Origin of the sequence: Paenibacillus sp. FSL P4-0184 (genome assembly GCF_038004625.1) — a bacterium.
GTDB lineage: Bacteria > Bacillota > Bacilli > Paenibacillales > Paenibacillaceae > Paenibacillus_AQ.
Window position 1 is genome coordinate 288,358 of the sequence record NZ_JBBORN010000001.1, and the last position, 57,671, is coordinate 346,028.

47 protein-coding genes (2 of these 47 only partly in view) are annotated in these 57,671 nt (G+C 44.3%); 8 read left to right on the forward strand and 39 right to left on the reverse strand.

Features of this window, described 5'->3' with window-relative positions:
- The 12 genes from ptsP to MKY52_RS01240 all read right to left on the reverse strand — a co-directional run.
- Positions 1–1,371: the 5' portion of a phosphoenolpyruvate--protein phosphotransferase gene (gene ptsP / locus MKY52_RS01185; RefSeq protein ID WP_149645821.1), read on the reverse strand. The gene continues 342 nt to the left of window position 1, outside the view; the window shows 1,371 of its 1,713 coding nt (coding positions 1–1,371); its start codon is at positions 1,369–1,371; its stop codon lies beyond the left edge, outside the window.
- Positions 1,364–1,639 carry an HPr family phosphocarrier protein gene (locus MKY52_RS01190; protein WP_042131974.1) on the reverse strand — a complete coding sequence of 92 codons (276 nt, stop codon included), beginning with the start codon at positions 1,637–1,639 and terminating at the stop codon, positions 1,364–1,366. Before MKY52_RS01190 ends, ptsP begins: the two co-directional genes overlap by 8 nt.
- Before the next feature lie 100 nt (positions 1,640–1,739).
- Positions 1,740–3,803, reverse strand: coding sequence for a glucose-specific PTS transporter subunit IIBC (ptsG, locus tag MKY52_RS01195; RefSeq protein ID WP_341053317.1), 2,064 nt, complete (start codon positions 3,801–3,803; stop codon positions 1,740–1,742).
- A gap of 279 nt (positions 3,804–4,082) precedes the next feature.
- Entirely contained in the window at positions 4,083–4,958 is an 876-nt protein-coding gene (gene glcT / locus MKY52_RS01200; RefSeq protein ID WP_341049354.1) for a glucose PTS transporter transcription antiterminator GlcT, read from the reverse strand.
- 128 nt (positions 4,959–5,086) lie between these two features.
- Entirely contained in the window at positions 5,087–6,700 is a 1,614-nt protein-coding gene (locus tag MKY52_RS01205) for a hypothetical protein (RefSeq protein ID WP_341049356.1), read from the reverse strand.
- Complete coding sequence (locus MKY52_RS01210) at positions 6,693–7,400, reverse strand: ABC transporter ATP-binding protein (protein WP_341049357.1); 708 nt, start codon at positions 7,398–7,400, stop codon at positions 6,693–6,695. Before MKY52_RS01210 ends, MKY52_RS01205 begins: the two co-directional genes overlap by 8 nt.
- Positions 7,401–7,511: 111 nt before the next feature.
- Positions 7,512–9,086 (reverse strand): flotillin family protein, encoded by a 1,575-nt coding sequence (locus MKY52_RS01215; protein ID WP_052404202.1) that lies wholly within the window; start codon positions 9,084–9,086, stop codon positions 7,512–7,514.
- The gene (locus MKY52_RS01220) at positions 9,086–9,622 is read right to left on the reverse strand and encodes a hypothetical protein (RefSeq protein ID WP_042186148.1); all 537 of its coding nucleotides are present in this window, start codon (positions 9,620–9,622) and stop codon (positions 9,086–9,088) included. Before MKY52_RS01220 ends, MKY52_RS01215 begins: the two co-directional genes overlap by 1 nt.
- A gap of 290 nt (positions 9,623–9,912) precedes the next feature.
- Entirely contained in the window at positions 9,913–11,076 is a 1,164-nt protein-coding gene (locus MKY52_RS01225) for an iron-containing alcohol dehydrogenase (protein WP_341049358.1), read from the reverse strand.
- 223 nt (positions 11,077–11,299) lie between these two features.
- Positions 11,300–12,880, reverse strand: coding sequence for a UDP-glucose--hexose-1-phosphate uridylyltransferase (locus MKY52_RS01230; RefSeq protein WP_341049359.1), 1,581 nt, complete (start codon positions 12,878–12,880; stop codon positions 11,300–11,302).
- Between the two features lie 55 nt (positions 12,881–12,935).
- Positions 12,936–13,922, reverse strand: a complete 987-nt coding sequence (galE, locus tag MKY52_RS01235; RefSeq protein WP_042186143.1) for a UDP-glucose 4-epimerase GalE — start codon at positions 13,920–13,922, stop codon at positions 12,936–12,938.
- A 4-nt stretch (positions 13,923–13,926) separates the two neighbouring features.
- Positions 13,927–15,102, reverse strand: a complete 1,176-nt coding sequence (locus MKY52_RS01240; protein WP_341049361.1) for a galactokinase — start codon at positions 15,100–15,102, stop codon at positions 13,927–13,929.
- A 218-nt stretch (positions 15,103–15,320) separates the two neighbouring features.
- On the opposite strand from MKY52_RS01240, the gene MKY52_RS01245 reads away from it, so the two are divergent.
- A complete protein-coding gene (locus MKY52_RS01245; protein ID WP_042186139.1) occupies positions 15,321–16,187 on the forward strand; it encodes an AraC family transcriptional regulator in 867 nt (288 codons plus the stop codon).
- Between the two features lie 86 nt (positions 16,188–16,273).
- Here the strand turns inward: MKY52_RS01245 and MKY52_RS01250 are convergent, their stop codons facing one another.
- The 5 genes from MKY52_RS01250 to MKY52_RS01270 all read right to left on the reverse strand — a co-directional run bounded on the left by MKY52_RS01250 (position 16,274) and on the right by MKY52_RS01270 (position 20,730).
- A complete protein-coding gene (locus tag MKY52_RS01250) occupies positions 16,274–17,272 on the reverse strand; it encodes an aminoglycoside phosphotransferase family protein (RefSeq protein ID WP_341049364.1) in 999 nt (332 codons plus the stop codon).
- Positions 17,273–17,304: 32 nt separating this feature from the next.
- Complete coding sequence (gene mgrA, locus MKY52_RS01255) at positions 17,305–18,309, reverse strand: L-glyceraldehyde 3-phosphate reductase (RefSeq protein ID WP_341049367.1); 1,005 nt, start codon at positions 18,307–18,309, stop codon at positions 17,305–17,307.
- A gap of 105 nt (positions 18,310–18,414) precedes the next feature.
- Positions 18,415–19,155, reverse strand: coding sequence for an NAD-dependent protein deacylase (locus MKY52_RS01260; RefSeq protein WP_076284245.1), 741 nt, complete (start codon positions 19,153–19,155; stop codon positions 18,415–18,417).
- Positions 19,156–19,189: 34 nt separating this feature from the next.
- Positions 19,190–19,954 carry an HAD family hydrolase gene (locus MKY52_RS01265; RefSeq protein WP_341049369.1) on the reverse strand — a complete coding sequence of 255 codons (765 nt, stop codon included), beginning with the start codon at positions 19,952–19,954 and terminating at the stop codon, positions 19,190–19,192.
- Between the two features lie 32 nt (positions 19,955–19,986).
- The gene (locus MKY52_RS01270; protein WP_341049370.1) at positions 19,987–20,730 is read right to left on the reverse strand and encodes an alpha/beta hydrolase; all 744 of its coding nucleotides are present in this window, start codon (positions 20,728–20,730) and stop codon (positions 19,987–19,989) included.
- A 186-nt stretch (positions 20,731–20,916) separates the two neighbouring features.
- Between MKY52_RS01270 and MKY52_RS01275 the strand changes: the two genes are divergently transcribed.
- Together MKY52_RS01275 and ilvD are read left to right on the forward strand one after the other, a co-directional pair.
- A complete protein-coding gene (locus MKY52_RS01275; RefSeq protein ID WP_341049371.1) occupies positions 20,917–21,957 on the forward strand; it encodes an acyltransferase family protein in 1,041 nt (346 codons plus the stop codon).
- A gap of 316 nt (positions 21,958–22,273) precedes the next feature.
- Positions 22,274–23,959 (forward strand): dihydroxy-acid dehydratase, encoded by a 1,686-nt coding sequence (ilvD, locus tag MKY52_RS01280; RefSeq protein ID WP_076284249.1) that lies wholly within the window; start codon positions 22,274–22,276, stop codon positions 23,957–23,959.
- 174 nt (positions 23,960–24,133) lie between these two features.
- On the opposite strand, the gene MKY52_RS01285 is transcribed toward ilvD, so the two are convergent.
- Positions 24,134–25,534: a polysaccharide deacetylase family protein gene (locus MKY52_RS01285; protein ID WP_341049372.1), complete on the reverse strand. Its 1,401-nt coding sequence runs from the start codon at positions 25,532–25,534 to the stop codon at positions 24,134–24,136.
- A gap of 209 nt (positions 25,535–25,743) precedes the next feature.
- Between MKY52_RS01285 and MKY52_RS01290 the strand changes: the two genes are divergently transcribed.
- Positions 25,744–26,934 carry an AI-2E family transporter gene (locus tag MKY52_RS01290; protein WP_341049374.1) on the forward strand — a complete coding sequence of 397 codons (1,191 nt, stop codon included), beginning with the start codon at positions 25,744–25,746 and terminating at the stop codon, positions 26,932–26,934.
- Here the strand turns inward: MKY52_RS01290 and MKY52_RS01295 are convergent.
- The 8 genes from MKY52_RS01295 to MKY52_RS01330 form a co-directional block, all read right to left on the reverse strand.
- Positions 26,895–28,703: a peptidoglycan D,D-transpeptidase FtsI family protein gene (locus MKY52_RS01295; RefSeq protein ID WP_341049376.1), complete on the reverse strand. Its 1,809-nt coding sequence runs from the start codon at positions 28,701–28,703 to the stop codon at positions 26,895–26,897. The genes MKY52_RS01290 and MKY52_RS01295 overlap by 40 nt on opposite strands.
- A 187-nt stretch (positions 28,704–28,890) precedes the next feature.
- Complete coding sequence (locus tag MKY52_RS01300) at positions 28,891–30,963, reverse strand: methyl-accepting chemotaxis protein (RefSeq protein WP_076300035.1); 2,073 nt, start codon at positions 30,961–30,963, stop codon at positions 28,891–28,893.
- Between the two features lie 48 nt (positions 30,964–31,011).
- Positions 31,012–31,974 carry an acetylxylan esterase gene (locus tag MKY52_RS01305; RefSeq protein WP_341049378.1) on the reverse strand — a complete coding sequence of 321 codons (963 nt, stop codon included), beginning with the start codon at positions 31,972–31,974 and terminating at the stop codon, positions 31,012–31,014.
- Positions 31,975–32,593: 619 nt separating this feature from the next.
- Entirely contained in the window at positions 32,594–33,625 is a 1,032-nt protein-coding gene (locus MKY52_RS01310; RefSeq protein WP_341049379.1) for a glycoside hydrolase family 130 protein, read from the reverse strand.
- 76 nt (positions 33,626–33,701) lie between these two features.
- Entirely contained in the window at positions 33,702–34,535 is an 834-nt protein-coding gene (locus MKY52_RS01315) for a carbohydrate ABC transporter permease (protein WP_341049381.1), read from the reverse strand.
- Between the two features lie 3 nt (positions 34,536–34,538).
- Positions 34,539–35,420: a carbohydrate ABC transporter permease gene (locus MKY52_RS01320; RefSeq protein ID WP_042186108.1), complete on the reverse strand. Its 882-nt coding sequence runs from the start codon at positions 35,418–35,420 to the stop codon at positions 34,539–34,541.
- Positions 35,421–35,548: 128 nt separating this feature from the next.
- The gene (locus MKY52_RS01325) at positions 35,549–36,919 is read right to left on the reverse strand and encodes an ABC transporter substrate-binding protein (RefSeq protein ID WP_341049382.1); all 1,371 of its coding nucleotides are present in this window, start codon (positions 36,917–36,919) and stop codon (positions 35,549–35,551) included.
- 319 nt (positions 36,920–37,238) lie between these two features.
- Entirely contained in the window at positions 37,239–38,018 is a 780-nt protein-coding gene (locus MKY52_RS01330; RefSeq protein WP_341049383.1) for a response regulator transcription factor, read from the reverse strand.
- Positions 38,019–38,320: 302 nt separating this feature from the next.
- Between MKY52_RS01330 and MKY52_RS01335 the strand changes: the two genes are divergently transcribed.
- From MKY52_RS01335 to MKY52_RS01350, 4 genes are all read left to right on the forward strand, one after another.
- Complete coding sequence (locus MKY52_RS01335) at positions 38,321–39,271, forward strand: glycoside hydrolase family 113 (protein WP_341049384.1); 951 nt, start codon at positions 38,321–38,323, stop codon at positions 39,269–39,271.
- A 22-nt stretch (positions 39,272–39,293) separates the two neighbouring features.
- Positions 39,294–40,508, forward strand: a complete 1,215-nt coding sequence (locus MKY52_RS01340) for an AGE family epimerase/isomerase (RefSeq protein ID WP_341049386.1) — start codon at positions 39,294–39,296, stop codon at positions 40,506–40,508.
- Positions 40,508–41,680: a glycoside hydrolase family 130 protein gene (locus tag MKY52_RS01345; RefSeq protein WP_341049388.1), complete on the forward strand. Its 1,173-nt coding sequence runs from the start codon at positions 40,508–40,510 to the stop codon at positions 41,678–41,680. Before MKY52_RS01340 ends, MKY52_RS01345 begins: the two co-directional genes overlap by 1 nt.
- A 274-nt stretch (positions 41,681–41,954) precedes the next feature.
- Positions 41,955–42,857 carry a manganese catalase family protein gene (locus MKY52_RS01350; RefSeq protein WP_341049389.1) on the forward strand — a complete coding sequence of 301 codons (903 nt, stop codon included), beginning with the start codon at positions 41,955–41,957 and terminating at the stop codon, positions 42,855–42,857.
- A 63-nt stretch (positions 42,858–42,920) separates the two neighbouring features.
- On the opposite strand, the gene MKY52_RS01355 is transcribed toward MKY52_RS01350, so the two are convergent.
- The 13 genes from MKY52_RS01355 to alaS all read right to left on the reverse strand — a co-directional run.
- The gene (locus MKY52_RS01355; RefSeq protein ID WP_341049391.1) at positions 42,921–43,481 is read right to left on the reverse strand and encodes a GNAT family N-acetyltransferase; all 561 of its coding nucleotides are present in this window, start codon (positions 43,479–43,481) and stop codon (positions 42,921–42,923) included.
- Between the two features lie 59 nt (positions 43,482–43,540).
- Entirely contained in the window at positions 43,541–44,605 is a 1,065-nt protein-coding gene (locus MKY52_RS01360; protein WP_042186092.1) for a LacI family DNA-binding transcriptional regulator, read from the reverse strand.
- 45 nt (positions 44,606–44,650) lie between these two features.
- On the reverse strand, positions 44,651–45,958 hold the full coding sequence (locus MKY52_RS01365) for an ABC transporter substrate-binding protein (protein WP_341049393.1): 1,308 nt from the start codon (positions 45,956–45,958) through the stop codon (positions 44,651–44,653).
- Between the two features lie 22 nt (positions 45,959–45,980).
- A complete protein-coding gene (locus MKY52_RS01370) occupies positions 45,981–47,861 on the reverse strand; it encodes a cache domain-containing sensor histidine kinase (protein ID WP_341049395.1) in 1,881 nt (626 codons plus the stop codon).
- 164 nt (positions 47,862–48,025) lie between these two features.
- A complete protein-coding gene (locus MKY52_RS01375) occupies positions 48,026–50,203 on the reverse strand; it encodes a methyl-accepting chemotaxis protein (protein WP_341049397.1) in 2,178 nt (725 codons plus the stop codon).
- Between the two features lie 316 nt (positions 50,204–50,519).
- Positions 50,520–51,863, reverse strand: coding sequence for a peptidase U32 family protein (locus MKY52_RS01380; RefSeq protein ID WP_341049399.1), 1,344 nt, complete (start codon positions 51,861–51,863; stop codon positions 50,520–50,522).
- A gap of 97 nt (positions 51,864–51,960) precedes the next feature.
- Positions 51,961–52,893, reverse strand: a complete 933-nt coding sequence (locus MKY52_RS01385) for a peptidase U32 family protein (RefSeq protein ID WP_341049401.1) — start codon at positions 52,891–52,893, stop codon at positions 51,961–51,963.
- A 56-nt stretch (positions 52,894–52,949) separates the two neighbouring features.
- A complete protein-coding gene (gene mltG / locus MKY52_RS01390; RefSeq protein ID WP_341049403.1) occupies positions 52,950–53,999 on the reverse strand; it encodes an endolytic transglycosylase MltG in 1,050 nt (349 codons plus the stop codon).
- A 176-nt stretch (positions 54,000–54,175) separates the two neighbouring features.
- Entirely contained in the window at positions 54,176–54,484 is a 309-nt protein-coding gene (locus MKY52_RS01395; RefSeq protein ID WP_076300046.1) for a DUF1292 domain-containing protein, read from the reverse strand.
- Positions 54,477–54,785, reverse strand: coding sequence for a DUF1292 domain-containing protein (locus MKY52_RS01400; protein WP_038569507.1), 309 nt, complete (start codon positions 54,783–54,785; stop codon positions 54,477–54,479). The genes MKY52_RS01395 and MKY52_RS01400 overlap by 8 nt, the downstream gene beginning before the upstream one ends.
- Before the next feature lie 13 nt (positions 54,786–54,798).
- On the reverse strand, positions 54,799–55,215 hold the full coding sequence (gene ruvX, locus MKY52_RS01405; protein WP_042193474.1) for a Holliday junction resolvase RuvX: 417 nt from the start codon (positions 55,213–55,215) through the stop codon (positions 54,799–54,801).
- Positions 55,215–55,490, reverse strand: a complete 276-nt coding sequence (locus MKY52_RS01410) for an IreB family regulatory phosphoprotein (protein WP_042125473.1) — start codon at positions 55,488–55,490, stop codon at positions 55,215–55,217. Before MKY52_RS01410 ends, ruvX begins: the two co-directional genes overlap by 1 nt.
- A 316-nt stretch (positions 55,491–55,806) precedes the next feature.
- Positions 55,807–57,671: the 3' portion of an alanine--tRNA ligase gene (gene alaS / locus MKY52_RS01415; protein WP_341049405.1), read on the reverse strand. Its footprint extends 769 nt past the window's final position; the window shows 1,865 of its 2,634 coding nt (coding positions 770–2,634); its start codon lies beyond the right edge, outside the window; the stop codon is at positions 55,807–55,809.

The following is a 57,671-nucleotide window of genomic DNA, read 5'->3' on the forward strand; positions in this document are numbered from 1 at the left end:
AATAAGGTCATTCGTACCAATACTGAAGAAATCAACTTCCTTTGCAAACTGGTCAGCCAGTACAGCAGTGGAAGGAATCTCAACCATAATGCCGAGCTGAATGTTGTCAGATACTTCCTTGCCTTCTTCACGAAGCTTCGCTTTCTCTTCAAGCAGAAGATCACGAGCTGCACGGAATTCACCAAGTGTTGCGATCATAGGGAACATAATGCGAAGATCCCCATGAACACTTGCTCTCAGTAAAGCACGCAGTTGCGTACGGAAAATATCCTGACGATCCAGACAAAGACGAATCGCACGGAATCCTAAGAAAGGATTCATTTCCTTTGGAAGATCCAGATACGGAAGTTCTTTGTCGCCACCGATATCAAGTGTACGTACGACTACCGGTTTGCCTTTCATATTCTCAAGCACAGTACGATAGGCGTTATATTGAATTTCCTCAGAAGGCAGCTTATCGCGGCCCATGTATAGAAACTCAGTACGATACAAGCCTACACCTTCGCCACCATTCTCAATTACACCATTGACATCGTTTGGTGTACCAATGTTAGCCGCCAGCTCCACGTGCTTACCGTCTGCAGAAATCGTTGGTTTATCACGAAGTTTCTTCCACTCTGCAATTTGCAAGTCGTAAGCTTCCTGCTTGCGAACGTACTCTGCCACTTCTGCTTCACTAGGATTAATAAGAACGTCACCGTTCAGACCATCGACAATCACTAGATCCCCAGAATTCACTTCTGTCATGACATTTTTAGTTCCAACTACCGCTGGAATTTCCAAAGAACGTGCCATAATCGCGGAGTGGGACGTACGTCCACCAATGTTTGTTGTGAAGCCTTTAACATACTTGCGATTTAGCTGTGCTGTGTCAGAAGGTGTTAAATCCTCAGCGATAACAATAACCTCTTCATTGATTTCTGCAGGACTAACATAATGAATACCCAGCAAGTGGTTCAGCAGGCGTTTGGTCACATCACGCATGTCAGCTGCACGTTCTTGTAAGTAAGCACTCTTCATGTTTTCGAACATTTCAATGAATTGTGTAGCTACTTCGTTTAGTGCATAGTCCGCGTTAACCGATTCCTGACGAATTTTATCAATTACGGGATTAATCAGCTCAGGGTCCTCAAGAATCAGCAGATGGGATGCAAAAATCTCTGCTTTCTTCTCTCCTAGTTCTGCTAAAGTACGCTCTTTAATAGTCTGCAGTTCAGCACTTGATTTAGCAAGTGCGTCATTCAACTTGGCTACTTCTGCTTCAGGATCACTGATACTAGTTTTTGTAATTGTATAATCCGGATGTTTCAGGATAAAAGCACGGGCTACTGCAATCCCTGCTGAAGCCGCGATTCCTGAAATTTTATTCATGGATTTCCCCTAGCCCTTCTTTAATCATTACATCAGAAAGTGCGCTCAGAGCTTCAGCTTCTTCGCTACCTTCAGTAATCAGTGACAAAGTGTCTCCAGCTTCTAGACCCAATGACAATACGCCAAGGATAGATTTCAATGTAACTTTTTTGCCTTTTGCTTCTGCATAAGCTTCTGTACCTTTGAATTTCGTAGCTGTATTTACCAAGGCAGTTGCCGGACGTGCGTGAATTCCATCTTCATCGATAATTCTGAATGTTGTTTGCATAATATTATCCAACTCGCTTTCTTTTAATAGAATATTTTTAAATTTATAGTGAAGGCTTCGCTCCCTTTAATGTTTAAAGGAAGCGTCCACCCTTGCACTTTTACTGAATGGTAATAATATCCTTATCACCAATAGATACCTTACCTGGCTTCTTCAAGGTTACGGAAGAGCCTTCTGGTAAATTGGAGAAAATAACAGGAGACATTACTGATGGTGCATGTGCTTTTACATATTCTAAATCCACTTCCATGATCGGCTGTCCAGCAGCTACAAGGTCGCCCTCTTCGACTAGAACTGTAAAGCCTTGACCTTTAAGCTTAACTGTATTAACCCCTATATGAACGAGCACTTCCTTACCTCCATCGGACATAATGCCGATCGCATGCTTGCTCGGGAACACATTAAACACTTTACCGTAGACCGGTGAAGCAATCTTTCCATCATCGGATAGGAAAGCAAAACCATCACCCGTCATTTTTTGGGAGAATACTGCATCGGGAACCTCAGTGATATCCACTAGTTCACCATTTACCGGAGAGACGATATCTTCTTTGATAATCGCTTCACCAGCTTCACCTGCCTGCTGTTCTTCTTCAGGCTGTGGCGTAGCCGCTACCGGCGTTGGTGCAGGTGTCTTCCCGCTAATTACATCTTGAATCTGAGATTTAATGGTATCGGAACGTGTGCCGAAGATCGCTTGAATGTTATTACCCACCTCAAGCACACCTGATGCACCTAACTTCTTCAGACGAGTCTTATCCACACCTGATTTATCTTTAACCTCCACACGAAGGCGGGTAATACAAGCATCCAGATGAGCGATGTTCTCTTTACCACCCAACGCAGACAAGATGTTTCGTGGTAAATCATCACCCGTTTTAGAAATGGCTTCTGTGTTAGTATCTTCAACCTCACCCGTATCCTCTTCACGACCCGGTGTCATCAGATTGAACTTCCGAATAACAAAGCGGAATCCGAAGTAGTAAATTACGGCAAGAGCAAGACCTACTGGAATTACGAGCCACCAAGCCGTACGGTTCGGGATAATACCAAAGAGCACGTAATCAATAAAACCTCCAGAGAAGGTCATACCAATCTTGACATTAAGAATATGCATGGTCATAAAGGACAAACCTGCAAAAACAGCATGTACTGCGAACAGCAATGGAGCTACGAACAAGAATGAGAATTCAAGCGGCTCTGTAATTCCTGTCAGGAATGAAGTCAAAGCTGCGGAAAGCATCAAACCTCCGACAAGTTTTTTATTATGAGGTTTAGCTTCATGATAAATGGCCAAAGCAGCTGCTGGAAGACCGAACATCATGAAAGGATACTTACCTGTTGTAAATGTTCCTGCTGTGAATTCTACGCCATCACGAAGCTGCTGCATGAAGATCCGTTGGTCACCACGAACCAATTCCCCAGCTTTATCTACGTAGGTACCAAATTCATACCAGAACGGAGAATAGAAGATGTGATGCAGACCAAAAGGAATGAGCGAGCGTTCGATTGTTCCGAAGATAAACGCTGCGAGCGTTTTATTCGTATCAATCATACTTTGTGATACATAGTTCAGACCGTGTTGAATTGGCGGCCAAACTAAGGTCAATGCCAGACCAAGAATCAAAGACGTTACCGCAGTCATGATCGGAACGAAACGTTTACCTGCGAAGAAACCCAGGTAGGATGGAAGTTCGATTTTGAAGAATCGTTTGTACATGGACGATGCCAATATACCGACGAGTATACCTCCAAATACCCCCGTTTGCAGTGTTGGAATTCCTAAGACGCTAGCATAGGAAAAGTCGCCTTGGCTCAGGACATAATCATTGACGCCAATTACAGTACCCATCGTAACATTCATTACGAGGAAACCAATAATAGCGGCTAGACCAGCAACACCCTCACCACCGGATAAACCGATGGCAACACCCACGGCAAATAGTAAGGATAGATTATCAAATACAATTTGCCCTGAGTTCATCAATACGTTCGCAATTGCCTGAACTACATCGTTCTCAAGTGCCGGAACGTATTGTAGAAAATCGGGGTTTACCAGCATGTTTCCTATTCCAAGGAGCAGACCGGCTGCTGGCAGTATGGCTACTGGGAGCATCAGCGCTTTACCGACTCTTTGTAAAACGCCGAAAAGCTTTTTGAACATCATGGTCACTTCCTTTCATTATTCACATTTTCAGTAAAACAGATGCCAAAAAAGGCATGAGCAACACAGTATAAAGGTTGTTATCTAACGCTAAGGTTAGATTACCCCAAGATGGGGACTAGCAACCAAAATACTGTAAATCACTCATGCCTGATCGAATCAGTTACACGCTTGGTATTCTGTTTTAATTAGGACACCGATATTGTAGCACCGTTTTTTTGTAGTGACAAGCTTTTTTTAAAATATAAGAAAGTACAAGTTTCACTTTATACATTATCCTTATATTTCTCGCTTCGTCTCCATACCCACTTCATCCTCTTTCTTCTGGGCAAGACGTTGCAAATGAACTGTCAAATAACTGACCTCTGCTGGATACACAGGAATTCGTACTCGGTTCTCAATCACCTTAGTTAACTGCCAAGCCAAGGTATACATTTCGGGATACTCTCGTTTCATAAGACCATCCAGCGTAGAAGTCTCCCGCACTGATTCTCCACGGCGCAGTCTTTCTAGAACAAATCGTAGATGAGTCACCAACCGCGAATAATCAAGTGAATCACGTGGAATTCGATATTCGAGATTATTCTCTACGATTCCGATCAAATCACCAATCAAAAGAGAATGCTGTCTGACCTCGGAAATTTGTCTATTACTCAGCGCGCTAACGATATGAAGTGCAACAAAACCCACCTCATCCACAGGCAATTCCACGCCCATGCCTTCATTAATCCGCTCAATCGCATACTCTGCCATCTTATACTCTTCAGGATAAATTTCCTTAGTCTCATACAGAAACGGATTGTGAATTGGGATATCTTGTTCATAACGCCGTATAGCAAATGAGATATGATCAGTGAGTGCAATATGAACATGCTCATTAAGTGGTTGACTACTGCTATGCATAATATATAACAAAATTTCATGTACAATCTCAATCAACTTCTCATCCACTTGGGGAAGAAGCTGTTTATATTGTTCCTGTTCTTCCTGGCTGCGGAGAATAAACATCTTCTCCACAGAGGACAGGTTAATCCGATCATGCAATTTTCGATTAAACCCTATCCCTTTGCCAATTACTACAACCTCGGAATATTGGGGATGGTCCGCAATGATAACGTTGTTATTTAACACCTTTGCTACAGTTATGCTACTCATTTTTGCCACCTCTTTTATCTCTAAACACCTGACTTCCAAGCAGCAAACGCAACATGAAACGGTACGATTAAAAAACTCTCGTTACCATCATATCATCAACATTCCGATATTAGAAGAACACTCGCATTCTATTTTACCCGGAAGGTTCGGCTGGAGAACTTGTATACCAACGTCACGGCAATAACCATATAAGCAATCGTTCCCGCAAGAACAACTAGCGTAAATAGTGACGATGCTTTTGGAAATCCGATACAAGCGACGCTTAGTCCCAATACAATGCTGTTGACGATAAAAAAGAACGGATTTTTCATATTTAGCTCCGTGCTGTACGGTTGAAAGATATAATACATGAACAAATGGTGCACTGAGAAGAACAAGGAAAGACAAAGAATCGTTACCCAAAAGATCACTGCATCCATCAAACCCCAATCTGCACCAGAAAGCAGAAACAGCAGAGTACATGCTAAACATATGGCGACAGCAGGAATAAGATTAAGGCCACTCAATTTAATAAGACGAATCTTAAAATTGTCCAGAATCGCAGCTTGCTCACGATAGAATCCATAGCGTAACAAGCTTAAATCACAATTGTAAAACATCGCTTTGCATACGCGCTCACCTATAGAGGTATAGTTCATTATAAATACAAAAAAGGGAAGTCCACCGAGCAGATATGCTGTAAACTTGGACGAAGTCTCCGGCGAAATAAGCATCATTAGGACAGCCACTATAAAGAGCACACCAATGATCGTTAAACGCCTCTGGATGGGTTGAATCAACAAGCGTTTATGCCTGGAGAAAAAAATAGCATTCAGGTAGGCGTAACCTGTCTTTCCTTGAAAAGCTTTCCCCATAAGTTCTTCCGAAGAAAAGTCCTTCTCCTTGGTCTGAACATCTGCCACCCTCGCTTCTTTCATCATCCGGTTCATATCCAGCAATGGATCATCTATCTTGGTAACGACATCTACAGCACTGCGATAGTTAGGATATTTCCCAATATACACAGCTGCAATTCCTCCAAGTACAACAATCACAAGACTCACTGGGACACTAAATCCTGTCGCATCATTTACAAAAGCATACCCTAGATAAAGGGGCACATAGGCAAGTAGGCCACCTAGTCCAATCACCGACCATACCCAGCTCATCTTTTTAACTAACACAATTTCTTTTTTGTCAAAAAACCAAAGATTTAGCGCCTCGGTGACTATTCTCCAGGCCGTTAACAGAAGTGTAAGCCATAGGCCATGCCACAGCGGTGCCCCAAAAATCCCCGCAAACACGGTTAATGCCGGAATAAAATATATAAAGAACGTTAGCCCTTTAAGCAAAAGCGTAGCATGCATATACTGTTTCGCCGGAATTCTCATCAGCTTCACACATATATATTTATCCCGTTTGGGCTCTAATATAAATACATTCGAAACCGCAGCCACTATAAAGCTCAGAACTATAAAAATATGTAAGAACAATGCATACTGTTCAGCGAGCGGCAATTCTTTGTGTGTAAGGACGATTGGCAAATAGATCACAATTCCCAAATAGGCGAACTTGCCTAAAAACCCCCACACTACCTTCAATGCAAGTACTATCCCAGCGAAGACTTGTTTTAGTGCAATGTTAGAGTAAATATCCCCTTTTAAAAGTTTGCCAAGAACAGGCAGCTTTTTGAAATAGTAAATCAGCCGATTGGCTCCGGACGAACCTCTAATCCTCTGAATGCTGCGAAGTGTGCTAATCATTGTTGCCATCCTGAAGTAAAGCTATAATTTGCTCCTCAAATTCTGGACTTTGCAGAGTCTCACGCGGAATTTCTTGAAGGGTTCCATGATTTAGAATAACCAACTCGTCACATAAATCAGCGGCTAATTGCAAAATATGCGTAGAAAAAATAATGATGTGATCCTGCTTCATCTCACGCAGCAATTTCTTGATCTCAAGAGCCACAACCACGTCAAAAGAAGTTAAAGGCTCATCTAATAAAATCAAAGGCGGACGAGTAATGATAAAGCAGAGCATTTGAATTTTATTCTTCATCCCGTGGGAATAACCCTTAATCAGTCGGTGCCGATCTTCTTCCTCAAACTTAATAATTGAAAAATAATCTTCTATGCTTTTATTCGGATCGATCTTCTCACGGTTGATGTCCATATAAAACTTTACGAACTCATAACCTGTCAGAAACTCAGGCAAAATGGGTAGGGAAAATACATATCCGATGTCCTCGTCACGAAGCGGACGGGCACTATCCTTCTCACCAATAAAGGCAGCCCCGCTATCCATTTGGATCTCACCACTCAAACAATTGAAAAGTGTAGTTTTACCTGCTCCATTCCGTCCAAGCAGCCCGTAGATCTTCCCTCTTTCAAAGGTGAAATCTGCATCTTTAATCACCTGTTTACCATCGAAGCTTTTATGGATATGATCTAAAGTTAGTTGCACGCTCGCGCACCTCTCCTATTCTATAGCTAAGACCCAAAACATAGAGTAAGCCCGGTAGCAATCACCGAGCTTACCTTAAGTTAAATCATTCTATAGTAGTTATTGCTTTAACTAGTCTTCAGGTTGCTCAGCCACAGAAGTTGAAGCTTTGCTCGCTCCCCCCGATGCTGCTGGAGGTTGTATGGAGGTCACGGGTGTGACCGGAACAGCCTTGCTTCCAGTTGACCCTGAGGATCTAGTCGTCAGCCCTTTGATCAGGGCCTCTACGTCAATGCCAGAGACGCTCTTCAGCATCTCAGGAGCCGTAGACATCAACTGAGTTACATAGTTGCTTACACGTGCCGCACCTTCACCATTACCGGTATCTACAACCGTAAGCTTATCAATGGATGCCAGCGGCTTCGCGATTTGGCCAGCCAAATCAGGCAGCATTTTGACGATAATATCGAGCACGGCTGCTTCGCCGAATTTCTGGAAAGCTTCCGCCAGCTTTTCTTTGGCTTCTGCTTCCGCTAGACCGCGCAACCGGATAACCTCAGCATCCGCTGTACCTTTAGCCAGCTCTGCATCCGCCATCGCTTGACCTTCAAGACGCTTCTGCTCAGCTGTCGCTTTAGCTTGCGTTTCAATACTATATTGCAAGGCATCTGCCTCACGCATTCTCTTCGCCTTATCAGCTTCCGCCGCTTGCTCTACTGCGTAACGATCCGCTTCCGCTTTTTTCTTCACTTCTGCGTCGTACTGCTTCTCGCGAACTTGAATTTCTTTGGCTTGCAAATCGATTTCACGTTCCTTACGTACCAGCTCAACCTTCATCTGTTCTTCAACAACGGTCTGCTTTGCACGTGCCTCTTGAATATGATAAGCCTGGTCGGCTTCCGCTTTCGCTGTATCCTGATCCCGTTTAAACGCAGCCACCTTAAGCTGGTTTTCCTTGGAGGCTTCGGCGATATTCGTATCCCGCAGCAGTTCTGCTTTTTGCCCTTGCTCTTCAGCGTTTGCCTTTTGAATTCTCGCATCCCGCACTGCTTCTGCTTCAGCGATCTCTGCATCCCGCTTCACTGCAGCTATCCGCGGTTTACCTAATGCGTCAAGATATCCATGCTTGTCTCGTACATCCTTGATAGTAAAGGAAACAATTTGCAGACCCATTTTCTTAAGATCACGTGCCGCTACTCCTTGAACCTCTTGCGCAAAACGGTCACGGTTACGATATACTTCCTCAACGGTCATCGAACCGAGAATGGCCCGCAGATGACCCTCAAGAACTTCTTGTGCTTCGCTCTTCAGCGCTTCAATCGGTTTGCCCATAAATTGCTCAGCGGCTGTCGCCACATCTTCAGTCGAGCTACCCACTTTAATAATCGCTACACCGTCAGCAATAACCGGAACCCCTTGTTCGGTGTATACTTCCGGGGTCGTCACATCGAGTTTATGAGAAAGAAGCGACATAAATTCAGCCTTCTGAAAGATAGGGAGGATAAATGCCCCGCCCCCACGTACTATCTTTATTTTACGACCAGATCCATCGTCTGAAATATGATTTTTCCCCAAGAACGACCCCGTTACGATCATCCCTTCATCTGGTCCAACAGTTTTGTAACGTGCCCAGAATGCGATACCTAGCACAAACAAAACAGCAACGACAACAGCAGGGACTAACAAATACTCAGGAATACCGAACATTAAAGATCCACTCCTCTTCTCTTTTCGAATTCTGACACCAATGCAACGCCTTCTCTAACCTCCACTACAACAACTTTAATCCCTGCCGGAAGCAGCTCATGATCAAAGCTTGCTGCCGTATGCAGGCTATTGCCGGCGCCAAACTTTACCATAATCTCACCATAACCCGTGGCGGGAACAGGAATTGTGATTTCCCCGATCTTGCCAGGCAGATCACTCATAGAGAACCCATTGGACATTTCGCTTTTTTCCATGGGCTTAACCACCCCTAGATACATAAGTACTCCCAAAAAAGCGGCGGCTAACAAAGATAAAGCAATGATCGCCCCAGCTTCCAGAGCGCTGTACCGGGTTAGAAGAATGCCCGCTCCGCCGAACACGGTTATTCCTCCTGCCAGTACGGTGGGATTCAGAAAATCTACGGATACGAAATCAAAGACTCCATGCAAAGCATCTCCGATCACATCACCCACCAGGACGCTGACTATGGCAAATATGACGCCTAGCGCCAAGCAGCCTAAATACAGCGTTTGCATATTTACTTCCTCCTGTCTTCATTCAGGACTGTCATATTACTTTAAACGAATAAAGTAGGTCATTGGTTTCACAAACTATGGATATTTACCCATAAAAGTTCCATTCTGAGGATAAACGCACGAAAAATGCGGTCAGCAGCAGCGGAGATCGGAGACGATGTCGAGGAGAAATCCACAGTAGAGCATAAACGCAAAGAAGCGATTCATCCATTATGGAAGAATCACTTCTTTGACGTTCTATAACATCTTCTAGACTAAAGACGAAGGGGCTCTTTCGTAGAAGAATTTACTTACAAAGCCATTTTATAAATTTCAACTACATCCTCACGGTCAAGCTTGCGGAAATTACCAAACGGTCCGAAACGAACCGCCTTATCAGCCATACTGCCGATCTCGCTGTCATCAATATCATAATCAGCGAGTGTCTTCGGTGCACCAATGGAATCCCAGAAGCTACGCAGCGCTTCAATTCCTTCCAGTCCTATTTCCTTATCATTCTTACCCGCAGGATCAACTCCAAACACGTTTACAGCAAACTTGCGGAAACGGGCAGGATCAGTATCGATATTATATTTCATCCATTGTGGGAACAGAATGGCCAGGCCTCCACCGTGTGGAATGTCGTATACAGCTGATACTGCGTGCTCGATGTTGTGAGTCGCCCAATCTCCTGCAAAGCCCATGCTAACCATACCGTTAAGCGCCATTGTGCCGCAGTACATGATCGTCTCACGCAGTTCGTAATTATTCAAATCTTCAATAAGCTTCGGTGCGGTTTCGATCACCGTACGCAGCAAAGTCTCACAGAAGCCGTCTTGTACCGGAGTGTTGCCATCAGTATGGAAATAGTGCTCCAGAACATGAGACATGATATCTACCATGCCGTAGACCGTCTGATCACGTGGCAGAGTGAAGGTATTCTCTGGGTCAAGAATCGAAAATGCCGGGAATGCATGAATACTGCCCCAGCCCATTTTTTCCTTGGTCACTTCGTTGGTGATTACAGAGCCGCTATTCATTTCTGATCCTGTAGCTGCCATCGTCAGCACTGTACCAAGTGGGAGAGCGTCTTGAGCAGCTGCCTTACGTTCAACAAAGTCCCACATGTCACCATCATATTTCGCCCCAACAGCAACTGCTTTAGCGCAGTCCAACACGCTACCGCCGCCTACAGCGAGGATGAGGTCGATATTATGCTTGTGACACAGCTCTACACCTTTATGTACGGTGGAAAGGCGTGGATTCGGCTCTACGCCTGAGAGTTCAGTAACCACAGCATCTATTGCGCTCAGCTCAGCCATGACCTTATCGAACAGACCGCTACGCTTGATACTACCGCCACCGTACATCAACAATACATTCTTACCGTACTTAGGAACCTCAGTCTTCAACGCTTCCAGCGTACCCTGTCCAAAAATCAACTTGGTAGGATTATAAAAATCAAAATTACGCATATGTGTAAACCTCCATTAGTTTTTTCAGAATGTTTTGCTCACTCGTATTATAAACCTCTGAATAGCTGCATTCAAATGGATCAGCTTCAAGCCACATAAATATCCCCACAAAGTGGTGCTTTGCTTTGATGCAAACTCAGGTACTTCACGGGGACCCCAAATATATAACCTAAAAAAAGATGTCCTTAAGCCTACAGGCTTAAGAACATCCCCTTTCCAAACTTTAGATCGCGCCGAAGCTCTTCACGAAACGACGGAAAGCAGCTTGCCCTTCCGGAGTCCGTTTATAGACACCTGCGTGTTCAAGAATATGTGTAAACTTGATGCCGACTTCGTTCTGCACAATCTTGACGGCTTCTTCATGCTGTAATGCCGTTCCGAAACGCTCTACAAGCTCCTGAACCCAAGCAGTGTGCTGCGCAAGTGGATGACTAGGATCATTCTTCACCGCTTCTAATAGTGCTTGATCTCCTGTAAGGATGCTTGCAATAGAATCGAGTTCTTCCTTCAGACGACCTGGCAGAATTGCGAGTCCCATGACCTCAATCAAGCCGATATTTTCTTTCTTGATATGGTGCATCTCCCGATGGGGATGGAAAATCCCTTCAGGATATTGCTCGTTAGTCCGGTTGTTACGCAGCACGAGATCCATCTCGAAGCTGCCATCTTCTGCCCGACGAACGATTGGAGTAACGGTATTATGAGGCTGCACTTCACCATCAACTTCGCTGAACGCCAACACTTCTGCATCAGGATCACTATACGCCTTCCAAGCTTCATAAAGTGCATTGCCACACTCCAGCAATACCGCTGGATCTTCACCATTCAAACGTAATACGGACATAGGCCATTTTACGATATTAATGCTGACACCCGGATAAGATGCATGCATGAACGAATCTTCCTTAGGCGCTTTCTGAATAGGGAAGGTGTGACGTCCACCCTGAAAGTGGTCATGTGTCAGAATCGATCCGCCAACAATCGGTAAGTCAGCATTCGAGCCAATAAAATAGTGCGGGAAAGATTCCACGAAGCTAAGTAGCCGCTTCAAGGTATCCTTGGTAAGCTTCATTGGCACATGATCATGATGAAATACAATACAGTGCTCGTTGTAGTAAACATATGGTGAATACTGAAAGAGCCATTTCTCATTATTCAGCTGAAGTGGGATGACACGCAGGTTCTGGCGCGGCGGATGATTAACCCGACCAGCATACCCAACATTCTCGCGGCACAGCAGACATTTTGGATAGACCGGCGGCGGGAGCAAGCGGGCCATAGCAATTTCCTTCGGACTCTTCTCAGGCTTGGACAAATTGATTGTCATCTCGATGTCACCGTAAGGCGAATCTTGCAGCCAGTAGACATTCTTGGAAATCCGGTCCATCCGGATATAGTTGGAATCTATGCTTAATTTATAAAAGCGATCTGTAGCCGCAGAGATACCTTTTTCAGCAGCTAAACGGTTGAACTCCGCATTTACGTCTGATGGACGGGCCATTAGGAGTCCCATAATCTTGGCATCCAGCAAGTCACGGTAAGTGTCGCTATTCTCTGGAATCAATCCGATTTCAAAACCATAATCAATCAGTGCATCCAGTGGAACCTGTGGACCTGTAAGTGGACTTTGATCGATCTCGCCGACGAACGGCTCACTAAATCCGAACTGATCTAACAGCACATTACGGCTATAGTCTTCATCTGATGGAGCAATGAGCTGCTCACGCAGTGCGAACAGAACTAGCTGCTCAATCGCATGTAAGGCTTTCTGGCCAGCAGGCGTAACCTTATTCTCGTTGTGCATTTTCAATTCTCCTTAAGTAGGGTCTCATGCTCTAGTTAAGCTATGCTAAAGCCCCTTATTCTCCGTACCCCTGCGGATTGGCAGAATGCCAGTTCCAGGCGCTTTGAATGATATTCTCTAAGTCAGCATGCTGAGGGTTCCATCCAAGGATAGAGCGCGCTTTATCGGAGGAAGCTACCAGCACTGCCGGATCTCCAGCACGGCGTTCTTGAATAACTACAGGGATTTCTAGCCCTGTAACTTTCTTCGCAGTTTCAATAACCTGTTTTACAGAGAAGCCAAGTCCATTTCCCAAGTTAAAAATATTACTGCTGCTTCCGCTACGCAGATAAGTTACTGCGCGAACATGGGCGTCAGCCAGATCGCTAACATGAATGTAGTCGCGCACACAAGTACCGTCTTCTGTAGGATAGTCGTCTCCGAATACGGCGATGCTCTCCCGTTGCTTCAAAGCGGTTTGCAATACCAGCGGAACCAAATGACTTTCCGGACGATGGTCTTCACCGATTTTGCCACTAGCATGTGCACCTGCAGCATTAAAATAACGAAGCGCTACATATTTGATACCCAGTACTTTATCAAACCAAGCCATCATGCGTTCCATAGTCAGCTTAGTTTCGCCATATACGTTTGCTGGCTCGGTACGGTCTGTTTCTTCAATCGGCACCTTTTCCGGTTCGCCGTAGGTTGCAGCTGTAGACGAGAATACGATTTTGTTCACGCCAGCTTTTTGCATAGCTTCCAAAAGGCATTGTGTGCCGTATACGTTGTTGTCATAATATTTCACTGGGTCCTTCATGCTTTCACCAACCAAAGAGCTTGCTGCAAAATGGATAACCGCATCAATCTCATTCTCGGCGAAGAGCTTGCCAAGCAGCTCCTTATCACGCAGATCGCCTTCGTACAGCTTGCCACCCAGTAGCGCCTCACGATGCCCTGTTAGCAGATTGTCGATGACGACCACTTCTTCGCCGCGATCCAACAGCTCTGCTACAGTATGAGATCCAATATAGCCTGCTCCACCTGTTACTAAAATTGCCATTTGATTACACTCCCTTCAATTCTTGGACACCATTACCGATGCCGCAAACGTAGAACTCACCAACCAAACCAGATCTTGTGGTATATGCCTCGCCTACTTCACGAATGAAACGTTCTACATCATCTTCATGTACCAAGGATACAGTACAGCCACCGAAACCTGCGCCAGTCATACGGGAACCCAGTGTACCGGGAATACGCTGTGCTTCTTCAACCATAATATCTAGCTCTTCACAGCTAACTTCATACAAATCACGCAAGGAAGTATGTGAGTCATTCATGAACTGTCCAAACTGCTTCAGGTCATTGTTCTTTAAGACCTCAACGGATTCTAGTACACGTTGATTCTCTTCCACAACATGGCGAGCGCGGCGTCTAACAATTTCATCTATGATTTTATCTTGATGTGCTTCGAATTGTTCACGATTGAGCTGTGCCAGATAAGCTAGTGAAGGAACTTCTTTTTGCAAAATAGACAAGGCCTCATCACACTGCTGACGACGCTCATTGTACTTGGAATCTACAAGTCCTCTGCGTTTGTTCGTGTTGCCGATAACCAGTTTGTAAGCACCAGTGATGAAAGGTACCAGATTATATTCAAGCGTATCGCACATTAACAGGATTGCATGATCTCGTTTGCCATTAGCAACTGCGAACTGATCCATAATTCCGGAGTTTACACCTACGTACTGGTTCTCAGCACGCTGAGACAAGAGTGCAATCTCAACGGTATCCGTGTCGCCGCCTTCGAGAGTTAGGAAAGCATAAGCAGTCACGACTTCAAGAGAAGCCGATGAGGACAAGCCTGCGCCATTCGGAATATCACCATGGAACAGCAGATCGTAACCTTTAGATACTGGAGTGTTTTTCTTCTCCAATTCAACCATTACTCCAACCGGATAGTCGATCCATTCTCCAGTTTTGGCCTTGCCAATTTCACTATAATCAATAGATGCTTCATAAGGAAAATTAGTAGATGCAAAATTCACTTTGCTGTCACTGCGTGGACGCATAATCAAAGTTGTTCCGAATTCCAAAGCTGCCGGCAGCACGTATCCACCGTTATAATCCAAGTGCTCTCCAATGAGATTAACACGGCCTGGTGCATAAAATACTTGAGCTTCTTGCTCGCTTACCCCGTACTTTTCGATGAATTTCTTTTTAAGTTCCTGTGTGCTCATTAATGCCACTCCATCCTTTCGCTGCTTCAGCCAGTGGGAATAAGTAAAGCGTTCTTTATGTATTCATTATAATAGAATCAGTCATCCTCTGATAATGCAATCATGTGTGTAATGTATGGATAAATGTGACTTCCCATAATATAATAATTACACAAATAATTGATACACCCTAAACTATAAGCCATAAAATGACAATAACACAAGAAAGGCTGTCTCAAATGGAGCATACTTATTCCGTAGGATCTAATCCCGTATATTACGATAAACAAAATCTCCATGTACTGTTTGCTGGTCAAAGTCAGACGATTCCTATGCATCAAGCTGGCCCTAAGATTTACGATTATTATTTACTTCACTTTATAGAGTCTGGCTCAGGTGTTTTCCGTACTGAACATCATCAATATGCACTGGGAAAAGGTGACTGCTTCCTTATTCATCCAGGACAGCTGGTCAGTTATGTTTCGGATAAAGATCAGCCCTGGTGCTATCGCTGGGCAGCTTTTACTGGGAGTGAGGCTGATAGCCTCGTGCTGCAGACAGGCTTTACACCTCAAAAACCTGTGGTGACTACAACGGGTGATAGCGTCATCCCAGGTGCCCTTTCCAGTATTATGCAAGCCTTCAAAGCAAACAAAGAAAGTGCACACCTAACTTCTCTAGGGTATCTTTATCTCATTGTAGGTGAAGCCGCAGATTTACTCTCTTCCTTCTCCCGTCTTCCTGGAGCTGAATCGCAGGTTAAGCGTACTGTGAAGCAAATGATCCACTACATGGCCTCCCAATATGCTCATCCAGTATCCATTGAACAAATGTGTGATACTCTTGGCTATAACCGGGCCTATCTATCCCGTGTATTTAAGCAAGAGACCGGATTATCTCCGGTGACCTACTTGCTGAAGCTGCGCATTGAAAAGTCCAGACAGCTGCTGCGTGAACGGCCCGAGCTGTCCGTGGAACAGGTAGCAGCATCCGTGGGGCTCACCGATGCTTTATACTTCTCACGCCAATTCAAACGGTTTTGTGCTCAGTCACCCACCGCTTACCGTCTCACAACGACTAGACATGTAAAAAAGACAAATCAGTAAGGGAAGCCTTTGAAAAAGGGATTCACATATTAGGCAAGTCCAATATGTGAATCCCTTTATTAAGCTGATCTTTCAGTTAGCTTCGGTTATGTTGCATATAGACTCAGATATTCAGGGTAAGCACGAAGATGTATCTCTTTTGCCCTTTTCTGAGCCATTTCCTTCAGTTCTGGCACTTGCTCCGCTTCAACATAGTCAGCAAGAACATCAATCACATCATCAAGGAGCTTCGCTCTAAAATAAAACTCAATCCGTTCCAATATTGCAAGGCCTGCTAAATCAATAACTAGATCCCTACAGTAAGTCCAATCTTTTGATTTATAGAGCGGCCAAAGTAGTACGGAATAATCCATTGCAGCGTCTCCAAAAACCGTAAGGTCATCCCAATCAATAATCCAAAATTCATTATTATCATTGACTAAGATATTCTGCCAATTCACATCATTGTGTACGATGTCGGACGCCTTTCTCTGAAAAGAAGGGTGCTGACTAACCATAATTCTCAAAGCTTCCACTTCTGTATCGAACCAATCTAAAGTGTCCGCCGTTACGAAGTCCAGCAAATGCTTTTCCGCTCTAATAATTTGCAGATCTTCTTCAAATCGATTGATGTATTCGTCAGTAAATGCGGCGGCATAATTGTAGTCCTCATCCTCACTTACAACTGCCATCCTAATTCCTTTATCCGCATGTAATTGATGAAGGGACCTCAGAACCTTTTCAACCACTGGCAGTGGATCGGAAATGGAGCTTAATGGTTTACCTTCGATAAAATCAAACACTAAACCATAGGAATAACCAGATGTTATTTCTTGTGTAATCTCCCTAATCAACCGTGGTGCCTTGTAATTATAAGTCAAATGTTCACTGATCTTAACCCACTGTTTAAGTCCTGCTGCTTTTTGTTCTTGCGAGAGTTTTAAATGACGAAAGGTTTGACCATCCGTTATGCGATAAGATTGGTTTACAAACCCTCCAGGATTCCAAATATACTTAGCCTCAATCTTCGACCTATTTAAGCCTATAGATTCCGAGTTGGCTTCGGCCCACTCTTTCACCTTGTTCTCATCTTGAAGCAACTCCATCGATGCAGCTCATCCCTTCACCTACGTCTTCATCAAGTTCCATTCTCCGTTTGAAGAATAGTCTCAATGCGATCCAATTCTGCCTGCGAGAACTCCAAATGCTGAAGTGCAGCTATATTCTCTTCAATCTGACTAATTCTGCTAGCCCCTATCAATGCAGAAGTAATCTTCCCATCACGTAGTGTCCAAGCTAGTGCAAGCTGCGCCAAACTCTGGCCTCTTGAAACAGCAAGCTGATTTAACGCGTGGATCTTGCGCTTCACATCCGGGGTAATTCGGCTTTCATTTAATGCAGCAGAAGGTTTGGCCGCTCTTGATCCTTCTGGGATTCCATTTAAATACTTATTGGTTAACAATCCTTGAGCCAGAGGTGTAAAAGCGATACTGCCAACTCCGCTCTGTTCCAGCACACCCTGTAAACTACCCTCAATCCAGCGATCGAGCATAGAATAACTCGGCTGATGAATTAAGAGCGGCGTTCCTAAGCTGTTCAAGATTCTAACCGCTTCGAGCGTCTGCTCCGCGGTATAGTTAGATAATCCTACATACAGAGCTTTGCCGGAACGCACAGCATGGTCTAACGCCTGCATGGTTTCTTCAAGAGGTGTTTCCGGGTCCGGCCGATGCGAATAATAGATATCAACATAATCTATGCCCAGCCGCTTCAGACTCTGATCCAGACTAGCCAGCATATATTTACGCGAACCCCATTCGCCATAAGGACCGGGCCACATGTTGTACCCTGCTTTTGTAGAAATCACCACTTCATCTCGATATGGAGCCATATCACTTGCAAGCACTTTCCCAAAGAGCTCTTCTGCTGAACCCGCTGGTGGTCCATAGTTGTTGGCTAGATCAAAATGAGTAATTCCAAGATCAAAAGCACGAGTGATCATTTCTCTGCCATTTTCGTAAGTATCAATTCCACCAAAATTCTGCCAAAGTCCTAATGAGATTGCCGGAAGCTTAAGACCTGAGTTCCCACAACGGTTATAACGCATGTCTTCATATCGTGCTTCATTTGCTACATATACCATTGCTTATCCCTGCCTCTCATTACGCGCTGTTTCTGTACTACCTTATCTTTAAACTACTAAGCGCAATAATAATCTGGCAACCGACAAGCGATGAGATTATCCCTTCTAACCAAGCAGATCCTTTACACTGCCGAGTACTTTCCCAATCCGATCTGTAATCAGAAGATCAGCTTGATCATCAAAAGGTGTCGGGTCGCCATTCAGCAGCACCGTACGTTTGCCCCGGAAATAAGTGACTAGACTTGCCGCAGGCTGGACCGTAAGAGAGGTTCCACCAATCATAAGCATATCTGCAGCTGCTATCGCTTCGACAGAACTCACCAGCACCGAGTGGTCCAATTCTTCTTCATATAGCACAACATCCGGCTTAATAATGCCACCACATTCGGGGCAGCGAGGGACGATCTCAGTGGTACTTAGAAGCTGCTCCAGCCCGTAATAACGTGAGCAGTCCATACAATAGTTACGATGAATAGAACCATGCAGCTCAAGTACCTTTTGGCTACCCGCCAGCTGATGTAGGCCATCAATATTTTGCGTAATAACTGCTTTAAGCTTGCCCTGCCGTTCCAACTCTGCAAGCAGCAGATGTGCGCCATTCGGACGAGCATCAGGATGAATCATTTTACTGCGGTAAAAATCAAAAAAAATGTCCGGTGAGGACATAAAAAAAGTTCGGCTCAGCATCACTTCAGGCGGATAAGGTGAATTGTGCTGAGTCTGGTATAATCCTGCTGCCGAGCGGAAATCCGGGATCCCACTCTCTGTTGATGTACCTGCCCCTCCGAAAAAAACGATGTTGTCACAGTCTTTAATCCAAGAAGCAAGTGTCTGCAATTGATCCATATGTTGTAGCACATCCTTTCCATTAGTATGCTGATCAGTAGGTGATCCTTAGCTCATTATAGCTAGAAATAATCACATCTGCGTCAATCAAGTGATTTCCATTACCCATGTTGGAAATTCCAACGGCGAGGCGTAAGCCTGCACCTTTACCCAATTGCATATCTGCATTACTGTCACCAATAATAATCGTCACTTCAGGAGACAGCCCCAGCTCCCGGCAGGCTAATTCAGCCATTTCAGGTGCGGGTTTTCCGTTTAACACTCTGTCTCTTGTAACTACCGAATGGAAGTAATGAGCAATACCAAGCCAATCTAGATGCTCCTGAGTGGTCTTTGCGCCATCTGAGGTAACCACCCCTAGCTTGAGTGATGCAGCCGCGCACTGTTCCAGAAAAGGAAGAAGCCCTTCTAGAGGTTGTGCCGTGCGGCGTTTGCGTAATTCATACATAGCGTCCTTAGCTATACTCTTTACACGGGTCAACGCTTCATTCCAAGGAACACCCGCAGCATACAGCTGCCATGCAAGCACACCATAACTTTCTTCTTCTGTAGCCATGGTGAGCGGCCCTGCTGGATCATAACCAATCAACTTTCCTGCAGCATCATGCTGGGTACCTAGCACTTTACTCCGATCCACGATAAAATCAGTTCCCATAATCGCAAGCTGATTTTCCATTCCACATAGTACAAGCTCGGCCCAATTCCCCCAAGTGGCTAATAGATCCAATAACGTGCCATCTTTGTCGAACAATATTCCTGAACAGGGAATGCATTCATTGTTAATCTGTAATTCTGGCATAAGTATCCTCCCTTTGTTGGAAAGACCGAAGACTACCTGATATTCCCAAGCCAATCCAGCATGGCTCGCACAGTGTCATTTTGCTGTTCTTCTTCGGAAATGGTTGCTTTCCCGTCTCCTTTTTGTGGTCCATAGCTTCCAAACTGAGCGTGATTTCCACCGACGATTGAACTATAAACCGTATTATCCGGCAAATAGGAACGTCCTTTGTTGTAGCTGTCTCTGTCAATAACCTGATCCTCTGTACCCACTACCGACAATACTGACAAAGTAGTCTCACGCAGATTACCTTTTTCATCTGGATAAGAAGCCAGGAAAAACACACCTTCCAGCTGGTCCGCATGCTCAATCGCATAACGTGACGCCATGACACCCCCAAGCGAATGCCCACCTAGAACAAAAGATTGCTTTGGATGCACACGAATAATCTCTTCTGCAGCATCGCCCTTTGTTACTGCTAAATTAAGCGGCATTTTAGCGATGTAGAACGGATGCCCCGCAGCAGCAATGCCCTTCGCCAGTGGGGAGTAAGCTTCTGGTTTCACCAGAGCTCCAGGGTAAAATATGATCGAGGCCCCCTTAGTAATGGAGGGTTCGAACGAAATCCAGTTTTCATTCTGTTCAACTGTAACTCCACCACTTGAAATCAGTGCAGTTTCGGCTTCTTCAGCCGGTGCATACGGAGTTAAATATTTCCACAACAGCAATCCGGCTACAACAAGAATGATTAGTACAATTAAACCAATACGACGCTTAGTTATTCTTTTCTTCAACATGCTCCACTCCCGGATGTTACTGCATATAAGAAAATTATAGTAGAAACCCACTGTTCTAACAACCTTCAACACATCGCCACATTTGGCACTCATGACAACGCTTTCAATAGTGAGTTAATTCACAATTCAATTGAAGAATATCTTGTATTTTAAAATTAAAGCATCAAGCATCTTTGGGGGGAAGTCATGGTAGGGGAAAACTCGCTAGACACGCCTGGAAAGACCTTTTTTCTAAATTTACGTTTTGTTCTCATTGTTACTGTAATCGTTGGAAACGCCATAGAACCATTGATAGGCTCAATGAGCAGCTTGCATAGCTTATATATGTGGATCTTCAGCTTTCATATGCCGCTCTTCGTGCTCGTTACAGGTTTTTTTGCCAATAAACACCTTACGGGTACACAAGGCCGTCGCATTATCATGCAAATCGGATTGCAGTACATTATTTTTCAAAGCCTCTACTCTGTGCTGGACGCCACCATATATCAGGTGCAGGGTATCCATCATTCCTTTTTCGCCCCCTATTTGCTCTTATGGTTCCTGGCAAGTCATGCCTTCTGGCGTATACTGATGATCGGGATGCGTAAATGGGCGCCTGCCACTCAATTCATTTTTGCTGTCGCCGCTGGAATTGCCGTTGGATACCTACAGCTTGATGGCGTATGGTTCAGCATTAGCCGCACTTTTGTATACCTGCCATTCTTCGTATTAGGTTATCATTTTTCATTCCAGTCCTTTTCTCGCTTTTTTCAAAAATGGATTAAAATTACCGCTGCCGCAGTCTCCATCCTTCTATTCCTTCTGTTTGCATCTTGGGGATCAGAGTTGCCGATAGGCTGGCTTTACGGAAGTATGACCTACATGCAGCTTGGGCTTCAAGAATGGTACGCAGGAATTTATCGTCTGGGCGTTTACGGGCTACAAATCACTGCTGCACTAGCGTTTATGGGGTGGATTCCTTACTCGCTTAGCCGGCTGACTGACTGGGGCTCCCGTACGTTATATGTTTTTCTACTTCACGGATTTATCGTTCGTTTTGCCGCTGTTTCTGGCCTGTACTCTTATATCAACCATTCTATAGGTGCCATGTTATTGGTGCTTTCTGCAATCTTACTGACCATTCTCTTAGCCCAACCAAGTGTAAAAAGGCTGATGCATCCTATTGTTGAGCCCCCCGTTGGCTGGATGATCACCCTGCAGCGTGTTGCCTTAAGGCGCTCATTATAAGTGGCCTATCCCCTAGCGGATAGGTTTTTTTATACTATTTAAGGCCAGTCTCCTCATGAGAAACTTCATATTGTCCGGTAGAAAAAACGTGCTCTTTGTGATAGACTCACTAATAACAATGACTTCTCCGTTCATTATAGGCGGGAACCGTTTATACCAAAACAGCGGCATTTTTTATAGAATCGGCTTCGCCCTTCTTCTCTAGGAAGCTCGTCCCCGTTCATTCTATAAACCGTATATACGCAGGTCTTTGGAGTTCATTGCGTTAATGCGACACTATATTTCATTGCAATTTATTTAGGGGGGAAATGTCAATATGGCAGCTAAGAAAATGCGTTCAGACATGATTAAAAAAGGCTTTGACCGTGCTCCACACCGTAGTCTCCTGCGTGCAGCCGGAGTAAAAGAAGAAGATTTCGGAAAGCCGTTTATTGCGGTCTGCAATTCCTATATTGATATTGTTCCAGGTCATGTGCATCTTCAAGAGTTCGGTAAGATCGTTAAGGAAGCGATTCGTGAAGCTGGCGGCGTTCCTTTCGAATTCAATACGATCGGCGTTGATGACGGTATCGCAATGGGACATATCGGCATGCGTTATTCACTGCCAAGCCGTGAGATCATCGCTGACTCCTTGGAAACTGTCGTTTCCGCGCATTGGTTCGATGGCATGGTCTGCATCCCTAACTGCGATAAAATCACACCGGGTATGATGATGGGCGCACTGCGTGTTAATATTCCAACCATGTTCGTAAGCGGTGGTCCAATGAAAGCCGGCGTAGATAGTAAAGGTAAAAAGCTCTCCCTTACCTCGGTATTTGAGGGCGTAGGTGCACACCAAGTAGGCAAAATCAACGATGCTGAATTGCTTGAATTAGAACAATTCGGTTGTCCTACCTGCGGATCTTGTTCGGGAATGTTCACGGCCAACTCCATGAACTGCCTGGCAGAGGCACTTGGACTGGCATTGCCAGGTAATGGTACCATCCTAGCTGTAGCTGATGAGCGCAGAGAATTTGTACGCAGATCTGCTACTCAACTGATGGAATTGATTAAGTTAGACCTTAAACCAAGAGATATCGTAACTAAAGAATCCCTCGATAACGCTTTTGCGCTGGATATGGCAATGGGCGGCTCCACTAACACGGTGCTGCACACCCTTGCACTGGCTCAAGAAGCTGGTATCGATTATCCGCTTGAACGCATTAACGAAGTGGCTAACCGTGTTCCTTACCTGGCTAAGCTGGCTCCTGCTTCCGATATTTTCATTGAAGATGTGGACCGCGCGGGCGGCGTTAGTGCCGTATTAAATGAACTACTTAAGAAACCGGGTGCTCTGTTCGGAGACTGCATGACGGTTACCGGCAAAACATTAGCCGAGAACGTAACCGGACATGAAATCCAAGATACTTCCGTCATTCATAAAATCGATAACCCTTACTCCGAAAGAGGCGGTCTCGCCGTACTTTACGGCAACCTGGCTCCTGAAGGTTCCATCATTAAAGTAGGTGCAGTAGATGCTTCTGTTGGTGGATATCACAAAGGTCCTGCGATCTGCTTTGATTCCCAAGAATCCGCACTCGAAGGTATCGCTAACGGTAAGGTTAAAGAAGGCCATGTAGTCGTTATCCGTTATGAGGGTCCAAAGGGTGGACCGGGAATGCCGGAAATGCTAGCTCCTACATCGCAAATCGTGGGGATGGGTCTTGGTGCTAAGGTTGGTCTGATTACAGACGGACGTTTCTCGGGGGCTTCCCGCGGAATTAGCATCGGGCACATTTCTCCGGAGGCTGCTGAAGGCGGCCCGATCGCTTTTGTTGAAGATGGAGACATCATTGAACTCGACCTCAACAATCGCAAGATTGAACTCCTGGTTGACGAAGAAGTATTAGCGGTTCGCCGTACGGGCTGGAAAGAGTTTGAGCCTAAAGTTAAGACTGGTTACCTGGCTCGCTATTCCAAAATGGTTACCAACGCAAGTAACGGTGCAGTACTGAAGATTTAATTAGCAAATCCGAGTTCTAGTTGTTCCTAGCATACAAGAGCAGTCTACCTTAGATAATCTATGGTCGGACTGCTCTTTTTTATTGGGCACAAGAAAAAACGCCCCACAATCCATTTCTGGTTTGTGAGGCATCTATATTATGTTTCATTATATAAGACTAAATAATATCATGAATCAATTCGTTACTGTTGCTCCTGGCAATTCCACTTCTGTGAGTGAATCATTAAGTGACAACGCTTCTTCTTGCTGCGGTTTACGTTTTCTTACTGACCTTTCATCATGAGGCAGTTGCTTATTCATCTTCTTGAGTAATTCTGAGACAGGCATCAGGATTAGCTTCGGTACAAGGACCTCACTACGCTCCTTGAGCCTAGCACCACCATCTGGATGAATCACACTTAACAGGATCTTTAAGTAAAACTTGGTGGAGCGTGCGAATATGCCATCGGGCAAATCATGTACACTAAAGCCGAATTTCTCTGGCCCACGGTTAATCATACTAACCCCATAAAGTGCTTTGGCTTGCGCGAGGTTTACATCTTCGGCAATAACTTCTGCCAGCATTGGCAACCCTTTCTCCATTCTGCGGATCATTCGAATCGCAAGTTGAGCAGAAGAATGAGAATGAATACCTAACTCGAATAATTGCCTGTTATCAATATGCAGCTCAATGACTTTATCACCTTTACTCAGCAAGGTTCCATCACCAAGTTCAACAGGCTCTCCCTGATATTTACGCATTCGATAATGCATGAATGGATCGGCTGGGTTAATCGTCTTGAGCTGGAACATTACTTGGAATACCTGCTCCCAAGCCAACCAGAGTCCGACCAGTACTCGTTTACCAAAGGATAAACGCCGAATCGGTGATTTCTCCGCCATCTTAATCATGTCATCCACTCGAATGCTGCGCAGTCCTCTTCTTTGGGCCTCCTGCAGCGTCAGTTCAAGGGCTACAAGCATATTCTCGGGTGCGTCCGGATCGGCACCTAACGTTGTGCCACTATCATGCAGCAGCATCACTTCACCGGGATTCAATCGCGCCAGCATCTTCTCAGTGAGACGCTGCGCACCAAGCTTCTCACGCCAATCTCCAAACATTACCGACCATAGAACAATTTCAACTTGGCGACGTTTGGAAATATCGAATAAATTGACAATCCCCCAAGGTGGACGGTAATAAGTACTACGCTCGCCTATTATGTTGTAGATAATATCATTCGTGCGCTGAATCTGCCGACGAACGGTTGCCGGCCGCATGAGCCAGTTCGTCTTGTGAACATAATTATGAATTCCAATAAGATGTCCCTCTTCATGTATCCGCCTAATAAGATCCGGATAACGTTCAGCGTTAGATCCTACTACAAAAAAGGTTGCTTTTGCATCATACTTCTTCAATAAATCCAGAAGTAACGGTGTAAATCTAGGGTCAGGTCCATCATCAAAGGTCAACGCGAACTCATTTCGCCCAGTTCCTTTACGAAAGACACGGTAACCAAAAATGCGGCTAATCATACCCGGGATAAAAGCATAAAAAGATGAGATATAAAATAACCAGAGCAGCAAAGTCTGCATATGAATTCCTCGCTTTTCCAGAGTTGACTTTGGCTCGCCTTACGTCTGCAAGCAGAACCTGTGATACGGCCAAGTGAAGTTAGATAAAAAATACGTTACCCCCTATTTTAACACATGTATCAAAGAAATAGACGGTTTTTAGGTAAAATCATGTACAATGTATTCAAGCTGACCTATCAACTTATTAAAAAAGGGAGTTGTTTATATCTATGCTGCCGTTATACAAAAAATATTGGCGCACGTTCTTCGACATTGGATTAATTGTCCTCACGGTCTATCTGGTTATGTTCGCCTTCAGTAAATTGTATCAGTTAGCTGCACCTGTATTCCTATCTTTTTTTGTATTTTTGCTTATTGAACCGCTTGCCCGTTTCTTGAACCGACGGGGGCTTGCCAAACCATTCGCTTCAGCGATTTCAGTGCTTCTGTTCCTAATCGTTCTTCTGGGTACGTTATTTGGCGCTGGGCTATTGGTCACCATCCAAGCGCTTCACTTTCAAGATAATCTTCCTAAGTATACATATGTGGTGCAACAACATTTCGTGGAATCCACAACCTACCTTCAGCAAAAAATTGAAAGCTTGCCGCCGGATATTACCGATAAAGTGAATGGCTACTTTAAAGATGCCACGAATGTTCTTACTGGATGGCTTGTTACTTTTCTAAAATATATGGTCGGTGTGCTCGGATCCTTTTCCTCCTTCATGGCCAATTTTGGGATCGCCATTATTTTAGCATTTTTCCTTAGTATGGAGATTAAAGATTGGCGCAAGATTGCCCATGACAAAATGCCAAAAACATTTAAAACTGCTTACGCTTTTTTGCAGGGCAACGTCTTTAAAGCCATCGGCTCTTATTTAAAAGCCCAGCTTATTCTGATCAGCATTACCTTTGTTATCGTACTGGTTGGCTTATTCATACTAAGGACCGGTAACGAAATCACTATGGCGCTTATCTGTGCTGTATTTGATGTCTTGCCGCTCCTTGGTGTAACGACGATTTTAGTCCCTTGGATCATCTATCTGTTCATTGTTGGCAATACCTCATTAGCAATCGGTTTAATCGTACTCCTGGCGATTGTATTGATTGTAAGACAGCTGCTTGAACCGAAGATTACCGGGAATTCGATTGGCGTATCGTCTGCTTTTCTGATGCTGTCCTTCGTCATTCTGTCTACATCCGCTTTCGGTATGGCCGGTCTGATCCTGTCGCCGATTCTGCTTATTCTGATCAAAGAACTAATTCAACAAGGATATCTTCAGAGCTGGATCTATTTGCCTCAAGAGGAGTTTATCGTTTCACCCTTTGCTGCAAATGGCCCTTCATCTATGGGTAAGGCCACTGCTACTCCTCCGGAGCCTCAAGCTTCTGTAGAAGACGATAATAAATCAAATATCTGACCAAACAGCTTGATAGCAAGATGCGGACTGTCCGGAGCGACATTCTCTACAGCAACTGATACGGCATATCTTGGGTGATCCACTGGACCGTAGCCGATAAACCATTGATTGTTGCGTGCTACGCCCTTAACCAGTGTCTGTGCCGTCCCTGATTTACCTGCAACGGGCCAGTGTGTGCTTTGTAGACGGGTTCCCGTTCCTTCCGTCACAACTTTGCGCATCATGGACAGTAACTGGCGGGCTGTAGACTCAGAAATCCTTCCTGATGAGGAAGGGGACAGATGTCCCGGCAGCTCCTCCAGCTTCTGCCCGTTCGCAAATGTGATTCGCTGCAGAATCCTCGGCGCCCTTACTTCACCTCCATGCAGTAGCGTTACAATAAGATTAGCTGCTTGTAAGGGTGTGACTTGTACATCTCGCTGTCCAATTGCAGTCTGTACCCTGGCTCCCTTGTCATCCGGCAGTAAGCTAGTAAAGATGGTTCCCTTTTGCTCTCCGGATAGTGGTTTTAGAAGTGGAAACCCAAGCGTCTTCTCGGCTTGCCAGCTGATATCTCTACCGAGTCCTAGCGCCAGTGCAGTTGATTGAAGCTGGATACCGCTTAAGCGCTCTGCCAGAGCAGCAAATACAGTATTACAGGACACGGCGAATCCTTGCGCCAGCGTAAGGGGTCCGTGTCCTTTTCCTGTCAGACAAGACAATCCATATTTCTCGAATTGCCCTGAACAATAAAAAAGCTCGTCAGCGGAGGTTACACCCGCTTCTAAGGCCGCGGCGGCTGTAACGATTTTGAAGATCGATCCAGGAACGGCAGCCTGGAGTGCCCGATTGTTCCACTCCCCGCCTTGCGGAGAAATCTTCTCTGGATTATAGAAGGGTAAAGATACCATGGCTTCAATATCTCCCGTCCCGGTATCTAACACCACTATGGCTCCTTCCTTCATTCCGGATTTGAGCGCAAGCTCCTCAATTCCCTCCTGAAGCTTTTTATCAATCGTTGTATATAACGACAGAGGGAAATAAGGATTGCCCGGAGCTTTAACTTGAATGGGACTGCCTGGAAGGCGATTCCCACGCGCATCCACTTGAACATAAGCTTCCGTGTGTCCTACCCCTTGAAGCAAAGGCTCTAATGTCTTCTCTAAACCGTCCGTTCCCGTCATAGGAACTCTAAGACCCGTAGGAGAAGCTTTAGCTCCAGCATGCATAGTGGCTTCCGATAAATAGCCTAGCCATTGCCGACCTGAAGAACTCCCATCATATCTGCGTGCGAAAGGGAGCACGCCTACTCCGTCGATCCCCAGTGCACTCACTTCTTCTGCCTGTGCCTGAGACAACGCGAGTGGTCCTTTTCCCACTGAAGATGGCCATAGCAAAGGTTCTTTCAGTGACGACCGCTTATTCAACAGTTGTTCATAGCTGACACCCAGAATCTCCGCCAATCGGTGCATGGGTTTAGCTTCTTCGTAAACAACCTTCGTCACAGATTTCTTAGCCATCTCCTCTTGTGGAAAAAAAGCCGCCGTCCAAATGGTTTCCCCCGAAAGAGGCTCATTCTTGCGGTCATACAGACGTCCCCGACCGCTGTCTAGTACAGTCTCCCGTTCACTTTGAATTTCTGCCATCTTCGCAAGTGTATATTTTGTTCCAGGAACCGTCTGTTCCTTCATAATTAGCTGAACCCACGCCAGCCTAAGGATCAACACAGCTACAGCCGCAGATAAAATAAGAAGACCGCTGAATACACGCCGATGTTTGTTATTACGCAATGTCTTCCCTCCTGAACAGACTCCACACCTATTATGTCCTACCTACATCCATTAGAATCGCCATAAAATGTTCATTGCAACATCAGAAGCTAAAATTTATATTCTGGCTTGTCACCGCTCAAAACAAAGAACCGCTTCTCCAAAAGGAATAAGCGGTTCTTTAATTTAGTATTCTGTTACGGCTACCCTACACGCTGAACTTCGATAATTTCTCCTTTAACTGCAAGGATGCATCCTCCAGCTTCAAAGAAAGCTCTACCAAATGATCACTTACACTTTGTTGCTCTCCACTAAGTGAGGCAACTTCTTGAGATGCAGCTGATGATTCCTCAGCTATTGAGCTTACGTTGCTCATCGAATCGGATAGAACCTTTTGCGATTGACTCAGGCTGTCCATCGACACAGTTACAGCATTCAGACGAGCGATAAAATGCTGCATCTGATCCTGCACAGATACGAAGATATCGCTAGTACTCTGCACGGAAGTCATTTGCTGATTAAAGAGCGGTGCAACTTCTGAAAGGACCACAACCGTCTCGTTCATATCTCTCATAACGGTATCTGTTATTTCTGCCACAACAGCGATAGACTCTTTCGATTGATCTGCAAGCTGACGTATTTCATCGGCTACCACCATGAATCCTCGCCCGGCCTCGCCTGCTCTTGCTGCTTCAATGGTGGCATTCAGAGACAAGATATTCGTCTGCTGAGTAATATTTTGCATCACATTAAGAACCTTCATAACGGAAGATGCCGTTTCTGTCAGCTCGTTAACCTTCATCACAAGCTGATTCGTCTTCAGGCCTGTCCTATTCGTCTCATTAAGTAATTCTTTCAACCTGTTGAAGCCTTCCTCACTGAGTTCGCCGATGCTATGTGCGGTGTGATCCATCTCGTGAGTAGCTGAATTGACTAAATCCATCTGTACCGAAATTTGCCCCGTCAACTCATTGCCACGATCAGCTTCCAAGGCTAAACTGCCAGCACCACCCGCAATTTCTTCCGTGGCCGCGGCAATATCCATAGCTGCATCAGCTGTCTTGCGCGAAACACCGCTAAGCTCATCGGCGGTTTCCAGTACCTTCCGAGCGGTTTCATTCGTATGGATAACCAGCTCTGTTATTCGTTCCATCATCATGTTAAAAGAACTGGATAACTGACCGATCTCATCACGTGAGGTGATATTCGTACGCACCCCTAGATTCCCTTCGGCTCCCTCTGACATCAAATTCTTAAGTCTGGTCAGCGGTCGAGATACCATTCTGAACATCCAATACCCTATTAAAATGGCGATAACAGCAGCTACAGCAACAATAATATAAGTAGTCTTGAGAATACGCAGCGCGTCTTTCGTCAAGTTCTCAGCCGGTACAACACCAAGTAACCTCCATCCCGAGGTTTCTAGTGTTCCGTATACAGCTAATATGGATTTCCCCTTCTCATCCTTTGTTGGCAATGAGCCTGCTGTATTCTGCAGACCACCCAAAAGCGTGCCTCCCAGATTCAAATATGTATCCGTCCCCACTTGCTGGGAGGAGGCAATCAATTCATCCTTATTCGTTAGCAATTGCATGTAGGAGCTTGTTCCAAGATCCACTTTACGAAGCTGATTTTCTAATTCGCTAATTCTAATATCGTTAATGACTATGTATCCTGAGCTTTTAGAATCACCGGCAATCGATTTGGCCAAATGGAAAACACCTGACGTATTTCCTTCCTGGCCTTGTAATTCACGTGGAATCCATACACTCTGTGGCTTCTCCTCTAGCTGCTTAAACCATGAGGATTCTCTGAAACTCTCAATAAAAGCGCTATCTTTTGTACCCGCCGAAGAAATTGGAAAACCTTCATTCATCGGAATAAGGTATACGGCCTCCACACCGTTCGATGCCGTGAGCCAATCATTTAGCTGCGCACTAATCTGGTTAGATAGTACCTTACGTTCCTCATTACTTGTAGTGGGATTATTCCCTTGTTTGAGTGCATTTTGAATTTCATTGTCGTACAAGATTCTTCCTAGACCATCCTCATAACGTAACAATTCCACATCAAACTTCTCAGCGGTTTGAACGACTGTCTGTTGATTGGCTGACAGAGCATTCGTCTCGATCGTATGCTCAGCTACGGAATAGGAAGTGTAGCCGAGAGAGAGCACGAGCACCATCGTCGAAACAAAGAAGATGAGAAAAAGCCGCACCCCAATGGATTTGGATGGATGCAGCTGGAATCGTCTTTTTTCTTTTTTCACTTGTACTTTCATCTAATCATTCACCACCATTGTCGTCTGTTATGCCTACTGGCTTATCGTTTACAAGGTCATGAACATTTGTAACACCCGATCGGAAAGATATGGCAAATACTCATGACCGTACTCATAATAAACCATAAGCTCTTTGGGCGCTAGTACTTTGTTGTATGCGGCAAACTGCGTTGAAGGTGGACAAATCACATCGGATAACCCTGTAACCCACAACATTTTGGCTTGAATTCGCTCCGCGAGATTCTGAATATCGATGTAACCCAGTCTATTAAAAATCTCGTCCTCACGTACATGATGGGGATCAAAAAAGCGGAAATAATAGTTAATTTCCTCATAAGCTGACGTAGTGATATCAAGCTCCCAAGCCCGTCTATAATCTGAAAGAAACGGATACACAGGAACGGCCATACTCACACGCTGCTCTAATGCTGCACAAGCTACAGTAAGCGCACCGCCTTGAGATAAACCAAAAGCACCTACTCGTGCTGGATCAACTTCTTCCATAGACATCAGTATTCGAGCAGTCTGTGCTGTATCCAGAAACACATTACGATAGTAAAGGTTGTGCGGATTAGGATCGTCAATGCCGCGAATAATATGTCCACGAATGGTTGTGCCTTTTACTGTAAGATTATCCTCGGAAAGTCCGCCTTGTCCCCGGCAATCCATCGCAAGGACACTAATCCCATGGGCCGCATAAGTCACCTTCTCCATCCAATCCCCGCTGTCACAGGAATATCCATGAAACATCACGACACCAGAACCTTTTTCTGAACCCCTTTTCTTCGGTCTTACATATTTACAATGGATTCTTGCTCCGCCAACGCCGGTAAAATACAGATGGAAACATTCCGCCAGCTCGCTGACGAACTCCGCAGGCTCTAGTTCATAATCTAGCGGCTGGGCATCCAGATCACGCAAAGCCCGCTCCCAAAATGCGTCAAAGTCGACTGGCTTTGGGCTGCTTCCGTTATATTTTTTTAATTGTGACAATGTCATGTCGTTTCCCATATTAAGGTCCTCCTTAAGGTTTTTTCACTTAAAAAACAATGGAAACGGAAAACCCGCTTATGTGGGTTTTCCGTTAGTTTCTACTAATAACAAGAGCTCGCTAGTTGCACTTTGTGCAACTATTTACAGCAAAATATATGTGTTGTTCATTTAATTGCACTCTATACAACTAAATTTGCTCACAGCAGGGATTACGAGGCAAATCGCCTGAGAAAAGTGTACAATATGCAGCTATTTACACTAAACATCACCAAACAGGTTAGTTTAAGTGTACTTTGTGCAATAGAATCTCTCCATATGAGCATCAGTCGGTGTTCTATTGTACTTTGTGCAATCAGTTCGAGCGAAAATGAGCATAAGAGTGATTTTTGCGGGAATCCATTGCAGAGAGTGCAATAGATTCTATTTTTCAGACGAAATCGAGAGTTTCTATTGCAGAGAATGCAATGAAAAGCTCAAGCCACTTAACACATAACACAAAGCGCGCAACGTGCAGAACCCAGCACACAAAATACAGCACACTACACGCCGCACACTTTTTTCGAACGCTGCTCAGCCACCAATTATCTACCCAACTTCACTCTACCTAAAGTTTGTTCCTCAAAGGTTGTTCACCCTATTAAATTTTACCTAAACCCGCATCATCGCCAACCTCTTCATGGGTGTCGATGACATAGTTGACCATTTCATCAACAGTTGTATATGCAACGCCTACATAAGTGTCAGCAGCGCCATAATAGATGGCGATACGGCCCGTTTCTGCATCATGCAGAGTGGCACATGGGAACAGAACGTTATTCACAAAACCTCTTTCCTCATACCATTCTTCAGGAGTTAGCACAAAATTTTTCGAGCGATATTTTACTTTCGAAGGCTCGTTTATATCCAAAATAACTGCACCCATGCTATATACAAGACCGTTGCAGGTACCAGTAACGCCATGGTAGAACATCAACCAGCCTTCTGTAGTTTCAATCGGTGCAGGTCCGCCGCCAATCTTGACACTTTGCCACCAGCCTTGGCCACCTTTACTCATGACATGGCGGTGTTTACCCCAATATACAAAGTCAGGGCTTTCACTAAGGAATACATCACCGAATGGTGTATGTCCGCTGTCACTTGGACGGGACAACATCACGAAGTTATTATTGATTTTTCTAGGGAACAATACACCGTTCCGGTTGAAGGGCAGGAATGGATTTTCCAAGCTGATAAATGTTTTGAAATCTTGCGTTTTAGCAACACCGATAGCTGCGCCGTAAAAATCTGTACACCAGATAATATAAAATGTATCTTCGACCTTAACCAGACGTGGATCGTAAGCATAACGCGGCTGATAAGAGTTACCTTCTTCATCTATAAATCGGATCGGCTCATCATCGATTTTCCAATCTAGACCGTCAATACTATGTCCCATGCGCAAATGTGGACGCGTTGTGTTATCTTCTACACGAAATACTCCGATAAAACTACCTTCAAACGCAGTAACCGCACTATTAAAAATACGGGCTACTCCTTTTGCAGGATTTCTTTTGATAACCGGGTTATCATTATGTCTCCAAATCGGATTCTCATAGCCAGCAGGCTTATCCTGCCAAGGCATGTTCGGGATGTTAATCGCACTTGCTCCAACCAATTTCACTTCACTCATTAGTATTCCCTCCAAATGTATGCAACTTTTCAGTATGCTATTTTATCTAGTACTGCTATGAAATCTACTACTAAGCTTACTTCACGGAACCTTGTGAAAATCCATTGTAGATATACTTTTGCAACGCGGTAAACACAATCAATGTCGGAATTATCGCGATCATAATCGCCGCACATATTACTTCCCACTGCGATCCGTATGGACCTTTAAACTTAAAGAGTGCTGTGGAGATCGTTTGGAGATCTGTTTTCGGCATATATAGGAAAGGAGTGTAAAAATCGTTATAAATATTTACGCCCTTCACAATAATTACTGTTACAATTGCCGGTTTCAGCAGTGGCAAAATAATTCTCCAATAAATCGTCCAATACGAAGCCCCGTCCAGCATCGCGGATTCATCCAGTGACTCGGAAATCGAATCCAGGAACTGCATGAAAATATATACAGCGATAATATCCGTACCGAGGTACATCACGATGGGTGCCCATCTGGTATTAAACAAGCCCAAGTGATTGATGATTTGGAAGGTTGCCACTTGCGTTGTAACACCCGGAATCAGGGTAGCAATCAGAAACATACTGATGAGAACTTTACTGCCTTTAAATTTAAACCGGGATAAAATATAAGCCATCATTGAGCCCGTCAGCGTTGCACCCAGGATAGAGATCACAACGATAATGACAGTGTTTTTAAATCCTAGAAGCATTTTGCCATCAACAAAAGCCTTAGTGTAGTTGGAGAAATTCAACCAATTCTCTGGCAGTGTTAACGGTCCGGTTGAAGCGTATTCCTGCCCTGTTTTTAATGAGGCAAAAAATACAACTACGATAGGTATCAATGCTGCAAGTGCTCCCAAAATCAAGGTGAGATATTTGAATATACTAGCAGTGGTATATTTTACAGAATGCATAGTTTATTTCTCCTCCTTGATCAGAACGCGCTGCAAAATAGTAACTACTATAACGATACCCAGCAAAACTACGGCCATCGCTGACGCCAATCCAACTTTGCTATATTTGAACGCTACATCGACTGTCTGAATAACAAATGTGCTACTTCCGTTAGATCCGCCTGTCATGACGTATGGAATTTCAAACACACCAATGGCGCCACTGACCGCAAGAATCAGATTCAATTGCAGAATACGTTTAATACTTGGCAAAATAATATGCATAAACTGATGCCATCTGTTTGCACCATCAATCTCAGCAGCTTCATAAATATCCGAACCGATCGAGGAAATAGCCCCAAGGAAGATCAGGAAGTTCATCCCCATGTATCTCCACAGTGACGCACCCGCGAGCGAGAAGTTAATCAAATTCGGATTGAGCAGCCACTTCTGCTGTAAACCGCTGAGTCCGAGCAGGTTAAGAATCGTATCTAGCGTTCCATCTGGTTTGAAAAAGAACAGAAAGATAAAGCCGATCGCTACACCGTTTAGCAAGGTTGGGAAGAACAAAATCCCTTTGAATAAATTTTTCATGCGAACACTAAAGCTCAGAATGGTTGCAAAATACAAAGCAAGTGCCATCTGAATAAAGGTAGTGAAGAAATAATACAAGCTGACCTTAAATACGGAAAAATACTCCGGTTTCGTAAAAATGGTTTTGTAGTTTTCTAACCCAACGTACTCCATATTTTTACTTAGGCCATTCCAGCTGGTGAAGCTGTACCGAAACATACTGATTACTGGATAATACGCAAACGTGAGTAGTAATACGATCGGCACTAATGAGAACAAGCATATGATGGCAATCCGTTGATTTTTGTAACTCAAATTCGAAAACTTGAACACCCGATACACCTCCAGAAAAGCATCCTCATTTATTTATGACTCGTTTAAATGTGAAGGGGGAAATGCCCGTTCGCATATCCCCTCCCACATCCACTACCGCCTATAGCATTTAAGAAAGCTTATAGTTGTTACTGTGCTGTGACTTTAGCGCGAGCGGCTTTCCACTTGTCGTTGAGGTCCTTCATGATGTCATCATAGGATTCTTTTCTGTTGCCAATTGCGGCTTCAATAATCCGTTTCTTGAAGTCTGGTTGCCAAGCACCGATTTCGGCTTGTTTGTCGATTTCATCAGACCAGCCTTCTTCACCGGCTTTAGCAGCTGCAAGTGTATCAAAGGTTACTTCAGTACCTTCATATTGTTTCAGAATTTCTGGAAGCTCTGCACCGATAGCCGGGCTCATACCGCCACCTTCAGTCGTTGGGTAGCCAGATTCGTTAATGAACCAATCCACCCAAGCTCTAGCAGCTTCTTTGTTTTTACTATGAACGCTGACACCCAGATTGTAGTCACCAGCAAGTGGTACAAGGATTTTATCTGCATTCGTAGGGAATGGCATAAAGCCAACATCATCTGGATTCGTTGCTAAACCTTTGATTTGACCGATTGCCCAAGATCCAAGAACCATCGTGCCGATTTTTCCGTTAGCCAGATCCGCTTTGGAAGATTCCCAGTCTGTAGTCGTCGGATCTTCTTCAATCAAACCTTTTTGTGCTGCATCGTACAGGATTTTGTACAGCTCATAGTGAGGTTGACCTGGAACATAGTTATCGTCGCTAGCCACTTGACCAATGTTCACATAATCACGGTTACCAGCTACTGTAGCCAGATCCGCTTCCCATTGGGTCAATGTCCAGCCAGCTGCGTAGTTTGTGTACAGAGGCACTGCTTTCGTTTTGTCTTTAACAGATTGCAGAGCAGTTAAGAATTGTTCAGGAGTTCTTGGAACCTCTGTAATCCCGGCATCTTTAAAGACTTGTTTGTTGTAAATAATACCGTTAAAGTTGATAGTCATTGGAATTCCGTAAGCCATTCCGTCTACTGCTCGTTCTTCCACACCTGTATATTGTTTTTGCATATCTTCGAGTGAACCCAGTGGTTCGAAGAAATCGGGAATATCTTTAATAGCTATGCTTGTAGGTAACAACAGAACGTCGCCATAGTCACTAGTGCTCATACGAATTTTAATTTGATCTTCGTAAGTAGCAAGCGCTTCAAAGTTTACCTTTACATCAGGATATTTCTCATTGAACTTAGCCGCATACTCTTTGAATACGGTATCAACAATATCCGTTCTTTGCGTAATAACCGTGATATCCCCTTTAATATCCTTGGCTGCTGCATCATCAGCCGGAGCTGCCGTCGCCTCTGTTGAGGATCCATTGCTTCCTGTGTTTTTAGCGCCTTCATTGTTGGTGTTGTTGTTTGAGGAACAACCGCTAAACAATCCTGCCATAAGTGTCAGTGCCATCAAGCCCATCATTGTTTTGCCTTTTTTCATGCTTTTACGACCCCTCTCTTCAATTCGACTCTAATTTGGTTTAATAACAAAAATAATAACTTTTATCATCACCATCAATTTAATAGAGTAATCACCATTATCAAACTCACTGAAATACTCTTAAAAAAAAGTGATGATATCGCTTACAAACTCATTATAGATCTATTTTTAACTCAAAACGATGGTTTGAATTGCTTTTTCTGGTCTTGTATTTGTTATTTTTGTTTTTGTTATGATGTTTTTATTATCTAATTTATTGAAAATAACCACAAAAAAAGAGAGCTTATCGCTCTCCTAAATAATAGCTTCCTATATAGGACTAAAACTCACGTTCCATTTTCGGTAATTTACAGCCACTTTTGTAATCCTTAGGTGTCATACCACACATTTTCTTGAACAATTTATTAAAATAAACCGGATCACTATAGCCAACCTTATCGGCAATTTCATAATTTTTTAAGTCGGGATGCTCGATCAGCAATTCTTTCGCCTTAGTAATACGAATTCGAATTAGATAATCGGTGATGGTTTGCCCCGTCTTTATTTTGAACAACCGGCTGAGGTAGCTCGCATTCATACCGACGGTCTCCGCCAAACGCTCAAGTTCGAAGTTCTGATCATACTCCCTCTCCAGTATGCTTTTAGTCTGTTCAACTACGTAATGCTCTCCACCATCTGCCGCTTGAGAGAACATCCCCTCCTGCTCTGTGACGTTCTTTTTCTTTGTATCCTCTACTCTCTTGAGCAATTCATATAGCTGAGTCTTATCAATAGGTTTTAGTAAATAATCCATCACCCCATGGCGGATTGCTCGGCGGGCATATTCAAATTCACTAAAACCGCTAAGAACGGCAATAGGTATATCCTCCATATGTCCTCTAACCTGTTCAATCAACATAAAGCCATCCATTCTAGGCATTTTGATATCTGTAATAAGCAGATCAATGTCATCTCGGGATAACTTTTCAAAATGCTCCCAGGCTTCCACCCCGTTACCGTAGGATCCAATTACTTGTACATCTAGCTCCATCCTCGATGTGATTTTTTCGAGCCCCCTGCGAATGACCTCCTCGTCGTCCGCAATCATAACATTTATCATTTGAGCACTTCCCTCCAGTTGTATCTGCCAGTTATTATGATTGCTCCATCATCACGAATAGAATTCTTCCTATGTATTACGTCAATGTACGATTACACTCTTTTATAGTCTTGTATTTACTATAACGAAAGTTATTCTAATTTCCCAGCTGCAACTATAAATTGTCCTTGAAATCATCTTCGAAAAAGTATATAACTAAATTAAGTTGTTATTATAAACTAACAAATTAATAATAACTATATAACAAAATTATTTTACTAATTATTCTCTTTTCTATTTTCAATGTAAGGTGGGGATTCTCGATGATATTTAACAACGAATACATTGCAGGCATAACCTGGGGCTTCTCGGGTACACGCGGTTCATGGAAAACGGAAGAAGCGGAACGTTCGATGGAACTCATGTCTTCAGTCACTGGAGCGAACTGGACGGCCATTGCCTTTAGTGCGCTTCAAGCTACCGCTCATTCTACGGAAATTCCCTACTGGGAGGCGCCAACCGTTACCAACGAAGAAGTGAAACAGTCCATCAGTAAAGCGAAGTCACTGCAGCTAAAGGTATGCCTGAAGCCGATCGTTAATTGCGCGGACGGAACTTGGCGTGCTCACATTAACTTTTTCGATAAGGATGTTCCTTGCGAGCCTAAATGGTCTGAGTGGTTCAGCTCTTATACTAAATTTATTCTGCATTATGCTGCTATAGCTGAAGAAACAGGCTGTGAGATGTTCTGTATCGGCTGCGAGCTTGTACAAACGGATAGACGAGAAACCGAATGGCGTACGCTTATTGCCGAGGTTCGGAAGGTTTACTCAGGAATTCTTACTTATAATTGCGATAAGTATCAGGAGGATAACGTGACCTGGTGGGATGCGCTCGATGTGATTTCTTCAAGTGGATATTATCCAGCTAACGATTGGGAAGCTCAGCTCGACCGGATTGAGCATGTGGTGAGATCACAGAATAAGCCATTCTTTTTCATGGAAGCGGGTTGCCCAAGCCGAAGCGGGAGTGCGGCGATTCCTAATGATTGGACCTTGAAGGGTGAACCAAGTCAAGCAGAACAAAGCAAATTCTATCAGGCAATGTTTCAAGGCTGTGAGCGCAGAGATTGGGTTCAGGGCTTTATGCTTTGGGATTGGCCTACTCATCTTTATCCAATTCATGAAGCAGAACACAATGATGATTATTGTATGTATGGCAAACAAGCCGCTGGGATCATCAACGATTACTTCACCTCGAAAATCAATAAGTAATGTGAGGAGTGACTACTTACCAATGATTAATTCACCAGAATTATGGTTGACCCAGCTTGAGGATGAGCTACAGGGTAATATTCTTAGTTTTTGGATGAAACAGACGAAGGACGAAATCAATGGCGGTTTTGTTGGTGAAATCGACAATCAGCTGAACATTGCACCTGACGCGGAGAAAAGCCTTGTGCTTAATGCTCGTATTCTTTGGTCCTTTGCCAGCGCTTACCGGATCTACGGCAAGACAGAATATCTGGCCATGGCAGAGCGTGCCTATGCCTATTTGATGGATCATTTCATCGATAAGGAGTATGGCGGATTATACTGGATGGTGAATGCTGAAGGCAAACCTTCTCAGGAGAAAAAACAGATCTATGGCCAAGCTTTTGCTATCTACGCATTGGCTGAATTCTACCACGCGACTGGACGGCCTGAGGTGTTAGATGAGGCCATTCAAATATTCCGGCTTGTTGAGAAATATGGCTATGATTCAACTTATAAAGGTTATGTTGAAGCTTTATCTCGGGAATGGCAAATCACGGATAACCTCAGTCTTAGCAGCAAGGACTTGAATGAGAAAAAATCAATGAACACGCATCTACACGTGTTGGAAGCGTATACCGGACTTTATCGAGTATGGAAGTCAGAGGAGTTGGCGAGTACGCTGGCTGAGCTAATCTTAACGATGCTGGACCATATCATTGATAACGAAGGCAAGCATTTTCATCTTTTCTTAGATGAGGCATGGAATGTAAAGTCAGATATTATCTCCTATGGACATGATATTGAAGGCAGCTGGCTGCTTGTGGAAGCAGCAGAAATACTTGGCGAAGAAAAGCTGCTACAGCGTGTTCGAACCGTCGCTATCTCCATGGCAGAAGCTGTTCTTGCAGAAGGTATAGATACCGATGGCGGGATATGGAATGAAGCTGATCCGAGCGGATTGCTAAGCAAAGACAAAGATTGGTGGCCGCAAGCGGAGGCGGTTGTTGGATTCTATAATGCTTATCAGCTGACCGGTGACAGCAAATTTAACGAGGCTGCCCAAGCCTCCTGGACTTTTATCGATAAATATATGGTGGATCACAAACTAGGCGAATGGTACTGGGGCGTGGACGAGAACCATCTGCCTCTCCCTCACGCAACCAAGGTTAGTGCCTGGAAATGCCCTTATCATAACAGCAGAGCCTGCTTCGAAATGATCGCACGACTGAATTCAACCCTAAAGGAGACTGTATAATGTCATCGTTATTTCATGAACGCAAACAACAACTAACAGAACGTTATGAAGCGCTGATCACCCGTAAAAATGAAAAGCTTCCTTATGGAAACGGTATTTATGACCGTTATGCTTATCCACTGCTTACCGCTGAGCACGCTCCTCTAATCTGGCGTTACGACTTCAACCCTGACACTAATCCTTACTTTGCTGAAAGAATCGGCGTCAACGGCGTTTTCAACCCTGGTGCCATAGAACTTAACGGTAAGTTCTATCTTGTTGCCCGCGTAGAAGGTAATGACCGTAAATCTTTTTTTGCTATAGCTGAAAGTGACAATGGTGTGGATGGCTTCCGCTTCTGGGATCATCCAGTCGTGTTGCCTGAGACAGAAGTTCCGGACATCAACGTTTACGACATGCGCTTAGTAAGTCATGAAGATGGCTGGATCTATGGCCTCTTTTGTACAGAACGCAAAGATCCAGAAGCTCCACACGGTGACCTTTCCAGCGCAGTAGCACAATGTGGTATTGTCCGTACAAAGGATCTGAAGATCTGGGAACGTCTGGCCGATCTTAAGACAGGTTCTGCTCAACAGCGCAATGTCGTGCTCCACCCTGAATTTGTGGATGGAAAATACGCCTTCTACACTCGCCCTCAGGATGGCTTTATTGATGCAGGCTCCGGTGGCGGTATTGGCTGGGGACTCTCGGATACGATTGAGGATGCCGTGATTACAAGTGAGACAATCATGGATGAGCGTCACTACCATACCATCAAGGAAGTTAAGAATGGCCAAGGTCCAGCTCCAATCAAAACACCAAAAGGCTGGTTGCATATCGCACACGGTGTGCGAAACACTGCCGCTGGGCTTAGATACGTCCTCTATGCCTTTTTATCTGATCTGGAGGAGCCAAACAAAGTCACACATTCACCAGGTGGTCATTTCATCGCACCAGACGGTGAAGAACGTGTCGGTGATGTCTCCAACGTTGTATTCTGTAACGGTGTAATTGCACGCGATAACGGTGAGATCTATATCTACTACGCTTCCTCCGACACCCGCATCCATGTAGCAACAACTACGGTTGAACAAATGTTAGATTACGTACTGAACACACCAGAAGATCCACTCCGCTCTTATGCTTGTGTAGAGCAACGTATCGCCCTCATCGATCGTAATTTAGCGCTGTAAATAAGAGTTCAGAGTCCTTAAAAATCAATAGAGCAGCGATTCTCCTTAATGGAGGGTCGCTGCTCTGCGTTTTTGATCATTCTGTGTCCCCTAGCACGTTACTATGGGTATTTGATAGTGTTTACTAATGCTCTTTCGACTTGTAAATCTGTTCATGGATACTCCCTTATTGTTGATAAATATCCATACTTTTTAGCCGTTTAATGATTAATTCCTATAGATTAAGCTCAAAATAGCTCAGTAATCCCCTAACTCCAAGGAGGCTGAGATATAAATGTTCAAACGTATGGATGAGATCATGATCGAGATTCCTGAAGTTGAGAAGCCAGATCCCAATGCTGCTGCCGCTGTACAAGAACTGCTTGGCGGAAAGTTTGGAGAAATGTCGACCCTTAACAATTATCTCTATCAATCCTTTAATTTCCGTTCAAAAGACAAACTGAAACCCTTTTATGATCTGGTGATGAGTATAACAGCGGAAGAGCTAGGCCATGTGGAGCTAGTTTCGCATGCCATCAACAAATGCCTTCGAGGGTCAACAAGTTATAAAGAGCCAGATTCCACCCCTCTAGGGTCCGTAAAAGATGCGCGTTTATCCTATCACTTTCTGGCGGGGGCTCAAGGTGCTATGCCTTTTGATTCAACGGGGAATCCATGGACCGGAGCAAATGTATTTAATAGCGGCAACCTAGTGGAAGATCTGCTACATAACTTCTTCCTCGAATGTGGAGCCAGAACACATAAAATGAAAGTTTACGAAATGACGGACCATCCAGCTGCACGTGCTGTAGTCGGATTTCTCTTAGTGCGCGGTGGTGTCCATGTGGTCGCTTATGCTAAAGCCATCGAAATCGCAACAGGTGTTAATGTAACGAAACTCGTGCCGGTTCCTTCGTTAAATAACAAATCGTTTAGTGAAGCGAAGAAATATGAGGAGAAAGGTGTGCATACAAAGCTGTACACCTGGAGTGACAGTGACTTCGGCGCCATCGATCAGATTTGGAAGGGAACCCACCCAGAGGATAACCTCCCGCTTGAAGTCATTAAGGGAGTACCTAAAGGCTTCCCGATTCCCGTAGCTCCTGCAGTCGAAGAGGAGTTCGCCCCAGGAATCTCCCCCGAAGACTTTAAAGAAATTGCCAAACGCCTCAAAATGGCTGGAAATATTACCGAATAATATTTAAAGTGAATCTGGTGAGGAATTTACGCAGCATCTTCCTCACCATAGGTTCACTTTTTTTTAATTGTACAAAGCCCGATATTCATCCTCCAGCATAGACATCAGAATCATGTTATGAAATTCTCCGTCTACATAAAGAGCATCCCGCTCTACACCATCGTGCTTGAAACCAAGCTTCTCATAGACATGAATGGCTCTTGGATTAAAAGGATATACACCCAGATGGATACGATGCAGCTTCAAGGCTTCAAAGCCATATCGCAGCATTTGAGTCATAGCCTCAGTACCGTAACCCTTCCCTCTATGTTCATGACTACGAATCCCAATTCGAATATTTGCGCTACGGTTGTCCGGATCTATTTCGTTCAGAACCACTTCTCCAATAAGCTCTTCCGTTTCCTTGACGATAATCATAAGATCCACACGGTCCTCTGCTGGAACACTAATCTTTCGAATCCAAGCCGAAGTTTGCTCGCGAGAGATTTCCCCTTGCGACCCTGTTAGACGACCCATCTCATCATCAAGTAAAAATTTGTAATAGGCCTCCAGATCGGACTCACCTACACCACGCAGATGAATATTTTCGCCTTCGATCTTTGGTATTGCAACTGCTTCTGACATAACTGAATTCCCCCTAACCAAAAGTCCACGGCTTTCAATTATTTTTAATCGGCTGATTTCTAGTCTCTCGGTATATCCACAGAATCACGATGCACTATGTCTGCTGCAATCAGGATCTTCTCCAATGGTGCAGAGGGATGCCCAATCCGACTTAGCAATTTCTCCACTGCCGCCCGGCCCATCGCTTCTTTAGGGACATGTACAGTAGTAAGCGGCGGAACGCCTCTTGAGGCATCCTCAATATTATCAAAGCCCGTGACCGAGATATCCCCTGGAATATTAAGACCTTCTGCCTTCAGGATATCACTGACCGTAAGTGCTGTTTTGTCATTGGCGCAGACCAAAGCGGTTGGGAGTGTCTTAGCTTTTTTCCGCTTCATGACCCAATTTTTAAAATCCTCTTGGAATACATCTTCCTCCACCCCTTCTAAAAAGAGATTCGCATCATCTTCCAAAGGCAGTCTTATCCCACTCTCCTCCAGCGCACTCCGGAAGCCAATCCACCGATCCCGAAAACTGCGTGAAAATCCAATATTCCCGATAAAATGCATTTGTGTATGGCCTGTCCCCATCAAATGATTAGTAAGTCGAGCCATGGAATCCACATTGTTCGCGAATACAGTATCACTTGGAATTAATGGATCTTCATGGTCAATCAACACCATCGGCAGACCGATGCGATGTACCTCAAGTAGTAAAGAAGTGGAGATTTCGCCCACACCTACCAAACCAAGAATCCCGCTTGGGTTCAAGATATTCACAAAATTATCCGCACGATTCTCAGAGATGATCACCATTCCAAGTCCTTCTTGATCCAGCGCAAGGGCAATACCGTCCACAATTTTTCCCCAATACAAGGAATCCTGAGTTTGCGAGCGGATATTCGGCATTAATACAAGCACAGATTGCTTATTCCGATCACTACCCCCTACCGGAGGAGTACGCTTGACACCTTGGACAAAAGCATTTTTTTGCGTAAAATAGCCTAACTGCGAAGCCGCTTGAATCACTCGTTCTCTGGTCGTCTCATTAACGCCAGCTTTACCAGAAAGTGACTTGGAGACAACAAATTTGGATACACCGAGATGATCAGCTATTTTTTGCATGGTGACCTTTTTAGCCATATTAAACCCTCCAGAGATTGTAATAAAATTAATGTTAAACTAAAGTTAAGGCTGAGAAGTTACCTGTGTAGCAAACCGCGCTTCCGTCCATTTTGCATTTAATTCGTCAAAAGACTTTTGTAAATCAGGCGCAGCAAGTAACTCTTGAATATAATCTCCGGACCAAAAGGACAGCTTAGCTCCATTTGCCAGATCGATGAACGCATCACTTTGTACCGTGCCATAAACCAGCTTAGGTTCATAAGATAAAAATTCACGGTACTGCGGCATAAAAGGGTTCAGACTACCATCAGCAGGAAGGAATCCCCAATCATCTGAATACGAAGTCTCTTTTACAAAAAAATTCAACCAAGCCATAGCAAGCTCTTTATTCTTACTGTATTTGCTAACACCCACGAACCAGTCTGGATTGATCGGCGCATAGTGAGTACTGCTATTATCATAAGGAAATGGGAAGAATCCGATATCATCTGGTGAAGCCCCCACATCAAGCACTTGACCAACCGCCCAATTTCCAAGTAAATACATGCCAGCTTGACCTTTAGCGAGTCTAGTCTTAGAGATCTCCCAATTGTTCGAGAAAAGTTCATTCTCTACATAACCTTTAGCAATTAAGGTTCGAGCAATGGAAATGGATTTCCCCCACTCATTATCTAGCTGCCATGGACTATCCTCATTTACCATATTATTTAGATACTCAGGGTTGCCTGTCATATAATTGACCAGACTATTTCCCCATTCACGCAGTGGCCAGACGGCTCCATAATTCATATACAGCGGGATAATTCCAGCCTCTTTTAATTTAGCGCAAGCTTCGTAGAATTGATCCAGTGTCTGTGGAACCGCGGTAATTCCTGCTTTTTCGAAGGACCTTTTATTATAGACAATCCCTACCGTGGTAGTTCCCGTAGATAGCCCATATCGCTTACCATCATAAGTAGCAAAAGAAGTGAAGCGCTCACTAGCCGAAGTTTCTTCATCCAACGGTTCGAAAAAATAATCCAGTTCCTTTGATGGAAGATTCACAGGAAGCAAAAGTACATCTCCGGCGTCCTTGGTGGACAGTCTTACCAGAATGTCCGTTGCGTAATTGGATAAACCTTCAAATTCAACATTCGCTTCGGGGTACTTTTGCTTAAATTGGTCTGCGTACCCTTGAAAGGTTCCGTTCTCAATCAGATCTATTCGATTGGTCATCATGACTATGGTGCCGGATAAGTCAGACTTCACCTCGTTTCCAACTGGAGGCACTGTAGATTCCAACTGCTTGGTGTTGTTCTCACAGCCACTAATCGTTAACAAAAAGAGAAGCAGCAGTATGGTACGCGTAGTCCAGTGTAATCTCATCCCCATCAACGGACAGCCTCCTCTTATTTCAGTCAGATAATCTAATCATTTCCGGTTCCAGCAACGGTAGCGACAAAATAACATCCGTCCCTTGTCCAAGCTCACTATATACCTCAATTCCAAAAGCCGCTCCATAATGAAGGCGCACTCGCTGCTGTATATTTTTCATACCAATGCCCCCATTGATACTTTTCTTAGGAGGACTTTCTTTCTGCAGCCCATCGTTCAATCTCTCCAAAGTGATCTTATCCATTCCACAGCCATCGTCCTTAATATGAAAGAACAGCATTTGCTCAGTCATCTCACAACGGATACTTAAATGCATTTGTGGTTTATTATCATCCAAGCCATGGTAAGCAGCATTCTCTATGATCGGCTGGAAGACCAGCTTGATAATAGAGTAATTATCTAGCTCCTTCGGTACGTCGATCTCGAGTACGAAACGATTAGGGTAGCGACAGTTCAGCAGCTCAACATAATTGCGTACATATCCAAGCTCTTGCTTCATTGTCGTTTTGCCGCTCAAATCACTTGTACTATACCGTAGCAGTTTACCTAAAATTGAGATCATGTCCGCAGCTTCAATATCATCATTGAGCTCAGCGGTCATTCGGATCGACTCCAGCGTATTATAGATAAAATGAGGATTAATCTGACTCTGCAGAGCGTGAAGTTCCGCTTCCTTCTTCTGTTCTTCAATTCGGTAGATATCCTGAATCAACTGCCTGATCCGAGCCAGCATTCGATTAAACTGATGCCCGAGCAGACCAATCTCGTCACGCCGTCTAACCCTAAACATCACATCTAGATCGCCGCCCTGAACCTTTTTCATCAGTTGAATCATCTGCGATAGTGATTTAGTGAGTGCAAAGGAAAGGATAATGGAGATAATTAACGCAAGTACAATGATACTTAATGTAGCAGCGAGCGTTGTATTACGGGTTACCTTCACATCCCGCATTAGCACATCTACAGGAATTGAAATAATGGCCTTCCAATTGGTCTTGCTAGAGCTTGAGTAAATATTTAGAAAATCTTTTCCGTTGACTGTATCATAGAAACTCCCGGATTTCCCATCGACCCTTTTGAATAGCTCTGAATCAGATACATCCGTGGCAAGAAGTTTTTTGCCACTGTCGTACACAACCATCCCCATCTCATCAACGATCAGAGATTTGCCATGCGTTACTTTATCCAGCTCCGTAACCCGATTCTCCAAATTGCTAATATTCGCTTCAACCGCGATCAGCCCAATCGGATTTAACAAACCATCCACGATTTTGCGAACAACGGTAAAAGCATATCGAGTGCTCTGCAAATTACTCGTAAATGATTGGGTACCAAACAAAAGGGCCTCTCCGCTGGAATCCTTCGTCTGCTGACTCCAGTACTTATAGCTTTGATCGAGGTCGAGCCGTACTCCACCATCCTTGGCAGAATAATAACCATTCCCATGCGCGTCAAAAATATAAACCGTGTTCGCGCCTCGCTTAATATTGTTAATAAATGAAATGTTGCCTTCTATGCCCCGCTGAATGGACAACAGTAAATCAAAATCTCCGGGTAACAATGTAGCACTGCCTGATTCGCCACCCATGATCTCTTTCTGCTCATGATAGTGGTTCGAACGAATTAAATTTTGTTTAATATCGTTCACATAGGCTGGCATAGATGAAATACGCTTCATATCTTCGATATAATCATCTACTCCATCCATCATTTGATCGATTAACTTCTCAGAATAAGCAATGGTGTTGCCCTGAATAGATTCTGAATAACTCTTATAAGTAAACACACTAATGAAGGTAAGCGGAAGGGTAATAATTATTAAAAAGACGAGGAGCAGCTTGCGTTCCATACTCATGTCCCCGATAACGGACCACCAGCCAAAGATGCGTTTACCTTTCATACGGTCCTTCTCCTTAACCCTTTTTTACCTAACTTGTTATTATTATTTACCTAACAAAATTATTATACGGGGAAGTCCTTCTTTACACAATAACAAAACCGCTCCCTCATAACGAAGAAGCGGTTTTGTTATGTAAATCATAAAAAAATTAGTTAGGGACCCACTTATTTTATCGTGAATAATGACAGTTTGTCCTTTAACTGTCCTGAAGCACTTTCCAGCTTACCTGACAATGAAACGAGTTGATCACTTACACTTTGCTGTTCATTACTGAGTGAAGCCACTTCTTCAGAAGTCGCTGATGATTGCTCAGCTACAGCACTTACGTTACCCATGGCTTCCGACAACACAACCTGTGAATGATTCAAGCTACTGATCGCTGTTGTCACCGATTCCAGACTAGTAATGAACTCATCCATCTGTCCTTTTACGGATACAAAGATATCGCTCGTGCCCTTCACTGCGCTTATTTGCTCTTTAAAGAGAGGTGCCACTTCAGATAATACAGCTTCCGTTTCGTTCATTTCCGTTATGATCTTGTCGGTGATTCCGGCTACAAGAGCAATAGACTGCTTCGATTGGTCGGCAAGCTGTCTTACCTCACCTGCTACCACCATAAAGCCCTTGCCAGCTTCACCTGCACGTGCGGCTTCTATCGTCGCATTCAATGATAAAATATTCGTCTGCTGTGTGATACTCTTCATCACATCCAGCACCTTAATCACTGAGAATACTGTTTCTTTCAAATTGTTAACACGTTCTACAAGCGCACCTGTCTTTTCCCCAGTACGGCTAGTTTGATCCAGTAAATCCGTTAATTGCTTGGCACCTTGAGCACTAGCTTCTCCAACCCCGCGTGCTGCCTCATCCATCTCACTATTGGCACTAATCACGGTCTGCATTTGCGTAGCTATCACATCTGTAAGCTCATTACCACGTTCAGCTTCAAGTGCCAGACTGCCTGCTCCTCCAGCAATTTCTTCCGTAGCGGCTGCGATTTCCTTCGCGGAAATAGCTGTCTTACGCGAAGCTTCTCCAAGCTCACCAGCGGTCTCTAGCACATCTCGTGCAGTTTCTCTAGTTTGCGATACAAGCTCAGTAATACGCTCCATCATCAAGTTAAAGGAGGCTGATAGTTGTCCAATCTCATCCTTAGACACATATTCTGTACGTACACTTAAATCTCCGCTTGCACCTTGAACCATAAGATCCTTCAATCGTGCCAGAGGGCGAGCAATCATACGAACCATCCAAATCCCAATAAATATCGCAAGCAATGCCGCACCGGCAGCCGTAATGAACGTCGTCAACAGAATCGGACGGGCTTCCTTCACTAGTTCTTCTGTAGGAACTACACCTGCGAGCTTCCAATCTGCCCGCATCATCGGATTAAAGACCGCCAGAATTTCTTTTCCGTTTGGATCTTTAGCTTCTAGGCTATTATTATTTTTCTTACTCTCTTTGATAAAAGAAAACTCCGATGACTTTCCATCATCTAGCGGATTAGAAGAAGCCACTACTGTACCTTGCGGAGACACAAGTTGAATACGGGAGCCGTCTCCCAGCTTCACACTTGCGAAAGATTCTTCCAGCAGTGTATTCTTCAACACAAGCATAATCATGTATCCTTTATCTGCTCCCAGACTTTTAAGAGATCTTACCAAAGCAATATCTTTTTCTTCCGCTCCTTGAAGAGAGGTTGAAAACCAAATATTTTTAGAGTCGTTATTGTTAGCGTCTGAATAATAAGAATTATATTCTTTAGAATCGGCCACAATTTTCTTGAACCATTCTTGTTCTCGTAATCCATCAAAATAAATGCCACCACTGCCAGATGTAACAATTTCCTGTTCAAGTGACTCGGGAATCAATGCGACACTGAGAATATTAGAATCTGTTGTAGTCTGATTGGACAATTTCTTACTTATTGAGCTTGTTGCTTCAAATTTCTCGTAAGCAGTTTGTGCAGTAGCCATTGATCTAAGATCCGTTTGCAACTGCACATCAAAAAAGAGCTGCAATACCGTATTCTCATATTGCTTCAAGGTAATATCCAGCTTCTCAGCAGTCTGAACAATAGTCTGGCGGTAGGCTTCGGATACGTTATTCTTTATCGTTGTTTTTGCCTTCGAATAAGATATAAGTCCAAGTGACATAACTACGATTACAGTGGAACATAAGAATATTAGAAATAACTTCACACCGACGGATTGGATAGGATTAACTCTCTTGATTTGGCTTCCCCAACCCAACATCATTTTCTTAGCATCTAACTTTAATGTCTTTCCTGTACCTACTTCATTGCTCTGTACATTTACGGATTTTTTATTGTTCTTCTTCATCTCTCTAACCTTCCCTCTTTATGCTTTTCACTAATACTATCTTGATCAGGATCCCCATCATGATCATCTACCCGCTAATATTAGAGGACATATGAAAGCGCTAACCATATTATATATCGGTTTATTAGGCCTTTTTTCTTAGCTTTACTATACTTTTTTTATAACTTTTAACCTATGTATTCTGAAACAAAAAAACTCCCTTCGTTCTACCCTCCTTTTGGATTTATTTGTTAGTTACTAATATATATATCTTATTGTTAGCTTTGTCAAAAGAAAAACAGGGATGCTCTTATAGAAAGAACATCCCTGTATCTTATTAAGATTTTCTCTTACGCATCATATCAAAGTATGCTACCGGCTGATCTACCTTCATGCGGACACGTTGCAGAGGATGACGAGCTGCGTCAAGCGGGTTGCCTGCTTCATCCCACAATTCCGCTACAGTCTGCTTAAAGAATGTATCATTGGGTCCGAAGAATTCAACTTCCTGCCCTGGCTTGAAGTGATTGCGTTGCTGAATGAGCGCCATTCCACTCTCAGCATCGTATTCTAGTACAAGTCCGGCAAAGTCATAAGGAGCGGCTTTTTCTTCAGGCTCATAGATATGATCTTCATGATCCGGAGTATCATAGAAGAACCCTGTGTTAAGCGGACGATTCGCCGCTTTATTCAGCTCATCCAGCCACTCTTGCTTCAACTCGTACCCTTCCGGATCAGCCATGTAAGCATCAATAGCTTTACGATAAGCGTTAACTACAGTAGCTACATAGTGAATCGACTTCATTCGTCCCTCGATCTTGAAGCTGTCAATGCCTACTTCAATGAGTTCAGGGATACTTTCCAGCATGCACAAATCCTTAGATCCCATGGAGAATGGATTATCTCCTTGCTGATGCAGTGGAATCTGAGTTACACCCGGAAGCAAAGGTGACGGAGATTGTACTTCTGCTTCTGCTTCAGCTTGATCTTCTTCTGACACCCAAGTGCCTTCAGGACGCGCATCCTCGAACAAATCATATTTCCAACGGCATGACTGACAGCAGCCTCCACGATTGGAGTCACGGTCTGTAAAGTGATTGGATAATACACATCGACCGGAGTATGAAGAGCACATCGCACCATGGATAAAGCTCTCGATTTCAATGTCAACATGCTTCTTAATCTCAGCGATCTCTTCCAGGCTCGTCTCACGTCCGAGTACTACACGTGGCAAACCCTCTTCTTTCCAGAAGGATACCGCTTGCCAGTTCAGTGTAGACTGCTGAGTACTCAAATGCACCTCTAATCCAGGAACTAAACGGCGTGCTGTATCTACAATGACCGGATCAGCAACGATAATAGCCGCAATGCCAACTTCATATAAGTTACGCAGATATTCTTCAATCCCTGCGACATCTTCATTGTGAGCATAAATGTTCGTTGCAACAAATACCTTAGCGCCGTATTTCTTGGCGAATTCAACACCTTCACGCATTTCCTCAAAGCTGAAATTGTCTGCTCCTGAACGCAAACCGTATTTCTGCCCTCCGATATAAACAGCATCCGCACCATAGTGTACTGCGAATTTTAATTTCTCCAAATTACCGGCCGGAGCTAGGAGCTCCGGTTTGTCCAGACGGTAACGTTTGCCCTTGTATTGCGGCTTTGTCATGGTTCCCATTCCTGTTCTCCCCTCCATCGCCCCACAAAGTGATGTCTATGCATGCTTACTGCACCTAGTCTTTGCGGGGAACTAAAAAACTCTCATTAAATTAAACTTAATATACTTGCTCTTTATAGAAAAATCCGAAGCTTAGCTCCCGTTCTGGATCCTGCAGCGTTCTGATAGCTTCCATCCAATCCTCTTGGAAAGAATATGCTTCTGGATCAGCTACATAGAGATCAATAGCTTTGCGATAAGTCTTAACAACCGCCACATTATACGCTGTTGATTTCAACAATCCTTCAATCTTAAAACTCTGTACGCCTGCAGCCATAAGGATATGAAGATCCTCCAAAATACAAATATCTTCCGAACTCATAATATGTGTACCGTTCTCGTCTTCATAGATTGGGAACTTTTGGTCATCTCGTTCTGCCTCGATCAAAAATAGACCACGTTCCTTACCAAGACTGCCGCCCTCGCTTGGACGTCCTTGATGCGACATATAGCTTTCTACAAGCTTACGCTTGGAATGGTATATATTAGTCATGCCGTGAACCTGAACCTGTGCCTCTACCTCTAAAAGCGGAACCATTTCCGTCATTTCATCCATATTCAGCTCACGGGCAAGAACGACGCGAGAAGCACCTTTACGCCCCCAATAATTCGCGGTTGCGTAATTGGTAGAGGTCATTTCCGCATTCCAATGCAGATTCATGCCCGGTGCTTCCTTCTTCACTGTGGTTAACACAGCAGGATCACCGAACTCAACACCGTCAACACCAAGTTCACCTATAGCCTTCACATAGGCAGGGAGCTCTTCGAGAAGAAGGTTGGACATGAGTCCACCTAGTCCAGCATATACTTTGCAGCCACGCGCATGTGCCATTTCTACAACAGCAGCTGTATCCTCCAGAGAGAAATGTCCGGCAAGACGCATGCCAAAACGGTCATCCCCGATGAGCAATGCATCTGCTCCGGCATCCAGCAAAGCAGCAGCTTCTTCTAAGGATGCTGCTGTCGCCAGCAATTCCGGTTTGTTAATCATGTTGTACCTCCTACTTGTACAGTTATTTCAACCGCACCACTCTTCATTTTAATATTTTATTTCGATTCTCGCTTACTTTTTTCGATATTGGCTAAATGTTCCTTGTAGGTCTTAGCAAACAAATGGCCCTGTGTACCATCTTTCTTAGTCACATAGAAGTAGTATTCAGATGCCTCAGGTTCAAGTGCCGCCTGAATGGAGGCCAGCCCCGGATTACTAATAGGTCCCGGAGGAAGCCCAATATTTTTATACGTATTATAAGGACTGTCAACTTCCAAATCTTTATATAACAGTCTTTCCTTCTGTTTGTCGAGCAAATATTGAACCGTAGCATCAATCTCCAGCTTCTGCTCTTTCTTTAAGCGGTTATAAATCACGCCAGCAACTAGTGGTCGTTCACTATCTACCACAACCTCACGCTCGACTAACGAGGCCACTGTCAACAGCTCATGAAGTGTCATTCCACGTGCTTCTAGCTTTTGCTTCCAATTCGGAATCGTGTCCAGTTTCTTCTGGAACTGATCCAATAATGCCTCTACAACTTCCTGCGGCGTACTATCCTTGGCTAGTTCATACGTTTCAGGGAACAAATACCCTTCAAGCCGATGACGAAGGTTCTTATTCTGTGGGATACCTAGAACATCAATTCCCTTCAAGCCCGCACCGGTATCCATTATTTCGAGAAAAATAGCAGCATCCTGATTCCAAGCCTCAGCAAGCTTCTTGGCAATCTGCTCAGCAGTATATCCTTCCGGAATCGTAAAAGTTACGGTCTCTTCCTTAACAACATCACCCGCATTTAACCTCTCGATGAGCTCGTCATAGGTGTCTCCTGGATTAGCAACATAAGTACCAGCTTTGAAGCTGGAACCTTCTTTGGTCCATTTCAAATATCCCTTAAAAAAAAGACTGTTCCTAATAATGCCATTTTGTTCGAGCAGATCAGCAATTTCCGCGCTGCCCATGCCCTTCTCTATCGTAAGTGTTACGGCAGGTCCTGCAGGTTCTACCGGCTGCATCCCGTTCCAAATGTACCAAGCGCCTCCGCCTCCTGCTGCTACCAGCAAAAGAATAACAATAAGCACAGTACGGATTGCGGATTTCAAGTCAGGTTCCTCACTTTCCGACTATAAAGTATAAAAGTGTACTACTTAAAATTCAATACATATTTCATGATCATGATTGTTGTATTAATTATATTGATCGTATTCCAAGCAAAAAGAGCGCGGAATTCTCCGCCCTCTTCCGTACTCATCATAAATGTAACGTACATGTTTAAAGTTTATTCTGCATCGTCCACTGGAAAAGTCATCTCATCATATAGCTCAGAGATGTCTTCCCACTCTTCATCGTCCACGATGTTCTCTAGTTCCGGAAGTCCGTTAGGAGAGACAACGATACGCAGAATTTCATATTCCACGTCTTTACCGGTGCCTTTCAGCACCGCATAGCCAATACCACCGACTTCAAATTCGGCGATAATATCGTAAATGGAAGACTTGCCCTGCTCATCTTCCAGTTCTACTGTTTCTCCATAGGCTTCCTTAAGCCGCGAAGTCCATACCGCTTGATCAGCGGATACATCAGTCATTCTCAGATCCTCCGTCCAACTCGTCAACCAGTGTGTTGAAAGTCTCTTCGACAATCGCCCACTCCTCGTCATTATCGATCATGAACAATTGAAGATCGTCGCCTTCTTCCACATAACGGAACGCATAAACCTCATCGGTTTCCTCGTCCTCGGAATCAAGCGGAACCACCATCATGTACTTAGCGTCCGAGCCATCAACCTCAAACTTCATAATGACCTCGAATTCCTCTTCATTACCTTCCTCATCAGGGATATAGATAATTTCCGGTTCTTCCTCTTGGCCAATCTGTTCGTTTGTCATATCCTCGCACCCCTCACCTTTTACTGTTAGCATCCAAAAAATTTTGCAAAATCAGGGCTGCAGCCATTTTGTCCACAATCCCTTTGCGTTTCTTCCGGCTGACGTCCCCTTCAATCAGCACCCGCTCTGCGGATACCGTCGTCAGACGCTCATCCCAAAGGTGTACGGGCATTGCAAATTGCTCCCGTAGCTTGTCAGCGAACTCTATACAGATTTCGCCCCGGGGTCCTACTGAGCCGTTCATATTCTTCGGTAGACCAACTACAATCTCTCCAATTTCGTGCTCCGTAACAAGTTCACGAATACGTTCGAACTCATTACCAGTACCGCGGCGCTCAATCGTTTCAAGAGCTTGTGCCGTCCATCCAAAAACATCGCTTGTGGCTACACCGATTCTACGGTCGCCGTAATCCAATCCTAACTTCTTCATCATCTGGGATTATCCACCTTGTGATTGACGAGGTAGAATCTAACCAGCTCTTCAATCAGCTCATCACGTTCTTTTCTCCGGACCAAACTTCTCGCATTGTTATGACGCGGAATGTAAGCTGGGTCTCCGGAAAGTAGATACCCTACGATCTGATTGATCGGATGATACTCTTTCTCCACCAGTGCATCGTATACAGCGAGCAATATTTCCTGGGGAGAAGCTTCCTTTTCGTCGCCCTTCACATTGAATTTGACCGTTTTGTCCATGGAGTCCATTTGTGACACCTTCCTTCTGCAAAATCACCCTAAAAGGGCGGCTTCGCAAAGTTGCTACTGTGCAGCTCACTTGCTTCCTTTATCATAACATATTCATAGCCCAACGAGGAAATCCTGCGCGTGGAATAACGCTTTTTTTGGCATTTCCTCTACAAAAATAATGATATTTTTGGCTTTTAAGCTATTGTCAAGCACAACTATTCATGAAAATCTAACCACCTGTTAATAAAGAGTAGCGGTACTGATGTCAAACTCTCAGTACCGCTATGTTTTTTCATAATACGTTTAAATTAAGAAATAGTTTCGTAATTTTTATTTATGCTAGGGAAGCCACTAATTCTTCTGCTTTAGCCAGTGCCTCGCCAAGCTTGGAGGCATCTTTACCACCAGCTTGTGCCATATCTGGACGTCCGCCACCGCCGCCACCGCATACTGCTGCGACTTCTTTAACGATCTTACCAGCGTGGAAGCCCTTCTTCACCAAATCCTGTGGTACAGCTACAACAAAGTTCACCTTATCGTCCATGGCTGCACCCAGAACAAGTACAGCATCCGGGAGCTTGGATTTCAATTCATCTGCAGTAGAACGCAGAGCGTCCATATTTCCCGCTTGAACAGCAACAGCAAGAAGCTGTGTACCTGCACCAACCGTCTTCACACTGCTTGTTAGTTCAGCGGCAAATGTTGCGCTCAGCTTAGATTGCAAGGATTCATTCTCACGCGAAAGCTCACGCACTTGGTTATGCAATGCTTCAATCCGTTTTGGAACGTCGTTCAGAGAAGACTTCAGTAGACCCGCAGATTGCTTGAGCAGATCCAGTTGGCTCTCAGTGAACTGATAAGCGTAACGTCCAGTCACTGCTTCGATACGGCGCACTCCGGAACCAATACCACTTTCGCTAAGCAGCTTAAAAATTCCAATTTGTGACGTGTTGGATACATGGCATCCACCACAAAGCTCAAGGCTGTAATCGCCGACTTGAACGACACGGACAATATTGCCATATTTTTCACCAAATAATGCCATGGCGCCCATAGCCTTAGCTTCTTCAATTGGCTTGTTCTCAATGACTACATCAAGGCCACGCCAAATTTGTGCATTCACACGATGCTCGATGTCGCTTAGTTCTTCCGGTGTAATCGCTCCGAAGTGGGAGAAGTCAAACCGTAAACGTGCACCTTCTACTAGAGATCCTGCTTGGTTGACATGACCGCCAAGAACCTCTTTGAGCGCTTTATGCAGTAGATGAGTAGCTGTATGGTTCTTCACGATATCTTCACGCTGTGCACGATCCACTTCAGCGCGAACCGATTCGCCTACTTTCAGTTCTCCAGCTTCCACAGTTACCAAATGTACATGTTGACCATGTGGAGCCTTGAACAATCCTTTAACCTTAGCTGTAACTGAACCGCCAGTAAGCAGACCTGTGTCACTCACTTGTCCGCCACTTTCAGCGTAGAACGGTGTTGCCTCGAGAATTACTTGGCACTCTACGCCTTCGCCAGCGGTATCGACCAATTCATCACCCACAACAATAGCCATGATTTTCGACTCTGTTACCGAGTCATTATATCCAACAAATTCACTTTTAACCGTCAGATCCGCTAATGCACCACCTTGGATCTTCATGCTGCCACCGTCATGACGTGCAGCTCTTGCACGATCACGCTGTTCTTGCATAGCGACATCGAAGCCTTCACGGTCTACAGTTAATCCTTGCTCTGCTGCGAAATCTTCAGTCAGGTCAAATGGGAATCCGTAAGTGTCATATAGCTTAAATGCATCAGCTCCAGCAATCGTGCTGTGCCCATCTGCTTTTGCTTTAGCGCTGATCTCACCCAAGATAGCCAATCCATCAGACAATGTCTCATGGAAACGTTCTTCTTCTGTACGGATAATCTTGGCGATATATTCCCGATTCTCGACAACGGATGGATAATATACACCCATAATCTCACCAACGGTTTCGGTCAACTCATGCAGGAACGGACGATCCAGACCCAGGGTCTTTCCGTAACGAACAGCACGGCGTAGCAAACGGCGGATAATATAACCACGACCTTCATTAGAAGGAAGTACTCCATCCCCTACGGCAAAAGTAACGGTACGCACATGGTCAGCGATAACTTTAAGCGCGATATCCTGCTCAACATTATCTTTATAAGTTACACCAGCAAGCT

Bases quoted from the DNA above. Each gene is read 5' to 3' on its own strand.
- MKY52_RS01190 (WP_042131974.1), bottom strand. From the start codon at position 1,639: ATGCAAACAACATTCAGAATTATCGATGAAGATGGAATTCACGCACGT.
- ptsG (WP_341053317.1), bottom strand. From the start codon at position 3,803: ATGTTCAAAAAGCTTTTCGGCGTTTTACAAAGAGTCGGTAAAGCGCTG.
- glcT (WP_341049354.1), bottom strand. From the start codon at position 4,958: ATGAGTAGCATAACTGTAGCAAAGGTGTTAAATAACAACGTTATCATT.
- MKY52_RS01205 (WP_341049356.1), bottom strand. From the start codon at position 6,700: ATGATTAGCACACTTCGCAGCATTCAGAGGATTAGAGGTTCGTCCGGA.
- MKY52_RS01215 (WP_052404202.1), bottom strand. From the start codon at position 9,086: ATGTTCGGTATTCCTGAGTATTTGTTAGTCCCTGCTGTTGTCGTTGCT.
- MKY52_RS01220 (WP_042186148.1), bottom strand. From the start codon at position 9,622: ATGCAAACGCTGTATTTAGGCTGCTTGGCGCTAGGCGTCATATTTGCC.
- MKY52_RS01225 (WP_341049358.1), bottom strand. From the start codon at position 11,076: ATGCGTAATTTTGATTTTTATAATCCTACCAAGTTGATTTTTGGACAG.
- MKY52_RS01230 (WP_341049359.1), bottom strand. From the start codon at position 12,880: ATGCACAACGAGAATAAGGTTACGCCTGCTGGCCAGAAAGCCTTACAT.
- galE (WP_042186143.1), bottom strand. From the start codon at position 13,922: ATGGCAATTTTAGTAACAGGTGGAGCAGGCTATATTGGATCTCATACT.
- MKY52_RS01240 (WP_341049361.1), bottom strand. From the start codon at position 15,102: ATGAGCACACAGGAACTTAAAAAGAAATTCATCGAAAAGTACGGGGTA.
- MKY52_RS01245 (WP_042186139.1), top strand. From the start codon at position 15,321: ATGGAGCATACTTATTCCGTAGGATCTAATCCCGTATATTACGATAAA.
- MKY52_RS01250 (WP_341049364.1), bottom strand. From the start codon at position 17,272: ATGGAGTTGCTTCAAGATGAGAACAAGGTGAAAGAGTGGGCCGAAGCC.
- mgrA (WP_341049367.1), bottom strand. From the start codon at position 18,309: ATGGTATATGTAGCAAATGAAGCACGATATGAAGACATGCGTTATAAC.
- MKY52_RS01260 (WP_076284245.1), bottom strand. From the start codon at position 19,155: ATGGATCAATTGCAGACACTTGCTTCTTGGATTAAAGACTGTGACAAC.
- MKY52_RS01265 (WP_341049369.1), bottom strand. From the start codon at position 19,954: ATGCCAGAATTACAGATTAACAATGAATGCATTCCCTGTTCAGGAATA.
- MKY52_RS01270 (WP_341049370.1), bottom strand. From the start codon at position 20,730: ATGTTGAAGAAAAGAATAACTAAGCGTCGTATTGGTTTAATTGTACTA.
- MKY52_RS01275 (WP_341049371.1), top strand. From the start codon at position 20,917: ATGGTAGGGGAAAACTCGCTAGACACGCCTGGAAAGACCTTTTTTCTA.
- ilvD (WP_076284249.1), top strand. From the start codon at position 22,274: ATGGCAGCTAAGAAAATGCGTTCAGACATGATTAAAAAAGGCTTTGAC.
- MKY52_RS01285 (WP_341049372.1), bottom strand. From the start codon at position 25,534: ATGCAGACTTTGCTGCTCTGGTTATTTTATATCTCATCTTTTTATGCT.
- MKY52_RS01290 (WP_341049374.1), top strand. From the start codon at position 25,744: ATGCTGCCGTTATACAAAAAATATTGGCGCACGTTCTTCGACATTGGA.
- MKY52_RS01300 (WP_076300035.1), bottom strand. From the start codon at position 30,963: ATGAAAGTACAAGTGAAAAAAGAAAAAAGACGATTCCAGCTGCATCCA.
- MKY52_RS01305 (WP_341049378.1), bottom strand. From the start codon at position 31,974: ATGGGAAACGACATGACATTGTCACAATTAAAAAAATATAACGGAAGC.
- MKY52_RS01310 (WP_341049379.1), bottom strand. From the start codon at position 33,625: ATGAGTGAAGTGAAATTGGTTGGAGCAAGTGCGATTAACATCCCGAAC.
- MKY52_RS01315 (WP_341049381.1), bottom strand. From the start codon at position 34,535: ATGCATTCTGTAAAATATACCACTGCTAGTATATTCAAATATCTCACC.
- MKY52_RS01325 (WP_341049382.1), bottom strand. From the start codon at position 36,919: ATGAAAAAAGGCAAAACAATGATGGGCTTGATGGCACTGACACTTATG.
- MKY52_RS01330 (WP_341049383.1), bottom strand. From the start codon at position 38,018: ATGATAAATGTTATGATTGCGGACGACGAGGAGGTCATTCGCAGGGGG.
- MKY52_RS01335 (WP_341049384.1), top strand. From the start codon at position 38,321: ATGATATTTAACAACGAATACATTGCAGGCATAACCTGGGGCTTCTCG.
- MKY52_RS01340 (WP_341049386.1), top strand. From the start codon at position 39,294: ATGATTAATTCACCAGAATTATGGTTGACCCAGCTTGAGGATGAGCTA.
- MKY52_RS01345 (WP_341049388.1), top strand. From the start codon at position 40,508: ATGTCATCGTTATTTCATGAACGCAAACAACAACTAACAGAACGTTAT.
- MKY52_RS01350 (WP_341049389.1), top strand. From the start codon at position 41,955: ATGTTCAAACGTATGGATGAGATCATGATCGAGATTCCTGAAGTTGAG.
- MKY52_RS01355 (WP_341049391.1), bottom strand. From the start codon at position 43,481: ATGTCAGAAGCAGTTGCAATACCAAAGATCGAAGGCGAAAATATTCAT.
- MKY52_RS01360 (WP_042186092.1), bottom strand. From the start codon at position 44,605: ATGGCTAAAAAGGTCACCATGCAAAAAATAGCTGATCATCTCGGTGTA.
- MKY52_RS01365 (WP_341049393.1), bottom strand. From the start codon at position 45,958: ATGGGGATGAGATTACACTGGACTACGCGTACCATACTGCTGCTTCTC.
- MKY52_RS01370 (WP_341049395.1), bottom strand. From the start codon at position 47,861: ATGAAAGGTAAACGCATCTTTGGCTGGTGGTCCGTTATCGGGGACATG.
- MKY52_RS01375 (WP_341049397.1), bottom strand. From the start codon at position 50,203: ATGAAGAAGAACAATAAAAAATCCGTAAATGTACAGAGCAATGAAGTA.
- MKY52_RS01380 (WP_341049399.1), bottom strand. From the start codon at position 51,863: ATGGGAACCATGACAAAGCCGCAATACAAGGGCAAACGTTACCGTCTG.
- MKY52_RS01385 (WP_341049401.1), bottom strand. From the start codon at position 52,893: ATGATTAACAAACCGGAATTGCTGGCGACAGCAGCATCCTTAGAAGAA.
- MKY52_RS01395 (WP_076300046.1), bottom strand. From the start codon at position 54,484: ATGACTGATGTATCCGCTGATCAAGCGGTATGGACTTCGCGGCTTAAG.
- MKY52_RS01400 (WP_038569507.1), bottom strand. From the start codon at position 54,785: ATGACAAACGAACAGATTGGCCAAGAGGAAGAACCGGAAATTATCTAT.
- ruvX (WP_042193474.1), bottom strand. From the start codon at position 55,215: ATGAAGAAGTTAGGATTGGATTACGGCGACCGTAGAATCGGTGTAGCC.
- MKY52_RS01410 (WP_042125473.1), bottom strand. From the start codon at position 55,490: ATGGACTCCATGGACAAAACGGTCAAATTCAATGTGAAGGGCGACGAA.